This window comes from Streptomyces sp. NPDC034103, from assembly GCF_055575395.1.
Map to the genome: position 1 here is coordinate 57672 of NZ_JBVISS010000015.1, position 57671 is coordinate 115342.

General features: G+C 71.2%; 44 protein-coding genes (2 of these 44 cut by a window edge). 13 read left to right on the top strand and 31 right to left on the bottom strand.

The window, feature by feature from the left end:
• From ACZ56U_RS30980 to ACZ56U_RS31000, 5 genes are all read right to left on the bottom strand, one after another.
• Positions 1 to 116 carry the 5' portion of a GNAT family N-acetyltransferase gene (locus ACZ56U_RS30980; RefSeq protein ID WP_469087261.1) on the bottom strand. 733 nt of this gene lie to the left of the window's left edge, so only the first 116 of its 849 coding nucleotides appear in the window; it begins with the start codon at positions 114 to 116; its stop codon lies off the left edge, out of view.
• Positions 117 to 330: 214 nt separating this feature from the next.
• Positions 331 to 1488 (bottom strand): flavodoxin-dependent (E)-4-hydroxy-3-methylbut-2-enyl-diphosphate synthase, encoded by a 1158-nt coding sequence (ispG, locus tag ACZ56U_RS30985; RefSeq protein WP_391232412.1) that lies wholly within the window; start codon positions 1486 to 1488, stop codon positions 331 to 333.
• 170 nt (positions 1489 to 1658) lie between these two features.
• Positions 1659 to 2951, bottom strand: a complete 1293-nt coding sequence (locus ACZ56U_RS30990) for a M50 family metallopeptidase (RefSeq protein ID WP_469087364.1) — start codon at positions 2949 to 2951, stop codon at positions 1659 to 1661.
• An 8-nt stretch (positions 2952 to 2959) separates the two neighbouring features.
• Positions 2960 to 4165 (bottom strand): 1-deoxy-D-xylulose-5-phosphate reductoisomerase, encoded by a 1206-nt coding sequence (gene dxr, locus ACZ56U_RS30995; protein WP_469087365.1) that lies wholly within the window; start codon positions 4163 to 4165, stop codon positions 2960 to 2962.
• A 334-nt stretch (positions 4166 to 4499) separates the two neighbouring features.
• A complete protein-coding gene (locus ACZ56U_RS31000; RefSeq protein ID WP_469087262.1) occupies positions 4500 to 6431 on the bottom strand; it encodes an acyl-CoA dehydrogenase family protein in 1932 nt (643 codons plus the stop codon).
• A 592-nt stretch (positions 6432 to 7023) separates the two neighbouring features.
• On the opposite strand from ACZ56U_RS31000, the gene ACZ56U_RS31005 reads away from it, so the two are divergent.
• Positions 7024 to 8037: a LacI family DNA-binding transcriptional regulator gene (locus ACZ56U_RS31005; protein ID WP_469087263.1), complete on the top strand. Its 1014-nt coding sequence runs from the start codon at positions 7024 to 7026 to the stop codon at positions 8035 to 8037.
• A gap of 177 nt (positions 8038 to 8214) precedes the next feature.
• Positions 8215 to 10263, top strand: coding sequence for a glycoside hydrolase family 31 protein (locus tag ACZ56U_RS31010; protein WP_469087264.1), 2049 nt, complete (start codon positions 8215 to 8217; stop codon positions 10261 to 10263).
• 124 nt (positions 10264 to 10387) lie between these two features.
• Here the strand turns inward: ACZ56U_RS31010 and ACZ56U_RS31015 are convergent, their stop codons facing one another.
• The 7 genes from ACZ56U_RS31015 to ACZ56U_RS31045 all read right to left on the bottom strand — a co-directional run bounded on the left by ACZ56U_RS31015 (position 10388) and on the right by ACZ56U_RS31045 (position 21444).
• Positions 10388 to 11113, bottom strand: coding sequence for a glycoside hydrolase family 12 protein (locus tag ACZ56U_RS31015; protein WP_469087265.1), 726 nt, complete (start codon positions 11111 to 11113; stop codon positions 10388 to 10390).
• 38 nt (positions 11114 to 11151) lie between these two features.
• Positions 11152 to 13467 carry a glycosyl hydrolase family 95 catalytic domain-containing protein gene (locus ACZ56U_RS31020; protein ID WP_469087266.1) on the bottom strand — a complete coding sequence of 772 codons (2316 nt, stop codon included), beginning with the start codon at positions 13465 to 13467 and terminating at the stop codon, positions 11152 to 11154.
• Positions 13464 to 15431: a beta-galactosidase gene (locus ACZ56U_RS31025; RefSeq protein WP_469087267.1), complete on the bottom strand. Its 1968-nt coding sequence runs from the start codon at positions 15429 to 15431 to the stop codon at positions 13464 to 13466. The genes ACZ56U_RS31020 and ACZ56U_RS31025 overlap by 4 nt, the downstream gene beginning before the upstream one ends.
• Complete coding sequence (locus ACZ56U_RS31030; protein WP_469087268.1) at positions 15431 to 17644, bottom strand: 1,4-beta-glucanase; 2214 nt, start codon at positions 17642 to 17644, stop codon at positions 15431 to 15433. Before ACZ56U_RS31030 ends, ACZ56U_RS31025 begins: the two co-directional genes overlap by 1 nt.
• A 124-nt stretch (positions 17645 to 17768) precedes the next feature.
• Positions 17769 to 18704, bottom strand: a complete 936-nt coding sequence (locus ACZ56U_RS31035; protein WP_469087269.1) for a carbohydrate ABC transporter permease — start codon at positions 18702 to 18704, stop codon at positions 17769 to 17771.
• Positions 18701 to 19726 (bottom strand): ABC transporter permease, encoded by a 1026-nt coding sequence (locus ACZ56U_RS31040; protein WP_469087270.1) that lies wholly within the window; start codon positions 19724 to 19726, stop codon positions 18701 to 18703. The genes ACZ56U_RS31035 and ACZ56U_RS31040 overlap by 4 nt, the downstream gene beginning before the upstream one ends.
• A 26-nt stretch (positions 19727 to 19752) precedes the next feature.
• Entirely contained in the window at positions 19753 to 21444 is a 1692-nt protein-coding gene (locus tag ACZ56U_RS31045; protein ID WP_469087271.1) for an extracellular solute-binding protein, read from the bottom strand.
• A 329-nt stretch (positions 21445 to 21773) separates the two neighbouring features.
• Here ACZ56U_RS31045 and ACZ56U_RS31050 point away from each other — a divergent pair, with 329 nt between their 5' ends.
• Positions 21774 to 24608 (top strand): glycoside hydrolase family 3 C-terminal domain-containing protein, encoded by a 2835-nt coding sequence (locus tag ACZ56U_RS31050; protein WP_469087272.1) that lies wholly within the window; start codon positions 21774 to 21776, stop codon positions 24606 to 24608.
• A 210-nt stretch (positions 24609 to 24818) separates the two neighbouring features.
• On the opposite strand, the gene ACZ56U_RS31055 is transcribed toward ACZ56U_RS31050, so the two are convergent.
• From ACZ56U_RS31055 to ACZ56U_RS31065, 3 genes are all read right to left on the bottom strand, one after another.
• On the bottom strand, positions 24819 to 26264 hold the full coding sequence (locus tag ACZ56U_RS31055) for an aldehyde dehydrogenase family protein (protein ID WP_469087273.1): 1446 nt from the start codon (positions 26262 to 26264) through the stop codon (positions 24819 to 24821).
• Between the two features lie 178 nt (positions 26265 to 26442).
• The gene (locus tag ACZ56U_RS31060; RefSeq protein ID WP_469087274.1) at positions 26443 to 28095 is read right to left on the bottom strand and encodes a PucR family transcriptional regulator; all 1653 of its coding nucleotides are present in this window, start codon (positions 28093 to 28095) and stop codon (positions 26443 to 26445) included.
• 150 nt (positions 28096 to 28245) lie between these two features.
• Entirely contained in the window at positions 28246 to 30663 is a 2418-nt protein-coding gene (locus ACZ56U_RS31065; protein WP_469087275.1) for an ATP/GTP-binding protein, read from the bottom strand.
• A 265-nt stretch (positions 30664 to 30928) separates the two neighbouring features.
• Between ACZ56U_RS31065 and gabT the strand changes: the two genes are divergently transcribed.
• Complete coding sequence (gabT, locus tag ACZ56U_RS31070) at positions 30929 to 32263, top strand: 4-aminobutyrate--2-oxoglutarate transaminase (RefSeq protein WP_469087276.1); 1335 nt, start codon at positions 30929 to 30931, stop codon at positions 32261 to 32263.
• 511 nt (positions 32264 to 32774) lie between these two features.
• Positions 32775 to 33386, top strand: a complete 612-nt coding sequence (locus ACZ56U_RS31075) for a phosphatase PAP2 family protein (RefSeq protein ID WP_469087277.1) — start codon at positions 32775 to 32777, stop codon at positions 33384 to 33386.
• Here ACZ56U_RS31075 and ACZ56U_RS31080 read toward each other — a convergent pair.
• From ACZ56U_RS31080 to ACZ56U_RS31115, 8 genes are all read right to left on the bottom strand, one after another.
• On the bottom strand, positions 33325 to 35118 hold the full coding sequence (locus ACZ56U_RS31080; RefSeq protein ID WP_469087278.1) for a chitinase: 1794 nt from the start codon (positions 35116 to 35118) through the stop codon (positions 33325 to 33327). The genes ACZ56U_RS31075 and ACZ56U_RS31080 overlap by 62 nt on opposite strands.
• A 76-nt stretch (positions 35119 to 35194) precedes the next feature.
• The gene (locus ACZ56U_RS31085; RefSeq protein WP_469087279.1) at positions 35195 to 35656 is read right to left on the bottom strand and encodes a hypothetical protein; all 462 of its coding nucleotides are present in this window, start codon (positions 35654 to 35656) and stop codon (positions 35195 to 35197) included.
• A gap of 141 nt (positions 35657 to 35797) precedes the next feature.
• The gene (locus ACZ56U_RS31090) at positions 35798 to 37225 is read right to left on the bottom strand and encodes an NAD(P)/FAD-dependent oxidoreductase (RefSeq protein ID WP_469087280.1); all 1428 of its coding nucleotides are present in this window, start codon (positions 37223 to 37225) and stop codon (positions 35798 to 35800) included.
• 50 nt (positions 37226 to 37275) lie between these two features.
• Positions 37276 to 38076, bottom strand: a complete 801-nt coding sequence (locus ACZ56U_RS31095) for an ABC transporter permease (protein WP_469087281.1) — start codon at positions 38074 to 38076, stop codon at positions 37276 to 37278.
• Positions 38077 to 39006: an ABC transporter permease gene (locus ACZ56U_RS31100; protein ID WP_469087282.1), complete on the bottom strand. Its 930-nt coding sequence runs from the start codon at positions 39004 to 39006 to the stop codon at positions 38077 to 38079.
• The gene (locus ACZ56U_RS31105) at positions 39006 to 40169 is read right to left on the bottom strand and encodes an ABC transporter ATP-binding protein (protein WP_469087366.1); all 1164 of its coding nucleotides are present in this window, start codon (positions 40167 to 40169) and stop codon (positions 39006 to 39008) included. Before ACZ56U_RS31105 ends, ACZ56U_RS31100 begins: the two co-directional genes overlap by 1 nt.
• 5 nt (positions 40170 to 40174) lie before the next feature.
• Positions 40175 to 41422: a polyamine ABC transporter substrate-binding protein gene (locus ACZ56U_RS31110; RefSeq protein WP_469087283.1), complete on the bottom strand. Its 1248-nt coding sequence runs from the start codon at positions 41420 to 41422 to the stop codon at positions 40175 to 40177.
• 53 nt (positions 41423 to 41475) lie between these two features.
• On the bottom strand, positions 41476 to 43011 hold the full coding sequence (locus ACZ56U_RS31115; protein WP_469087284.1) for a gamma-aminobutyraldehyde dehydrogenase: 1536 nt from the start codon (positions 43009 to 43011) through the stop codon (positions 41476 to 41478).
• 179 nt (positions 43012 to 43190) lie between these two features.
• On the opposite strand from ACZ56U_RS31115, the gene ACZ56U_RS31120 reads away from it, so the two are divergent.
• Positions 43191 to 43787, top strand: coding sequence for an NADAR family protein (locus ACZ56U_RS31120; RefSeq protein ID WP_469087285.1), 597 nt, complete (start codon positions 43191 to 43193; stop codon positions 43785 to 43787).
• 257 nt (positions 43788 to 44044) lie between these two features.
• Here ACZ56U_RS31120 and ACZ56U_RS31125 read toward each other — a convergent pair whose 3' ends face one another.
• The gene (locus tag ACZ56U_RS31125; protein WP_469087286.1) at positions 44045 to 45118 is read right to left on the bottom strand and encodes a DUF4190 domain-containing protein; all 1074 of its coding nucleotides are present in this window, start codon (positions 45116 to 45118) and stop codon (positions 44045 to 44047) included.
• Positions 45119 to 45270: 152 nt separating this feature from the next.
• On the opposite strand from ACZ56U_RS31125, the gene ACZ56U_RS31130 reads away from it, so the two are divergent.
• On the top strand, positions 45271 to 46332 hold the full coding sequence (locus tag ACZ56U_RS31130; RefSeq protein ID WP_469087287.1) for an adenosine deaminase: 1062 nt from the start codon (positions 45271 to 45273) through the stop codon (positions 46330 to 46332).
• A gap of 37 nt (positions 46333 to 46369) precedes the next feature.
• Positions 46370 to 47056, top strand: coding sequence for a glycerophosphodiester phosphodiesterase (locus ACZ56U_RS31135; protein WP_469087288.1), 687 nt, complete (start codon positions 46370 to 46372; stop codon positions 47054 to 47056).
• A 68-nt stretch (positions 47057 to 47124) separates the two neighbouring features.
• Here ACZ56U_RS31135 and ACZ56U_RS31140 read toward each other — a convergent pair whose 3' ends face one another.
• Positions 47125 to 48801, bottom strand: a complete 1677-nt coding sequence (locus ACZ56U_RS31140) for an RNA polymerase sigma factor (RefSeq protein ID WP_469087289.1) — start codon at positions 48799 to 48801, stop codon at positions 47125 to 47127.
• A gap of 278 nt (positions 48802 to 49079) precedes the next feature.
• Here ACZ56U_RS31140 and ACZ56U_RS31145 point away from each other — a divergent pair, with 278 nt between their 5' ends.
• Positions 49080 to 50228, top strand: coding sequence for a serine hydrolase domain-containing protein (locus ACZ56U_RS31145; RefSeq protein ID WP_469087290.1), 1149 nt, complete (start codon positions 49080 to 49082; stop codon positions 50226 to 50228).
• Here the strand turns inward: ACZ56U_RS31145 and ACZ56U_RS31150 are convergent.
• From ACZ56U_RS31150 to ACZ56U_RS31175, 6 genes are all read right to left on the bottom strand, one after another.
• Positions 50221 to 50736: a hypothetical protein gene (locus ACZ56U_RS31150; protein WP_469087291.1), complete on the bottom strand. Its 516-nt coding sequence runs from the start codon at positions 50734 to 50736 to the stop codon at positions 50221 to 50223. The genes ACZ56U_RS31145 and ACZ56U_RS31150 overlap by 8 nt on opposite strands.
• 81 nt (positions 50737 to 50817) lie before the next feature.
• Positions 50818 to 51270: a hypothetical protein gene (locus ACZ56U_RS31155; protein WP_469087292.1), complete on the bottom strand. Its 453-nt coding sequence runs from the start codon at positions 51268 to 51270 to the stop codon at positions 50818 to 50820.
• Positions 51254 to 51745 (bottom strand): RNA polymerase sigma factor, encoded by a 492-nt coding sequence (locus ACZ56U_RS31160; protein WP_391232448.1) that lies wholly within the window; start codon positions 51743 to 51745, stop codon positions 51254 to 51256. The genes ACZ56U_RS31155 and ACZ56U_RS31160 overlap by 17 nt, the downstream gene beginning before the upstream one ends.
• Positions 51742 to 52353, bottom strand: coding sequence for a class F sortase (locus ACZ56U_RS31165; protein ID WP_469087293.1), 612 nt, complete (start codon positions 52351 to 52353; stop codon positions 51742 to 51744). The genes ACZ56U_RS31160 and ACZ56U_RS31165 overlap by 4 nt, the downstream gene beginning before the upstream one ends.
• Complete coding sequence (locus ACZ56U_RS31170) at positions 52350 to 52694, bottom strand: sortase-dependent protein (RefSeq protein WP_469087294.1); 345 nt, start codon at positions 52692 to 52694, stop codon at positions 52350 to 52352. Before ACZ56U_RS31170 ends, ACZ56U_RS31165 begins: the two co-directional genes overlap by 4 nt.
• Before the next feature lie 409 nt (positions 52695 to 53103).
• Complete coding sequence (locus ACZ56U_RS31175) at positions 53104 to 54543, bottom strand: gamma-aminobutyraldehyde dehydrogenase (protein WP_469087295.1); 1440 nt, start codon at positions 54541 to 54543, stop codon at positions 53104 to 53106.
• A gap of 171 nt (positions 54544 to 54714) precedes the next feature.
• On the opposite strand from ACZ56U_RS31175, the gene ACZ56U_RS31180 reads away from it, so the two are divergent.
• From ACZ56U_RS31180 to ACZ56U_RS31195, 4 genes are all read left to right on the top strand, one after another.
• On the top strand, positions 54715 to 55230 hold the full coding sequence (locus ACZ56U_RS31180; protein WP_469087296.1) for an Lrp/AsnC family transcriptional regulator: 516 nt from the start codon (positions 54715 to 54717) through the stop codon (positions 55228 to 55230).
• A gap of 19 nt (positions 55231 to 55249) precedes the next feature.
• Positions 55250 to 56614 carry an aspartate aminotransferase family protein gene (locus ACZ56U_RS31185; protein ID WP_469087297.1) on the top strand — a complete coding sequence of 455 codons (1365 nt, stop codon included), beginning with the start codon at positions 55250 to 55252 and terminating at the stop codon, positions 56612 to 56614.
• A 191-nt stretch (positions 56615 to 56805) separates the two neighbouring features.
• Positions 56806 to 57546, top strand: coding sequence for an ABC transporter ATP-binding protein (locus tag ACZ56U_RS31190; RefSeq protein ID WP_469087298.1), 741 nt, complete (start codon positions 56806 to 56808; stop codon positions 57544 to 57546).
• Positions 57528 to 57671: the beginning of a hypothetical protein gene (locus ACZ56U_RS31195; RefSeq protein WP_469087299.1), read on the top strand. It continues 1278 nt past the right edge of the window; 144 of the gene's 1422 nt are visible here — the first part of the coding sequence; it begins with the start codon at positions 57528 to 57530; its stop codon lies beyond the right edge, outside the window. The genes ACZ56U_RS31190 and ACZ56U_RS31195 overlap by 19 nt, the downstream gene beginning before the upstream one ends.

Here is a 57671-nt window from a genome sequence, read left to right on the forward strand (position 1 = left end):
GCCACCTGGACCCGGGACGTCACGAAGGCGTTCGCCACCGGCTCGCGGTCGAGGACGGCGAGCGCGGCGTCCAGGTCGCTCGGTTCGAGGACCCGGGAGGTCGTCTGGGTCAACACGGGCGGGGCCTCACACTGGGGACTGCTGATCTCCGCACTGTACCTGCGGAAGCTGAGCGGTGCCGCCCCTTGGCTGCGCCGCTCGGGCCGGGCGCCTGCGAGCTCGGGTGACCAGGGTGAGTGGGGCGGCTGCGGGTCGTGTGGGGCTGGTCGCGCGGTTCCCCGCGCCCCTGGAGGCGGGGGCCTGCGGCCCCCCTCCCGGGGTGAGGACCCGTCAGCCCGCGACCGCCACCGAGGGCTCGCCCGAGGCCACGCCGTCCGCCTCCATCTGTTCGGCCAGCTTCATGGCCTCCTCGATGAGCGTCTCGACGATCTTGGACTCGGGGACGGTCTTGATGACCTCGCCCTTGACGAAGATCTGGCCCTTGCCGTTGCCGGAGGCGACGCCGAGGTCGGCCTCCCGGGCCTCGCCGGGGCCGTTGACGACGCAGCCCATGACGGCGACGCGGAGGGGGACCTCCATGCCGGTCAGGCCCGCGGTGACTTCCTCGGCCAGCTTGTAGACGTCGACCTGGGCGCGGCCGCAGGACGGGCAGGAGACGATCTCCAGGCCGCGCTGCTTGAGGTTCAGGGATTCCAGGATCTGGTTGCCGACCTTGACCTCCTCGACCGGAGGGGCGCTCAACGACACGCGGATGGTGTCGCCGATGCCCTGGGAGAGGAGGGCGCCGAAGGCCACCGCGCTCTTGATCGTGCCCTGGAACGCCGGGCCCGCCTCCGTGACGCCGAGGTGGAGGGGGTAGTCGCACTGGGCGGCGAGCTGCTTGTACGCCTCGATCATCACGACCGGGTCGTTGTGCTTCACCGAGATCTTGATGTCCCGGAAGTCGTGCTCCTCGAAGAGGGACGCCTCCCACAGGGCCGACTCGACCAGGGCCTCGGGGGTCGCCTTGCCGTACTTCTGGAGCAGGCGGCGGTCGAGGGAGCCCGCGTTCACGCCGATGCGGATCGGGGTGCCGTGGTCGCGCGCGGCCTTCGCGATCTCCTTGACCTTGTCGTCGAACTGCTTGATGTTGCCGGGGTTCACGCGGACCGCGGCGCAGCCGGCCTCGATGGCCGCGAAGACGTACTTGGGCTGGAAGTGGATGTCGGCGATGACCGGGATCTGGGACTTCCTGGCGATGGTCGCGAGGGCGTCCGCGTCGTCCTGGGTGGGGCACGCCACGCGGACGATCTGGCAGCCGGAGGCCGTCAGTTCGGCGATCTGCTGGAGGGTCGCGCCGATGTCGGACGTACGGGTCGTCGTCATCGACTGGACCGAGACCGGGGCGTCGCCACCGACCGCGACGGAGCCGACCTGGATCTGCCGGCTCTTCCGGCGCTCGGCAACCCTGGTCGGAACGGACGGCATGCCGAGAGAAATCGCAGTCATCTGCTGTGCAACCCCAAGTCGTGGATCAAGGTCCGGTTCCCGTACGCAGCGGGCTCCAGGCTTCGAGATTACGGCACGCGCCCAGGCCCCGGCACATCCCGCCGATCCAAGCCACACGAACGAGGACGGCCCGGCACACAGCGCGCCGGGCCGTCACGAATGCCGTAGGGCTAGGAGATTCTCACCGGGTTGACCACGTCCGCGATCAGGACGAGGACGGTGAAGCAGATGAAAATCCCCGCCACCACATAGGCGACCGGCATCAGCTTCGCGACGTCGAACGGGCCCGGGTCCGGGCGGCGCATCACCTTCGCCACGTTCCGCCTCAGTGACTCCCACAGGGCGCCCGCGATGTGGCCGCCGTCGAGCGGGAGGAGCGGGAGCATGTTGAAGAGGAACAGGGAGAGGTTGAAGCCGGCCAGGAGCATCACGAACATCGCCAGTTGCTGGGATGCGGGGATGTCGAGGGTGGCGATCTCGCCGCCCACCCGGGCCGCGCCGACCACGCCCATCGGGGAGTCCGGCTCGCGCTGGCCGTCTCCGAAGACGGCGTCCCACAGGGCCGGGATCTTGGAGGGCAGGGCGGCGAGGGAGTCGACCGCGTCGCCCACCCGGTCGGTCATCCAGACCACCGAGTCGCCGAAGTCCTGCTTGACGACCCCGGTGGCGGCGCTGAAGCCGAGGAAGCCGGCCTTGATGTACTCGCCCTGGACGTAGGCCCCGTTGCCGTCCTTCTTGGCGACGAGGTTGGTGGCGATCCTGGCCTGGAGGGGGACCTCCTTGCCGTCGCGGTCGACGACGATCGGGACGGTCTTGCCGGCGCTGTCGCGGATCAGGTCGGAGAGGGTGCCCCAGTCCTCGGTGCGGACGCCCGCGAAGGAGACGATCTTGTCCCCGGCCTTCATGCCCGCGGCGGCGGCCGGGGACCGGGGGTCGGACTTCTTGCACTCGTCGCGGTTCTCGCTCTGCGAGATCACGCACGGGGAGACCGAGCTGACCGTGGTGGTCTGCTGCTGGATGCCGAAGCCCATCAGGACCGTCAGGAACAGGGCGACCGCGAGGATCAGGTTCATGAACGGGCCCGCGAACATCACGATGACCCGTTTCCAGGGCTTGCGGGTGTAGAACATCCGGGACTCGTCACCCGGCTTGAGCTCCTCGTAGGCGGCCGAGCGGGCGTCCTCGATCATGCCGCGCCAGGGCGAGGTGGAGCGGGCCTCCAGCTTGCCGTCGGGTCCCGGCGGGAACATGCCGATCATGCGGATGTAGCCGCCGAACGGGATGGCCTTGATGCCGTACTCGGTCTCGCCCTTGTTCCTCGACCAGATGGTCGGGCCGAAGCCGACCATGTACTGCGGCACGCGGATGCCGAAGAGCTTGGCCGTGGACAGGTGGCCGAGCTCGTGCCACGCGATCGAGACCAGCAGGCCGAGCGCGAAGACCGCTATGCCGAGGATGAACATCAGGGTCGTCATGCACGGGCCTCCGCCGTCTGTGCTGCCAGTTCCCGGGCCCGGGTGCGCGCCCAGGTCTCCGCTTCGAGGACGTCCGACACGGTGAGTGAGGTTCCCGTGACGGGCGTGCCGTGTTCGTCCACCACGCGGGTCACGGTCTCCATGATGCCGTTGAACGGCAGCGCGCCGGCCCGGAAGGCCTCCACGCACTCCTCGTTGGCGGCATTGAACACCGCCGGGGCCGTGCCCGCGAGCTGCCCCACGTGTCTCGCCAGGTCGACCGAGGGGAACGCGTCGTTGTCGAGCGGGAAGAACTCCCACGTCGACGCCTTGCTCCAGTCGAACGCGGGGGCCGCGTCGGGGACGCGTTCCGGCCAGCCGAGGCCGATGGCGATCGGCCCGCGCATGTCGGGGGGCGTCGCCTGGGCGATCGTGGATCCGTCGGTGAACTCAACCATCGAGTGGACATACGACTGGGGATGCACGACCACCTCAATGCGGTCGAAGGGAATGTCGTAGAGGAGGTGCGCCTCGATGACCTCCAGGCCCTTGTTGACGAGGGTCGCGGAGTTGATCGTGATCACCGGCCCCATGGCCCAGGTGGGATGGGCGAGGGCGTCCTCGACGGTGACGTTCGCGAGTTCCTCCTTCGTGCGGCCGCGGAAGGGGCCGCCGGAGGCCGTGACGACCAGTTTCCGTACGTCCGCGCGCGTGCCGGAGGCCAGCGACTGGAACAGTGCGGCGTGCTCGGAGTCGACCGGGATGATCTGTCCGGGCTCGGCGAGGGCCTTGACCAGCGGGCCGCCGACGATGAGCGACTCCTTGTTGGCGAGCGCGAGGGTGCGGCCCGCCTCCAGGGCGGCGAGGGTCGGGGCGAGGCCGATGGAGCCGGTGATGCCGTTCAGCACGGTGTGGCAGTCGGAGGCGGCGACCTGGGCGGCCGCGTCCGGTCCGGCGAGGATCTCCGGGAGCGGCTCGCCGGCGCCGTACCGGCTCGTCAGGGCCTCGCGCAGTTGCGGTACGACGTCCTCGCGGGCGACCGCGACGGTCCGCACCCCCAGCCGGTGCGCCTGCTCGGCGAGGAGGGCGACCCGGCCGCCGTTGGCGGACAGGGCGGTGACCCGGAAGCGGTCCGGGTTGCGCAGCACGAGGTCGATGGCCTGGGTCCCGATCGACCCGGTGGAGCCGAGGATCACCACGTCCTTCGGACCGTCGCCCGCCACCGGGTCGTAGACGAGGTGCGGGTCGGCGAGGGCACGGACCGGGAGCCCCGTCGTCCGCCCGGAGGGCGGGCCTTGCGGCGTCAGGTGCGTGCTCTCGGCGTGCCGGGCGTTGACCCGCGTACTGGATGTACTGGGGTCGGCGCCCGGTGCGGTGAGAGTGCGTGCGTGGCGTCGCGGGGCAGGCGGGGCTTCCGGCCCGCGCCCTCGGGGGGCTGGACTGTCGCTCATCCCCCCATTGTTGCCGTAAGGACGGCGTGTGAGGACAGCGCGTCCCCCGAAGGGGGTTCACCGGAACCTCCGAGCGAGCCTCCTGGGGCGGGCTGTCATGGGCGGGTCAGCGGATCGGGCGGTGGACGTTCTCCCGTTCGCTCGGGCCGGGGGTGGCGTCGGCGATCCAGGGGCCCTCGCCCGAGGGGTCGACGATGCCGTGCTCCAGCCACTCGTAGGTGCCGGACATGACACCCTTGACGACCTTGCGGTCGAGGTCGTCGGTGTTGGTCCACAGGCGGCCGAAGAGTTCCTCCACGCGGATGCGGGACTGGTGGCAGAAGGCGTCGGCGAGTTGGTAGGCCTGGCGGCCGTGGTCCTCGGTGGTGCGCAGGAGTTCGGCGCGGACGCAGACCGCGCTCATCGCGAAGAGTTCGGCGCCGATGTCGACGATCCGGCCGAGGAAGCCCTGCTTGGTCTCCATGCGGCCCTGCCAGCGGGACATGGCGTAGAAGGTGGAGCGGGCGAGTTTGCGGGCCGTGCGCTCGACGTACCGGAGGTGGACGGAGAGGTCCACCTCGCGTTTGAACTCGCTGTAGGAGTTCGGGAGCTGCCCCGGGCCCGCCACCAGTTTCGGGAGCCACTTCGCGTAGAAGACGCCTGCCTGGGCGCCTGCCTTCGCCTTGTCCGAGAGGGACTTCTCCGGGTCGATCAGGTCGCCGGCCACGGAGAGGTGGGCGTCGACGGCCTCGCGGGCGATCAGCAGGTGCATGATCTCCGTCGAGCCCTCGAAGATGCGGTTGATGCGGAGGTCGCGCAGGACCTGTTCGGCCGGGACCGCCCTCTCACCGCGGGCCGCGAGCGAGGCCGCTGTCTCGAAGCCGCGGCCGCCGCGGATCTGGACCAGTTCGTCGGCGATGAGCCAGCCCATCTCGGAGGCGAAGAGTTTGGCGAGAGCGCCTTCGATGCGGATGTCGTTGCGGTCCTCGTCGGCCATCTGGCTGGAGAGGTCCAGTACCGCCTCCAGGGCGAAGGTCGTCGCCGCGATGAAGCTGATCTTCGCGCCGACGGCCTCGTGCTGGGCGACCGGCTTGCCCCACTGCTCGCGGGCCGCGGACCACTCGCGGGCGATCTTCAGGCACCACTTGCCGGCGGCGACGCAGGAGGCGGGCAGGGAGAGGCGGCCGGTGTTGAGGGTGGTCAGCGCGATCTTGAGGCCGGCGCCCTCCGGGCCGATGCGGTTCGCCGCGGGGACCCGGACCTGGTGGAAGCGGGTGACGCCGTTCTCGATGCCGCGCAGGCCCATGAAGGCGTTGCGGTTCTCCACGGTGATGCCGGGTGAGTCGGTCTCGACGACGAAGGCGGTGATGCCGCCCTTGTGGCCCTCGGACCTGGGCACGCGGGCCATGACGACCAGCAGGTCGGCGACGACGCCGTTGGTGGTCCAGAGCTTGACCCCGTCGAGGACGTAGTCGTCGCCGTCGGGGACGGCCGAGGTCGCGAGCCTGGCCGGGTCGGAGCCGACGTCCGGTTCGGTGAGGAGGAAGGCGCTGATGTCGGTGCGGGCGCACCGGGGCAGGAAGGCCTCCTTCTGCTCCTGGGTGCCGAACAGCTTCAGCGGCTGGGGGACGCCGATCGACTGGTGGGCCGAGAGCAGGACGCCGATCGCGGGGCTGGCGGAGCCCGCGAGGGCCAGCGCCTTGTTGTAGTACACCTGGGTGAGGCCGAGGCCGCCGTACTTGGTGTCGATCTTCATGCCGAGGGCGCCGAGCTCCTTGAGGCCGGCGATGACCTCGTCGGGGATCCGGGCCTCGCGTTCGATCAGCGCGCCGTCGACCTTGGTCTCGCAGAAGTCGCGGAGCCTGGCGAGGAACTCCTCCCCGCGCCGGGCGTCCTCGTCGGGCGGCATGGGGTGGGGGTGGATGAGGTCGAGCCGGAAGCGGCCGAGGAACAGTTCCTTGGCGAAGCTGGGCTTGCGCCAGTCCTGTTCCCGGGCCGCCTCCGCGACCTCGCGGGCCTCACGTTCGGTGACGACGGGCGTGTGTTGTGCTGCGGACATGAGGGCCACCTCACCGCGAATCGGGATCATGGTTACCGACCGGTGCTACCCGATCGTATGTACCCGATACCGAGCGTGCCCACCACCCCTGGGACGCGTCCGTTCAGCCGATGTGGACGGAATACGCCTTGGTGTCGAGGCGTCCGGTGCCCTTGCAGACCTCGGTGCCGGACTCGATGCCGGAGACGTATGTGTCGTTGCTCGGCAGTTGCGCCGGACGAGGGCCTGGGTGAAGCCGTCGAGGTCGAGCGTGGCCCTGGTCGTGTGGGTGCGGCCGACGAAGGAACACGGACATTGTTGTTGACGTAGTACGTGCCGAGCGTGATCGTGTCGAGGTCCGTGCATGTCTTGCTCCCTCCGGTGGGCGCCGGCCGGTCAGAGGTGGGCGTCGGTGGTTCGGGGCGGGGCCCGGTAACCTCACGGGAGTCCGCCCCCGGAAAAGAGCCGTCGGGAGGCCCGCCCCAACTTGATGTCGAAGCGCTTCGACAACCTATGGACACCCACCTTCGCTGAGGCTACTGTCGAACCACCCTCACCCGCCCGTATTCGCACTGCGCACTGTCGAAGCGCTTCACAAAGCTTGGAGAGCTGGATGGTCACCCTCGCCGAGGTCGCCCAGCACGCCGGAGTCTCGGCGAGCACGGTGAGCTATGTCCTCAGCGGCAAGCGGTCCATCTCCGGTGCCACCCGGCAGCGGGTGGAGCAGAGCATCCGCGAGCTGGGCTACCACCCGAACGCGGGCGCCCGCGCCCTGGCCAGCAGCAGGTCGAACATCATCGCGCTGATGGTCCCGCTGCGCACCGACATGTACGTGCCGGTGATGATGGAGATCGCCATCGCGGTGGCCACCACGGCCCGGCTCCACGGCTACGACGTCCTGCTGCTCACCGGCGAGGAGGGCCCCGACGCGGTGCGCCGGGTCACCGGCAGCGGGCTCGCCGACGCGATGATCCTCATGGACGTCGAACTCGACGACGAGCGGCTGCCGTTGCTGCGCGGCACCGACCAGCCGTCCGTGCTCATCGGCCTCCCCGCCGACACCTCCGGACTCACCTGTGTCGACCTCGACTTCCGGGCCACCGGCGCGCTCTGCGTCGAGCACCTCGCGATGCTCGGCCACCGCGACATCGCTGTCATCGGCGAGGCCCCGGCGGTCTACGAGCGGCACACCGGCTTCGCCGAGCGCACCCTGGACGGACTGCGGTCGCGGGCCCAGGAGTTGGGCGTACGACTGCTGCACCGGCCGTGCGAGGGCGGGTACGACGCGATGGCGGTGACCCTCGCCCGGATCCTCGACGAGCGCCCGTCCACCACGGGCTTCGTCGTGCAGAACGAGTCGGCCGTCGAACCGCTGCTCGCCCTGCTGCGCCAGCAGGGCCGGGCCGTGCCCGAGGACGTCTCGGTGCTCGCGGTCTGCCCCGACCAGGTCGCCGTGCAGGCCTCGGTGCGGCTGACCTCGGTCGCCATCCCCGCGCAGGAGATGGGCCGGCACGCGGTGGAGCGACTGGTCGCCAAGCTCGACGGCCACGGCAAGGACGAAGTCGTGCTCATCGCACCCGAGTTGACGGTCCGGGCGAGCACGGGCCCGGCGCCGTCGGCGCACTGACGCACTTCTGCGCACCCTGTTTCCGCAGCCCGCTCCGCACGATCTCCCCGCACCGAACTCTCCGCACCGACCTTCCTGCACCGAACCCTCGGCACCGACCTCCGCACCGATCTTTCTGCACCGAGCAGCCCCCGCTGGGGTACCACCTGTCTCCACTCGCCTCCAGGAGCACACCTCGTGACTCAGCATGCCGAAAATCAGCCCCAGCAGGGCGCTGTCAGCCTCGCCCAGTCCTCCCCCACCGTCGGCACGTTCCGCGAGCGGGACGGCGCCCTGGAGTGGAGCGGCCGCCAGGAGACCCTCCGTATCGAGCCCTGGGGGCCGGACGCCGTCCGGGTGCGTGCCCGGCTCGGCGGCCCGATCCTCGAGGAACTGCCCGGCGCCCTGCTGGACACCCCGCCGCCCACCGAGAGCTCGGTCAAACTGGGCGACGGTGAGGCCCAGTTGACCGTGGGGGCCCTGACCGTCCACCTCGACGCCGAGGGCCTGGTCCGCTATCTGCGCACCGACGACTCCAGCGAGCTCCTGTCGGAGGCCCGCGCCCACTTCTGGTGGCCGGGCTCCCGGCTCTACACGGCCGTCGGCAACGGCCACCACCGGCTGGAGCAGCGCTTCGCCGCGTACGACGACGAGAAGCTGTACGGCCTCGGCCAGCACCAGCACGGGCGCCTTGACCAGAAGGGCCTGGTCCTGGACCTGGTGCAGCGCAACGCCGAGGTCGGCATCCCGGTGCTGACCTCCAGCCGCGGCTACACGCTGCTGTGGAACAACCCGGCGATCGGCCGCGTGGAACTCGCCCACAACGGCACCCGCTGGGTGGCCGACTCGGCCCGGCAGATCGACTACTGGATCACCGCGGGCGCCCCGGCCGACGCCCAGCGCCGCTACTCCGCCGCGACCGGCCGGACCCCGATGATGCCGGAGTGGGCGGCGGGCTTCTGGCAGTGCAAGCTGCGCTACCGCACCCAGGACGAACTCCTCGCCGTGGCACGGGAGTACAAGCGCCGGGGGCTGCCCATATCGGCGATCGTGTGCGACTTCTTCCACTGGACACACCTGGGCGACTGGAAGTTCGACCTCAGTGAGTGGCCCGACCCCGCGGCGATGGTGCGCGAACTGGAGGAGCTGGGCATCAAGTTGGTGGTCAGCGTCTGGCCGTCGGTGTCCCCGCTGAGCGAGAACCACCAACTCATGGAGCAGCGCGGGTACTTCATCGGCACGCAGTACGGTCCGATGGCGCACGCCGACTGGCCGGACAAGGAGGTCGCCTCCACCGTCCAGGTCGCCTTCTACGACGCCACCAACCCCGAGGCCCGCGACTTCATGTGGTCGCGCGTCCGGGACAACTACCTGACCCCGTACGGCATCACGGCGTTCTGGCTGGACGCCTGCGAGCCGGAGCTCAAGCCGGGCTTCCCGGAGAACCTGCGCTACTGGGCGGGCCCGGGCCTGGAGGTCGGGAACAGCTACCCGGCGGAGAACTCCCGCACCTTCTACGAGGGCCTGCGGGCCGAGGGCGAGGAGGTCATCACCCTCAACCGCTCGGCGTGGGCGGGCAGCCAGCGCTACGGCGCCGCCCTGTGGTCCGGCGACATCGGCACCGACTTCCCCACCCTGCGTCGCCAGATCGCGGCCGGTCTCAACACCGCGCTCTCCGGCATTCCCTGGTGGAACACGGACATCGGCGGCTTCCACGGCGGCGACCCGGACGACCCCGCGTACCAGGAGGTCATGGTCCGCTGGTTCCAGTTCGGCACCCTGTCCCCGCTGATGCGGCTGCACGGCTTCCGCGACCCGGGCATGCCGCTGGGCCCGGAGATGACCGGCGGCCCCAACGAGGTGTGGTCGTACGGCGAGGAGGCGGGCGCGATCCTGGAGCGCTACCTTCGTCTGCGTGAGCGCCTGAAGCCGTACGTGCTGCGGGTGATGCGGGAGGCCCACGAGGAGGGTCTGCCGCCCATGCGCCCGCTGTTCCTGGAGTTCCCGGACGACTCCGCGACCTGGACGGTGGACGACGCCTACCTCTTCGGCGGCGACCTGCTGGTGGCCCCGGTGCTGACGGCGGGCGCCACGGTCCGCACGACCTATCTGCCGGCCGGCGCGACCTGGACGGACGCGTGGACCGGGGAGACGTACGAGGGCGGTACGACCGTGACGGTCGACGCCCCCCTGGACCGCATCCCGCTGTTCCTGCGGGACGGGGCGCGCCTGCCCGTAGCGGAGTAGGCACGCCGGTGCGGCCGGTCCCGCATAGGGGAGGGGACCGGCCGCACACGCAGGTGGACGGCAGCTCGGATGTGCCGGGGGCGGGGCCGCGCGAGGGTTTTCGTGCGTGGCCCCGCTCCGTCGGTCAACTGCTGCTGACGGTGAGGTTGTTGGTGGTGAAGTCCAGGCCGCCGGAGGAGCTGGTGATCTCGTAGCCGAACTGGACGTCGCCGATGGTCTCGCTGCTCGACATCCAGCGCTTGGTGCCCGCGATCCAGGTGAGGATCGGCTTGATGTTCACGGTGCCGGAGCTGGAGTCCGAGGTGCGCAGGAAGGAGAACACCTCGTTGGCGCCGTTGCTGCCCTTGTAGACGTTCCAGGTGTGGCCGCCCAGGGTGACGGAGCCCTGCGAGGTGCCGAGCGGGCCGACCGCCCCGTTGTAGTTGACCCAGAGCATGATCTCGTAGTCGTAGTCGGTGTCCCAGATGTCGTACGACGTGTTGTACGCGCCGGACGACGGGACGCTGACGTTGTAGCTGCTGGTGAGCGAGCCGAGGGAGGCGATGGTCTTGTTGACCACCTTCTTGGCGTTCGGGTAGGACTTGATGCCACCGGTGTTGGGGTGGTTGGCCCAGACGCCCCAGTTGGTGCCGGAGTTGGCCCAGATGCACTGGCTGCCGGCGCCGGAGCCCCAGATGTTGTTGTAGAGCGTGTAGCCGTTCAGGCTCGTGCTGCTCCACTGGTCGCAGGAGTTCCAGACGGCGGCGGAGGCGGGGGCGGAGGCGAGGCCGACGGTGGCGCCGAGGGCCATCGCCGGGGCGAGCACGGCCATGGTGACCTTGCGGAGGGTGTTCTTCCTGCTCTGTGCCATGGTGTCCCTTCCATGGGTGGGGGGAATCGTGGGGGTGACTACCACGCCCCTAGCATCAGGACGTGGTCCTCCCCGGCGACGAGGTCGAGCTCTCGCGCGCCGGAGGAAGTCCGGAGTTCGACGCGATGACTGCGGGTGGGGCGCAGTACCGCGGTCGCTTCGTGTGGGTTCCAGCTGAGGTCGAGCTCCGCCCCGAACCGGGTGCGCAGGCCCGTGACGCGTCCCGACGGACAGACCGCGGGCACCGCCGGCAGCAGCACCAGCCGGTCCGGGGTGGACTGCGCGAGCGCCTCGACGAGCACGGCCGGCAGGGTGTGCGCGGCGTCCGCGTTGTAGACGTCGCGGTTCGGGTAGTGGGCGCTCATCAGGGAGGTGTGGAAGAAGTCGCCCTTGAGGACCTGGCCGAGCGCGTGCCCGACCCGTTCCCCGTCGCGCAGCCGGGCGGCGATCAGGGCGTGGTGGAGGTGGCCGTGGGCGGAGTCGTTCTCGGCGCCGCGCAGTTCGAGGGCGCGGGCCGCCGCGGTGGCGAGGTCCGGGGTGTCGTACGGGGTGATCTCGTCCAGCGGCCAGACGCCGTAGAGGTGGCTGAGGTGGCGGTGGTCGTAGGTGTCGTCGAGGCCGGGCCAGGCCCATTCGGCGAGGGCGCGGTCCGCGTTGACCCGGTGGGGCGGGAGCCGGTCGGCGAGGGTGCGCCAGCGGTCGGCGTCCGGGGTCCCGGGGTGGTAGGCGGCGGCCGTCAGCAGCGCGTGCCGGGCCGCCGAGAGGTCCATGGCCGCGTTGATCGCGCCCCAGCTCGCGTTGGCCGGACGGTTCTCCGGTGAGTAGGACGGGACGACGACGACCTGCCCGTCGGCGTCGGTACGGGTGAGGAAGTCCTCGTAGAACCTGGCGACTTCGGCGAGGGCGGCGGCGGTGCGCGGGTCGCGGGCACCGCGCGTCTCGTCGTGGTCGACGAGCGGCTTGAGCAGCCAGTCGGCCCCGGCCGTCCACAGGTGCAGCGGGTACTCGCGGCTGAAGTGGTACGTCAGTCCGGACTCACCGTCGCTGTGCGGCGGGGCGACGATCCCGCGGGCGCCGAAGATCGTGCGGGCGTTCTCCCGCCAGTCGGGCAACTGGCCGTGGATCAGGGCGGCGTGGGCCTCGGTGACCTCGGGGAGGGCCGCGGCCGCCGCGGAGGCGGTCTGGAGGTTGAGGTTGGCGTCGTTGGTGAACGCCCCCGCCCAGGCCGTGTCCCAGTCGCCGGTCCACAGGCCGGTGAGGCGGGGCGGGAACAGGCCGCTGGCGGAGAGCAGGTGGTAGCGGCCGGCGGCGAAGAGGCGTTCCAGGAGGGCGGGGCTCTCCGGGCGGGCCAGCAACTCCGAGCCGGGCAGGGCGCGTTCGGCGGGGTCGGCGGCCAGGTCGAGGGTGACGCGTTCGTAGGCGGTGCGGTGCAGGGCGGTGTGCGCGTCCAGCAGGGCGGCGTGGTCCGGGCCGAGGTCGCGCAGGGCGCGGGCCTGCTCCATGACGTCCAGTTCGCCGGTGTGCCGCTGGACACGGGTCAGCAGCAGGACGGACCGGGCGCCGGTGACGCGCAGCCCGGGGGGCGTGAGGGTGACGGTGCCGCCGGTGACGAGGACCAGGGTGATGCCGGTGTAGGCGCGGTCGCTGCCGGGGTAGCGGGCGCGCAGGGTGAGCAGGGCGCCCTCGGGGGTGAGAACGGCGCCGTGGCCCACACCGAGGTCCTTGGGGGCGCCCGGGAGCCGGTGGTCCAGGGCGATGTCGAGGTCACCGGCACGGACCTGCTGGACGATGACGTCGTCGGCGCGGGAGACGAAGACGCGGCTGGACCAGCCGTCGTGCTCGGTGTGGACGACTCCGGTGGTGAAGGCGACGGAACGGACGTAGCGCGCCCCGCCTCGATCCGCCCTGCCTCCATCCGCCCCACCTCGATCCACCCCGCCCCGATCCACCCCGCCCCGGTCCGCCCCGCCCGTGCGGCCGTCGGACGTGCGGCCGTCGGACATGCCGCGCAGCCGTATCTGGAAGGCCGGGTGGAAGGGCTGGACCCACTGGAGGGCGCGGCCGTCCGTGAAGCTCTCCGCCGCGTCCCGCTCACCGGCGAGCAACCGGTCCTGGAGGGCGGGGAGTTCGGCGGCCAGGCGGGGCGGCCGGGCGTGCTCGGCCCCGTTGGGGCGGACGAGGGTGTGATGGGTGACGATGACACGCTCGTCCTTCGGCTCACCGAACACAAGAACCCCGTGACGGCCGTTGCCGCTGAGGAAGCCGTCCTCCCAGCGGGTGGCGGGCCGGGGTTCCCAGGTGCCGTGCACCACGCCGGTGTCCGCGTTCACGGGCACGCCGATGTCCGCGTTCATGGGCGCAGCACCACCACGCCGTACCGGTCCAGGGTCAGCTCGTCCGTGACCGTCGTCCCCGTCAGCAGATCGCGGTGGGTGCCGGGCACCTCGACGGTCACGGCGTCACGGGAGTGGTTGAGGACGAAGAGCAGGTCGCCCCGCCGTACGGCCTCGACGCTCGTCGGCAGCCCGTCCAGCACCGGGCGGACACCCGCCTCGGCGGCGAACCGGGCGAGCAGGGCGCGCAGTTCGGGCCCCTCGGGCAGGGTCGCGAGGTACCGCGTCCGTCCCTTGCGGAGCACCGCCGGCAACCCGTCGAGCTCGCCGCCCTTGAACGCGGCCTCCGCCACCGCGTCCTCGTCCTTCTGGATCTCCTCCGACCACAGCGTCCCCCGGAACCCGTCGCAGTCGACGCTCTCCCCCGCGTCCAGCGGCCACCACTCGTGCAGGGTGCGGATGCCGAAGAGCTCCCTCAGGCGCGCGTCCATGCCGCCGGGGCGTACCCGGTCGTCCTCGTCGGCGATCCCGGTGAGGAAGCCGGACACGAGAGTGCCGCCGCCCCGGACGTACGCCAGGAGGTTGTCGATCGCCGTGTCGCTCAGGGAGTACAGCTGGGGGACGACGATGAGCTTGTACGCGGAGAGGTCGTGCTCGGGGTGGGCGAAGTCGGTGGCGAGGTGCGCCTCCCACAGGGCCCGGTGCCATGTGGTGAGGACCTGCGCGTAGTCGACCTCGGTGGAGAGCCGGCCCTCGTGGGCGCCGGCCCACCAGGAGTGCCAGTCGTGCAGGATCGCGATGTCGTTGTTCGTGTGACGGCCCGTCACCTCGGGTGAGATCCGCGCGAGTTCCGCGCCCAGCCGCTTGACCTCCTGGTAGGTGCGCCCCTCCGCCCCCGCGTGGCTGACCATCCCGGAGTGGAACTTCTCCGCGCCCTGGCGTGACTGCCGCCACTGGAAGTAGCAGACGGCGTCGGCGCCGCGGGCGACGGCCTGGAGGGACCAGAGCCGGTTCAGGCCCCGGGGCTTGGGGTGGTTGACGCCCCGCCAGTTGACCGGACCGGCCGCCTGTTCCATGAGCATCCACGGCCCGCGGGCCTGCGAGCGGGTCATGTCCTGGACGAGCGCGCCGGCCTGGGCGCCGAAGGGGTCCCGGGGGTCGGGGTAGAGGTCGACGGAGACGATGTCCTCCTCCCGCGCCCACCGCCAGGCGTCCTGGCCGGCCCACAGCGGCATGAAGTTGGTGGTGACCGGCAGGTGCGGGGAGTGCCGTCGCACGATGTCCCGCTCGGCCAGGAAGCACTCCAGGAGCATGTCGGAGGTGAACCGCTTGAAGTCCAGCACCTGGGCGGGGTTCTTGAGGTAGTGGGCGTGCCGCGGCGTGTGCACCTCGGCCCAGTCGCCGTAGCCCTGGCTCCAGAAGGCGGTGCCCCAGGCCTCGTTGAGGGTGTCGAGGGTGCCGTACCTGCCGCGCAGCCAGTCACGGAAGCGGGCGGCGGCCTCGGGGCCCCAGTCGTAGGTGCAGTACTCGTTGTTGATGTGCCACATCGTCAGGGCCGGGTGGCCGGCGTAACGGGCGGCGAGGTCCTCGGTGATGGCGGCGGCGTACCGGCGGTAGACGGCGCTGGAGTGGGAGAAGTGCTGGCGGCCGCCCCACCACTCGGTGCGCCCGTCCTGGTCGACGGGGAGGGTGTCGGGGTGCAGGTGGCCCATCCAGGGCGGCGGCGAGGCGGTGGGGGTGGCGAGGACGACACCGATGCCGTTCTCGTGCATCAGGTCCATCAGCCGGTCCAGCCAGCCGAAGTCCCGCTCCCCGGGCCGGGGTTCGAGCTTCGCCCAGGAGAAGACGCCGAGGGTGACGGAGTTGACCCCGGCGTCCCTCATGAGCCGGACGTCCTCGTGCCAGGTCTCCTCGGGCCACTGCTCGGGGTTGTAGTCGCCGCCGAACAGCAGGCGGCCGTCGGTGACGGTGCTCAGGTCGGGCATCAGACGGGCTCCCCGTACTGGATTCCGCGCCCGTTGGTGCCGAGGTAGACCCGGCCGTGGACGCGCGGATCACCCGTGATGACCTCACCGGTCCAACCCCACTGATGGCGGTCGTCGTTGATGCGCACCCAGCTCCTGGCCTCGTCGTCCGAGCGGTAGACGGCGGTGATGGTCCCGGTGGAGCCGACCATGTAGATCGCCGGGTAGTCGGCGCCCTTGGCGGCCTTGCCGAAGCCGAGGGTGTACGAGGCCTCGCAGCCGGCCACCTTGGCGAAGGTCGCCCCGCCGTCGGTGGACCGGTGGAGCCCGTTCCCCTTCACGCTGAGCCAGAGGTCACCGGAGCGCCCGGGCGCGGCGACCAGCTCGAACTGGCTGTCCCCGGAGGGCAGTCCGGTCGCACGCTCGCTGAAGGTGAGGCCGCTGTCGGTGCTGGCGACCAGCGTGCCCGTGGCGGTGTCGAACGCGTAGAACAGGGTCGGGTCGGCCGGGTCGGCGACCGGCGTGGCGCCCTTGGGGAAGGACGGGACCTCGCTCCAGGTGGCCCCGTTGTCGGCGGAGCGGTAGGCCGGGTACGTGCTGCCGTCCCAGTGCGCGAAGACCCACAGCAGCACGCTGCCGTCGGCGTTGGTGGCGATCGGCCCGGGCGCGTCCTTGGCCAGGGAGGGCTGGGTCGCGAAGGGCGCCCAGGTCCGTCCGCCGTCGCGGGAGTACGCGCCGTTGCCGTGGTCACCCCACCCGGTGCGCACGACGTACGCCGGTTTCCGCGTGGCCTGCGCGAGTCCCGTCGCCGTCCCGAACACGGGGTTCGTGGCCATGCCGCGCGAGGGTGAGGCGGTGAGCCGCTCGTGGTACATCACACCGATGTCCCCGAGCCCGCTGATCAGGTGCGCCTGCCCGACCGGGGGCGAGATCAGCTGGCGTACGGCGGTCTCCTCCAGGCCGCGGATCTGCGGGGCCCAGTGCTTCAGGTCCCGGGTGCCGTAGAGGGTGGCGCCGGTGCCGTAGACGATGTGCCGGGAGTCGTACGGGTCGAGCGCCAGCGCCTGGATCCACCAGCCGAACTTGGGCTTGTCGTTGCCCCAGGCGAGATAGGGGGTCTCGGACACGTCGAGGACGGCGGAGTCCTTCAGCGAGGTCCAGTGGCGACCGCCGTCGGTGGAGCGGAACACGGTGTCGACCTCGGACCAGCGGTTGTTGGTGGAGACGACGAGGGTGCCGGGTCTGCGGGCGTCCACGGCGACGCCGCCGTAGCCGAAGCTGTCGGAGGACCCGTCGCTCGTGGTGCCGCCGGGCTTCACCGGGGTCACCTCGGTCCACTTGCCGTTGGCGGTGCACAGCTTGTGCACACTGCCGTCGGACTGCCCGTTGGGGCCGGGCGCGTTGGCGTACGTCACGTACAGCTCGCGGGTGTTCTTGTCGTACGCCGCCCGGATCGGCACCTTCGCGGCCGTCCCGGAGGGCTGCCCGGGCACCGCCTCCCACCTCGTGCCGTCGGCGGTGCGGTACAGGTTGGCGGTGGTGCCGTCGGAGTCGCCCCAGCCGGCGTAGAGGGTGCGGCCCGCGGCGACGAGCAGGGTGACGCCCTGCCCGGAGGCGCTCGGGGTGCCGGGGAACCCGCTGACGGCGGCCCAGGTGGCGCCCCGGTCGGTGGACCTGAGCAGTCCGTCGTGCCGGGTCCCGAGCCACAGGGTGTCGCTGTTGCGGGGGTCGACGAGCAGCCGCTCACCGCACCCGCGCCCGTCCTCGTTGGCCCCGAGCTTCACGGTGAGGTCGGTCCGGGTCCAGGTGGCGCCGCGGTCCTCGGAGCGCAGTACGGCTCCGTTGCCGGCCCACGACTGCGCGTAGGTGCCGAGCGAGAGATAGACCCGGTTCGGATGGGCCGGGTCGACGGCGATGGCCTCGACACCGAGGAGGTTCCAGTCGTCCCAGCCGAGGTGGTCGGTGAGCGGGACCCAGGCGGAGGCTTTGCTGTCCCATCGGTAGGCCCCGCCGATGTCGGTACGGGCATAGGCGAGCCCGCGGACGGCGGGGTGGAAGAGCACGCCGGTGACGAAGCCGGTGCCGCCGATGAAGACGTTGCGCCAGCGATAGGAGGCGGCGCCGGCCCTCTCGGCGGCATGCGCACGGCCCGGCAGCAGGGGAACGGCGGTGAGCGCGGCGGCGGCCGCGGTACCGGCAAGAACGACACGACGGCTCGGGTTGGACGCAGACATGACACACCTCGATCTACAGGCAAGGGGGAGTGGAGAAACCTCAGGGGCGCGGGGAACCGCGCGGCCAGCCACGACAAACCCGCAGCCGCCGCACGGCAGAAGCACCCCACCGATCAGGCGCGACTCAACCCTTCACCGCGCCCGTCAACATGCCCTTCTTGAAGTGCCGCTGCACGAACGGCGAGAGCACCGCGACCGGCAGCAACGCCATCACCATGACCGCCATCTGCACGGCCAGGCCCGACAGCTGACCCGTCTTGATCGCCTGGCCCAGTCCGACCGGGGCCTCCTGCTTCTGCACGAGCTGGATCATGACGTTCTGCAGCGGCATCATGTCCTGGTCGTTGAGGTACAGGGACGCGTTGAACCAGGCGCTCCAGTACCCGACCGCGTAGAACAGCGTGATCACCGCGAGGACGGCCCGGGACAGCGGGATGATGATCTGCCACAGGATCCTGAGGTCCCCGGCCCCGTCGATCCGCGCGCTGTCGGTGAGTTCCGGCGAGATTCCCATGAAGAAGCCGCGCAGCACCAGGATGTTGAAGACGCTGATGGCACTCGGCAGGATCAGCGCGAGATAGCTGTCGGTCAGGCCGAGGGTCTGCACCAGCAGATACGTCGGGATGAGTCCGGCGCTGAAGAACATGGTCGCCAGCAGGATCATCAGGATCCACCGGTGCCCCACCGACCCGGACCTGGACAGCCCGTACGCGCAGAGCACGGAGACGGTCATGGAGAAAGCGGTGCCGACCAGGGTGACCAGGATGGAGATGATCGTCGCCCGGGTCACCTGCCCGCCGCTGAGGAGTTCCTGGTAGGCGATGAAGGTGATGTCCTTCGGCACCAACACCAGTCCGCCGGCCTCGTCGATGGTCTTGCGCGAGGAGAGGCTGGTGACGGCGACGATCCACAGGGGGAACAGGATGGCGAGGCAGGCGATGCCCAGCACGAGCCCCTTGCTCGCCAGTCCGGCCTTGGAGGGCTTCTCCTCCCAGACCGGCCGGGGCGGCGCGGCCCAACGGCCGGGTTTGCGTACGGGTTTGTCGATCACGGCGGTCATTTCTTGTACACCCCCTGCTCGCCCATGAGATGGGCCACCTTGTTCGCGGCCAGGACGAGGCCGATGCTGATGACGCCCTTGACGAGGCCGGCCGCGGCCGCGTAGCCGAAGTCCTGGTTGCGGACGCCGTTCCACCACACGAAGGTGTCCAGCACTTCCGCGGCGCCCGGTCCGACGGCGTCTCGTTGGAGGAGGATCTGCTCGAAGCCGACGGTCAGCGCGTCGCCGACGCGCAGCACCAGCAGCAGGGCGATGACCGGGCGCAGCGCGGGCAGGGTGACGTGCCACATCCGGCGCCACCGCGAGGCCCCGTCCATGGCGGCGGCCTCGTAGAGGTCCGGGCTCACGGAGGCCAGTGCGGCGAGGAAGACGATGATCCCCCAGCCCGCGTCCTTCCACACCCCCTGCGCGGTGATCAGGAACTTGAAGGTGCTCGGGTCGGTCATGATGTTGATGCCGTCGTAGCCGTGGTCGCGCAGCAGCTGCGAGAGCAGCCCGGCGCCACCGAGCAACTGCTGGAAGACCGCGATCACCAGCACCCACGAGAAGAAGTGCGGCAGATAGAGGACGGCCTGCGCGAACGCCCGCACCCGGGGCCTGACCACGCTGTTGATGAGCAGCGCGAGCAGGATCGGGATCGGGAAGAACAGCAAGAGCTGGAGGAAGAACAGCACCAGGGTGTTCCGGACGGCCTGCCAGAACGCGGAGTCCGCGAAGATCCGGTCGAAGTTCTCCAGGCCGACCCAGGGGCTGTGCAGCATGGACACGACGCCGTTGTCACTGATGTACGGGTCGTAGTCCTGGAAGGCGACCACGTTGCCGAGGATCGGCACGTAGTTGAAGAGCAGAACCAGCACGACGGCCGGCAGCGTCATCAGGAGCAGGACGCGGTCGCGTCTGAGCCTGAGCCTGAGACTCAGCTTGCCCGAGACGGGTTTTCCGGGGGTGCCGCCGGACGCGTCCGGGGACTTCTCCGTCGTGTCGGCCTCGGTCCTGCTCCGAGGCACTGTGCTGTGGGACACGGCCGTTCTCCTTGCCTCGGTAGGGGTCAGCCGGCCGCGGAGCCGTTCTCGTCGAGGATCTGCTTGTACCAGTCGCGCAGCTTGTCGCCGCCCTTGCTCTTCCAGTCGGAGACGGCCTGCTGCATGTCGCTGATCTTCTTGCGGCCGCGGACGATGTCGTCCTCCAGCTGCTCGAAGTCGTTGGCGAGGTTGGTGTAGCGGCCCGGCTCGGTGATCTGCATGCCCCAGAAGGAGGACTTCTTGGCGAAGGCGCCCATCCGCTGCTGCCACTCGACCTGGCCCTTGGCGACCTCGGGGAAGTCGGGGTGCGCGGTGGTCGGGGCGGGGCTCGCCACCATGACGTAGGCGTTCATCACGTCGAGGTTGCCCTGGTCGGTCTTGGTGGGGACGCCGTCCTTGACGGTGTAGTGGGTGCCCTCCACACCGTAGTTGGTCATCATGTACTCCTTGGTGCCGTACGGCGCCGCGGTGACGTTGGCGACGGCGAGCACGTCGCGGACGACCGACTCGGAGGCCTTCTTGTTGACGAAGGCGAAGATGCCTGCGGGCTGTTCGGCCCACAGGACCGGGGTGCCGCCGTCGTGGCCCCAGAGGTCCATGCCCCAGATCTTGAAGCCCGGGTTCTGGATCGCCTGTTCGGCGGTGCGGCCCCACCACTGCGAGATGTTGTTCGGGTAGATCAGGAACTCGCCCTTGGCGAACTTGGGGCCCGGGTCGGGGGCGTTCTTGCCCAGCGCGGAGTCGGGGTGGACGACGCCGGCGGCGAAGAGCTTGCGGGACCACTCCAGGGCTTCGAGGAACTCCTCGGTCTCGATGCGGTTGATCATCTTGCCGTCGACGAGGTTCCAGCCGAGCGGCTTCTCGGCGCCCGAGAGCACTCCGAAGGCCTGGAAGGCGGTCCACTTCATGTCGAGGCACGCCCACCGCCTGGCCCGGGCGTTGGTGATCTCCTTGGCCAGGGCCATGAACTCGTCGCAGGACTTGGGGACTTCGTAGCCCTCCTTGTCGAAGATGTCCTGCCGGTACAGGGGCACCATGGAGGGGGCGGACGGCGCCGGCATCGGCAGGCCGCGCAGCTTCCCGCCGAAGATGGAGCGCTGCCAGGCGCCGGTCGGGATGGCCGCGAGGTTCGGGTAGTCCTTGACCCCGTCCCCGGAGAGGTAGGGGCCGAGGTCGGCGAACTTGCTGATGATGGCGCTCGGTATCTTGCCGCCCATGATCCAGCTGGGGACGACCACCACGTCGGGGACCTCGCTGGAGGCGAGGACCGCGCCCAGCTTCTGGTCGTAGGTGTTGCCGTCCTGGTTCTGCCAGCGGACGTCGACGCCGATCAGGTCGTTCATCGCCTTGTAGTAGGCGTTGCCGGCCTTGGGCGGGGAGCCCCAGAACGGCGACATGATGGTGACCCGGCCGCCCTTGCCGAGCTTCTTGGGCACCGAGGTCTTCAGGCCGGTCAGGTCCAGCTTGCTGGTGAAGCCGACCGGGGAGCCGTTCTTGGACGGGATGTCCGGCGTGACGACGTTGCTCGCCACATACGCCGGCAGGATCTTCTTCGCGTCCTTGCTCGACGTGGTGCCGTCACGCGAGTCGCTGTCCGACCCGCCGCAGGCGGCGAGCAGCGGCATCCCACCGGCCACCGCTGCGGTGGCGACCGCCGAGGAGGCGAGGAAGCTTCTCCGGCTCGGTCCGGAAGCGGCGGAGGAGGCGTTCGGCGTCATTGCGTCAACCCTTCGTGGCGCACCAGGACACCCGGCGGTAGAGCCGTCGGCTGTGGTGTCTTGAGTGGAACTGGCTGAGCTGAAGCGATGCTCCGACGCGTTCGGTTGAGCGACCGTAGTCGAAGCGCTTCGATGTTGCTGTGAGGTTAAGTGAAGCCCTGTGGGTGCACAAGGGTCGTTCCCAATATTCCTCCGAGGCGCGAGGGGCGACCTTTTCTTATGCACTGCTTGAAGTCGGGGCGCAGGTCTCTTGACACCCACCCCCGAGTCCAATGAGCATCGAAGCGCTTCGAAAGCGCTCCGCAGCTCCACTCCAAGGGGATCCCCAGGTGACCGCACAGACGCCGCCCACGCCGCCTTTCCGCGATCCGCAACTGCCGTTCGCGAAGCGCATCGACGACCTGTTGTCGCGACTGACCCTCGATGAGAAGACCGCGTTCCTGCACCAGTTCGCGCCCGCCGTGGATCGCCTCGGCATCGCCGCCTTCCGCACCGGCCAGGAGGCCCTGCACGGGGTGGCCTGGATGGGCCCGGCGACGGTGTTCCCGCAGGCGGTGGGCCTGGGCGCGACCTGGAACCCGGATCTCGTGCGCAGGGTCGGCGAGGCCGTCTCCCAGGAGGTGCGCGCGATGCGGGCCCGCGACGACCGCGTCGGCCTCAACGTCTGGGCCCCGACCGTCAACCTGCTGCGCCACCCCCTGTGGGGCCGCAACGAGGAGGGCTACTCGGAGGACCCGAAGCTCACCTCGGCGATCGCCGTCGCGTACACCCGGGGCCTGCGCGGCGACCACCCGACGTACTGGCGCACCGCGCCCGTCCTCAAGCACTGGCTCGCCCACAACAACGAGACCGACCGGGCCACCTCGTCCAGCTCGGTCCGTCCGCGCGTGCTGCACGAGTACGATCTGCGCGCCTTCCGTGAGACCGTCGAGGCGGGCGCGGTGGCCGGTGTGATGCCCGCGTACAACCTGGTCAACGGCCGCCCCAACCACGTCTCCCCGTACCTGCGCGAGCACCTGCGCACCTGGACCGAGGAGGACCTGCTGGTCTGCTCGGACGCGGGCGCGCCGTCGAACCTGGTCGACCACGAGCACTACTACGACACCCACCAGGAGGCCACGGCCGCCTCCCTGCTGGCCGGCGTCGACAGCTTCACCGACCACGGCACGGACAGCTCGCAGATGATCGGCCGGATCAAGGGGGCCCACGCCCAGGGCCTGTTGACCGAGGCCGACATCGACGCGGCGGTGCGCCGCCAGCTCTCGGTCCGCTTCCGCCTCGGCGAGTTCGACCCGCGGGACGACCCGTACGCCCGCACCGCCGACTTCGACACCCCGGCCCACCGCGCCCTGGCGCAGGAGGCCGCCGAGCAGTCGGTCGTGCTGCTCCGCAACGACGGCGTGCTCCCCCTCGTCGCCGACACCCGGCTCGCGGTGGTCGGACTGCTCGCCGACGAGTGCAAGCTCGACTGGTACAGCGGCACGCTGATCCACCGCTCCACCCCGCTGGAGGGCCTGTACGAGCGGTTCGGCACCGACCGCGTGCAGTTCGCCGAAGGGGTGGACCGGGTCCGGCTGAAGACCTCGGACGGCACCTTCCTGTCCGTGCCCGAGGCGGACGTCGAGGACGCGGTGCGCGGCGCCGAGGGCGCCCTCGACCCGGCCCTGCTCGCGGGCCGCACCGATCTCCCGCCGCTCACCACCGACCCGGTCGGCACCGAACTCGCCCTGGTCGACTGGGGCGAGGGCGTCCTGACCCTGCGCGCGCCGGACGGCCGCTATGTCTCGGTCGCCGAGGACGGCGCTCTGCGTGCCTCCGCCGACCAGCCCGGAGGCTGGGTCGTCCAGGAGACGTTCCGGCTGGAACCCCACGGACACGGACACCTCCTCAGGCACGTCGGTACGGGTCGCCACGTCTCTGTCGGCACCGACGGAGTAAAGGTTGCCGACGAAAACGCGGAAATCTTCGAGCTGATCATCGCCGAGCGCGGCGAGGACGCGGTGGCCAGGGTCGCCGCCGAGGCGGACGTGGTCCTGGTGGTCGCTGGGAACGACCCGCACATCAACGGCCGCGAGACCGAGGACCGCACGACGCTCGCGCTGCCCGGGCACCAGGAGCGGCTGCTGCGCGCGGCCCGCGCCGCCAACCCGAACACCGTGCTGGCGCTGGTCTCCGCCTACCCCTACGCCTTCGAGCCCGGCCCCCTGCGCGCGGCACTGTGGACGGCGCACGGCGGCCAGGCGGCCGGCACCGCGCTGGCCCGGGTCCTGGCCGGCGACGTGTCCCCCGCGGGCCGCCTCCCGCAGACCTGGTACGCCGACGACGCCGACCTGCCGGACCTGCTCGACTACGACGTCCTCGGCGGCCGCCAGACCTACCTGTACTACGAGGGCACCCCGCTGTACCCCTTCGGCCACGGGCTGTCCTACGCGTCCTTCTCCTACGCCGACCTGAGGTCCCGGGTCTCGGACAAGGCGTTGCACGTCTCGTTCACGGTCACGAACACCGGGGACGTGCCGGCCGACGAGGTGGCCCAGCTCTACACGCGCGCCGCGGACCCCTCGGTGCCGCGTCCGCGCCGCGAGCTGACGGCCCACGAGCGGATCGCCCTGACGCCCGGCGAGACGAAGGAACTCTCCTTCGAAGTCCCCCTGGCGGCCCTGGAGTTCTGGGACGTAGCGCACGGCCGGTGGCGCCTGGAGCCGGGCCCGTACGAGCTGTTGGTCGGCGCCTCCAGCGAGGATGTGCGGTTGCGCACGACGGTGGTGCTGGAGGGCGAGCCGGGCGGACCGCGGCCGGTCGTCGAACGCGGCCTGGACGGGGCCGACTTCGACGAGCACAGCGGCGTCGCGATCGTCGACCGTACGAAGACGGCGGGGGACGCGGTGACACCGGCGCACGCCGGGACGGCCGAACTGGTCTACCGCGCCTGCGACTTCGGGACGGGGGTCAGCGAGGTGACGGTGACCGTGGCCGGCGAGGGCACGGTGGAGGTCTCGCTCGACGGCACCCCGGCGTCGGCGGCGCTGTCACCGGCGGCGCCCACCTCGGGACCGTACGACTATGTGACGCTGCGCGCCCCGCTCACCGCCTCCGGCGTGCACGACGTCCACCTCAGGCTGCGGGGCCCGTTGCGGCTCGCGCACGTCGGCTTCTCCGGTTGAGGGTCCGGAGAAGACCGGCACAGTGAAGGGGCCCGGCACCGGAAGGCATCGGTGCCGGGCCCCTTCGGGTCAGCGAGCCGGCGTCGCTGCCGCGACCTTACCTGAAAATGGTTCCCATTAGCTAGGGGGTCGCGAGGAGACCGCCGGCCGCCGTGACGACGGCCGGAGCCCCCGCACAGCGGGCTCCGGCCGTCGGTCCTTTCCGAGGGGTCAGAGCGCGAGCCCCGTGAGGACGAGCACCCGCTCGTAGGTGTAGTCGTCCATCGCGAACCTCACGCCCTCGCGGCCCACGCCGGACTGCTTGGCGCCGCCGTACGGCATCTGGTCGGCGCGGTAGGAGGGCACGTCGCCGATGACGACGCCGCCGACCTCCAGCGCGCGGTGGGCGCGGAAGGCGGCCTGGAGGTCATGGGTGAACACACCCGCCTGAAGGCCGTACTTGGAGTCGTTGACCGCCGCGAACGCCTCGGTCTCGCCCTCGACCTTCCGCACGGTGAGGACCGGTCCGAAGACCTCCTCGCAGGAGATCGTCGTGTCGGCGGGAACGTCGGCGAGGACGGTCGGCGCGTAGGAGGCGCCGTCGCGCTCGCCGCCGGTGAGGAGGGTGGCGCCGGCCTCGACGGCCTCCTTGACCCAGGCCTCGACGCGGATCGCGGCGTCCTCGCTGACCAGCGGGCCGACGTCGGTCTTGTCGTCGCTCGGGTCACCGGTGACCTGGGCCTCGACGGCGGCGACGATCCGCGGCAGCAGCCGGTCGTACACCGAGGCGTCCGCGATGACCCGCTGCACGGAGATGCAGGACTGCCCGCCCTGGTAGTTGGAGAAGGTCGCGATACGGGTCGCGGCCCAGTCGAGGTCGGCGTCGGAGGCGTAGTCGCCGAGCACGACCGCCGCGCCGTTGCCGCCGAGCTCCAGCGTGCAGTGCTTGCGGGGCACCGAGTCCATGATCGCGTAGCCGACCTTCTCGGAACCGGTGAAGGAGATCACGGGCAGCCGCTCGTCCTGGACGAGGGCGGGCATCTGGTCGTTCGGGACCGGCAGGATGCTCCAGGAACCCGCGGGAAGCTCGGTCTCGGCGAGCAGGTCGCCGAGGATCAGCCCGGAGAGCGGGGTCGCGGGGGCCGGCTTCAGGATGATCGGCGCGCCGGCCGCGATCGCCGGGGCGACCTTGTGGGCGCACAGGTTGAGCGGGAAGTTGAAGGGCGCGATGCCGAGGACGACACCCTTGGGGAAACGCCGGGTGAGGGCTAGCCGACCCTGGCCGCCGAGGTCGGTGTCGAGCCGCTGGGCCTCGCCGCCGTTGAACCGGCGGGCCTCCTCGGCGGCGAAGCGGAAGACGGAGACGGCCCGGCCGACCTCGCCGCGGGCCCACTTGATCGGCTTGCCGTTCTCGGCCGAGATCAGCTGGGCGATCTCCTCGGTGCGCTCGGCGAGCCGACGGCTGACGTGGTCGAGGGCGGCGGCGCGCACATGCGCGGGCGTGGCGGCGAACTCGTCGCGCACGGCGTACGCGGCGGCGACGGCCTCCTCGATCTGCTCCGCGCTGGGCACGCTGACCCTGCCGACGACCCGCCCGTCCCACGGCGAGCTGACGTCGAAGCTGTCCTCGCCGGTGACCTGGCGGCCGGCGAGCCAGAAGGCGTGGGTGGAAGTCATATGCGGGTCCCGGCCCTTCCGCGTTGGGGATGTGGTGCGTGGCTTTCGGGTCCACGGTAGGGCCGCCCAGCCGGGCGGGCGTTTGTCCGAGTCGTAGTGATCGGATCCGGGCTTGCGCCTCTTTGTCGTAGGACTGCTCCGTGGACGTCGTACGGCTACCGCGTGGACGTCGTACGGGCTACTCCGTGGACGTCGCCTTCAGCGCCAGCCACAGCTCCATCCGTACGTCCGGGTCGTCCAGCGAGCGTCCCAGGATCTCCTCCACGCGCCGCATCCGGTACCGCAGCGTGTGCCGGTGCACACCGAGGTCCGCGGCCGCCGCGTCCCACTGGCCGTGTCGCGACAGCCAGGCCCGCAGCGAGGCGACCAGGTCCCCCCGGCCGGTGGCGTCGTGCTCGCGCAGAGCGCGCAGCAGCCCGTCGGCGAACGCCCGCACCGCGTCGTCGGCGAGCAGCGGCAGCACGGAACCGGAGGCCAGCTGCTCGTGCTCGACGTACACCCGCCCCCGCCGCCGCGCGACGGACAACGCCTGCTCGGCCTGCTTGTACGCGGCCCCCGCGGCGACCGGGCCCACCGGCGCCGACACCCCGACGACCAGCTCGCACTCCTCCCCCGCGCCGCCCTGCTCCGCGCCCCGCCCGGCCTCGAGAGCGGCGGCGTACTCCCCGCACGCCCCGACCGCCGCGCCCCCGTCCGCGCCCAGCACCACCAGCCGCTCCCCCTCGGGAACGACGAGCACCGCCTCCCCGGCCCGCGCCGCGGCGGACTCCACCACCTCGGTGAGCGCGCCCAGCGGATCACCGCCCAAGTCGGCGACGGCCGGCGCCGCGGCCGAGGGCTTCGCCGCGGGCCGGGCCGGCGCCTCCTCGCCCGGCATCCGCACCGCCGGCACCGCCTCGGCGACGAGCACCCGGAACGGCGCGTCCAGCAGCGCCCCGTACAGATCCCCGGCGACGGCCCGGGCGTGGTCCGGCTCCCCCGCCAGCAGCATCCGCAGCACCGCCGCCCCGAGCCGCTGCTCGGCGGCGTGCAGCGACCGGGAGCGCTCGGTGGTCAGGGTCAGCAGGGCGATCGCCGAGTGGACGGCGTACCGCTCGGCCGTTCCCAGGGCCGCCGCCGTGCCCACCGCGAGGGCGGCGCGGGTCCGTCTCCCGGTGCCCAGGGAGTGCAGCTCGACGCGGTCCTCGTTGTCGGGCGCGCCGACCACGGAGGAGGCGGGCGCGGGCCGCTCACGCAGCCGTGCCACGTCCGCGGTGAGCCGCGCGGCCCGCCGCCCCGCCCACTCGGGCGCGGCGGCGACGACGGCGCCGGACGCGTCGTACAGCGCCGCCCACCCGTCCACCTGCGAGGCGAGCGCGGCGAGCAGACCCTCCGGCCCGTGGGTCAGCGCCTGTCTGGTCAGTTCCCGCTGCGCCGCGAACCCGGCCGTCACGGCGCGGTACTGGTCGGCGGCGATGGCGGCGGAGACCTCCTTGCTGATGGCGAGGAAGGGGGTGCGCCGGGGCACCTCCAGCAGCGGCAGCCCCTCCGCCTCGGCCGCCTCGACCAGTGCCGCGGGAATGGCCTCGTAGTTGACCCCGACCGCGAACCCGAGCCCCACGACCCCGGCCCCGACCAGCCGCTTCACATACCGCCGCATGGCCTCGGGATCCTCCGCGTCCAGCTTCAACGCGGTGATCAGCAGCAGTTCCCCGCCCTCCATGTACGGCACCGGATCGGCGAGCTCGCTGACATGCGCCCAGCGCACGGGCACGTCGAGCCGGTCCCCGCCCGCCCGCACGGTCAGCTTGAGCGCGGAGTGGTGGACGAGCGAGGCGAGCGTGGGAGGCATGGGGCCTTCAGGTCGACGAGGATCAGCGGAGGCTGGTGATCATTTGGCCGCGGTGTATGAACGGCTTGTGCCGATTCTGCCTCACCGTACGGTCCCCCGGTCACCGCAGATCCTCGCCGTACGGTCCCCCGGGTCACCGCACCTCCCGGCCTAACCTCGCAGGTCCACCAGCAGCGGCGGCGCGTGCTCCCCCTCGACGCCGGTCAGCGACAGCACCGCGTGTCCCGGCGGCACGGTGTGCGCCAGCTCGGACGCGGACCAGCGCTCCCGCTCGACCTGCCGGACGGTCACGGCCTCCGTGGTCACCGCCTTGCCGGTCACCAGCTTGCGCAGGGCGTGCATGGCCCGGGTCATCGGCTGGTCGGCGAACACGGTGTGCTGGGCGACGTCCTTGGTCTCCACCCACTCGGTGCCCCAGGCGTCCGCGAAACGGCTGCCGTCCCAGGTGGTGACCCCGGACAGCGCCATCCGGCAGCCGACCGCCCCGAACAGCGGCCCGTGCAGCGCCTCGGGGACGTCGGAGACCGTGCGCAGCGCGAGCACGACCCCCGCGTTCTGCGAGCGCAGGCGCTGGATCCGCCGTACCGACCCGGGGGTCACGGTGCCGGTGGCGTCGTCGAGGACGAGGGCGGCGAAGTGCTCGCGCGCCCCGTCCCGGACCACCCCGCCGAACTGGGCCAGCACCAGCCGGGCGATGAGCCGGGACGCCTCCTCGTGACCGTGCGCGGGCAGGTCGACACGGACCCGCAGGGGGTGGTGGACCAGGGCGCGCAGGGAGAACGGCCGGATCGTGTCGGCCGCCGGGCCCGCGGAACCGAAGAACCCGGCGAACGCCGGCCGGTCGAGGAGCGCGAGCCGGTCGGCGAGCAGGGGGCCCGGGTCGCCGGGGCCGCCGCTCTGCCGGACCCGCGCGTCGAGCTCGCGGCGCATCACCGCCTGCCGTCCGTCGTACCCCTCGTCGGCGAGCCGCTCGCGCAGCTCGGCGAGGGCGGCCGGGTCCCCTTCCAGCAGGTCGCGCAGGACGGGCAGCGGCGGGAAGTGCCCGTACGCGGTCCGGTAGGGGCCGAGGAGCTGGGCGAGCGCCCGCGCCGCGCGTTCGGGGCTCACGGTGTCGAGGTCCCCGGCCAGCGCCTCGGCGAGGAAGGCGGCCGCCTCGTCGGGGTCCTCGGCCTCCGCGTACGGGTCGAGGTCGTGCACGGAGGCCGGGTCGCCGACCCGTACGACGACGTCGTACGACGCGTCCGGGCCGAGCGGTGTGCCGGCGCCGCACACCGCGACGACGGCGCAGCCGCCGGTGAGCGCCTGGAGCGCGAGGGACTCGACCACGGGGGCGATGACCTGCCGGGTCTTCCCGGCGCCCGAGGGCCCGACGACCAGCAGCGAGGTGGCGAGGGTGCCCGGCCCCAGCGCCGCGCCCACGCCACCGTAGGCCCGTGGGGTGCGTTCGGCGGCGGCCCAGCGGCCGATGCGGACCTGGCCGGTGAGCAGGTCGTGCCGGGCGACGCGGCCGGGGAGGTCACGGGCGCCGGAGGGGTGGGTGAGCGCGGCGGCGCCCTGGCGCAGGACGGTGTCCGTGAAGGCGGCGAGCCGGTCCTGACCGCGTGCCCGGTGCCAGGCGCGCTCGACGCGGGCGCAGTCCACGTCGTTCATCCGCCCGGCCAGCACCTCGGCGGTGAGCAGGTCGGCGGCCTGGTGCTGCCCGGCCTCGCGCAGCTCGGGCCAGCGGGCGCGCGGCTGCTCGGCGACGGGCGCGGGGTGCTGCCCCTGAGCGGCGCGACGCCGGGCGGCGAGCTGGGCGCGGGCCAGGGACCACCAGCCGCCGATCCGGGCGAAGGGCCACAGGACGAGGACGGTGATCAGGGCGTAGAGCGCGTCCGTCGCCCAGGGCGAGGTGTAGACGCCGTAGCCGCCGCTGACGAGCGCGATCAGGGAGAACAGCGGGTTCACCACGGGCAGCGCGTCCCAGCCGACGCCGGGGAAGGCGTCCGGGAAGACGAAGGCGAGGGTGACCAGGGCGCCCAGGGCGGCCACCAGGGCGCGGGCGGGCTGGGGCCTGCGGCGCACCAGGTGGCGTACGACGGCCGGCCAGCTGCCGAGCCGGCCCGCCGAGTAGACGAGCACGGCGAAGAAGAGGCCGCTGTAGACCTCCAGTGCCTCCACGCCCGGGTACTCCAGCGACTGGCCCTCCAGCCGCTTCGGGGAGGCGAGCGTGCCGCCCCACCACCAGTCGTCGGGGGTGAAGAGCCGCAGCAGCGTGTACTGGTACGGCAGTGCGCCGCGCCGCCAGAAGGACCACACCACGAGCGCCAGGACGAAGGGGATGAGCATGCCGGCGACGGTCACCGGGTTGAGCCGTTCCGTCCTCGTCGCGGCCTTGGGCAGCCGGTAGCCGAAGCGCCAGATGCCGGGCTCGGTCTTCGGCCGGGGCTCGTTGAGCCAGTCGGCCACGGGCGCTCCCGGCGCGTGGGCCGGGCGCGGCGGCGCGTTCGGCACGTCCGGTGGCCCCGCCGGCCGCGGCACAGGATTCGCATGCGTACCCCGCGCGTCCCGCGTCCCGTCGCTGTCCATCGCCTTCGCTCCCTGACCAGCCGTTCCGTCCACCGTCAGCGGCCAATCTAACGCCCCCACAAGGGGAGTTCACCGCTTACGCGGCCGTGGCCCAGGGGCGGTCCCCCGCGCCGCGCACACCCTCGCCATGTCCACCGCGGACAAACCTGCCCCCCGGACCACGCCCACATGGAGCATGCCCACCCCCCGCCCTGCGTCCTAGCCTGCGAGAAAAGAAGAGAAGCATCCGCACAGACCTCGTTCGCAACACCCCCAGGAGCCCCTCATGAGCGCACTTCCGCAGGAGCGCCGGATCGTCACCGCCATCCCCGGCCCGAAGTCGCAGGAGCTGCAGGCCCGCCGCCTCGACGCGGTCGCGCAGGGCGTGGGCTCGGTGCTGCCGGTGTTCACCGCGCGGGCCGGCGGCGGCATCATCGAGGACGTCGACGGCAACCGTCTCATCGACTTCGGCTCCGGTATCGCCGTGACCAGCGTCGGCGCCTCCGCCGAGGCCGTCGTACGCCGGGCCGCCGCCCAGCTCGCCGACTTCACCCACACCTGTTTCATGGTCACGCCGTACGAAGGCTATGTGGAGGTCGCCGAGGCCCTCGCCGAGCTCACCCCGGGTGACCACGCCAAGAAGTCCGCGCTGTTCAACTCCGGCGCCGAGGCCGTCGAGAACGCCGTCAAGATCGCGCGTGCGTACACCAAGCGCCAGGCCGTCGTCGTCTTCGACCACGGCTACCACGGCCGTACGAACCTGACGATGGCGCTGACCGCGAAGAACATGCCGTACAAGCACGGCTTCGGCCCGTTCGCGCCCGAGGTCTACCGGGTGCCCGTGGCGTACGGCTACCGCTGGCCGACCGGCCCGGAGAACGCCGGCCCCGAGGCCGCCAAGCAGGCCATCGACCAGATCAGCAAGCAGGTCGGCGCCGAGAACGTCGCCGCGATCATCATCGAGCCGGTGCTGGGCGAGGGCGGCTTCATCGAGCCGGCCAAGGGCTTCCTGCCGGAGATCGTGAAGTTCGCGGGCGACAACGGCATCGTCTTCGTCGCGGACGAGATCCAGTCCGGCTTCTGCCGTACCGGGCAGTGGTTCGCGTGCGAGGACGAGGGCATCGTCCCGGACCTGATCACCACCGCCAAGGGCATCGCCGGCGGTCTGCCGCTCGCCGCCGTGACCGGCCGCGCCGAGATCATGGACGCCGCGCACGCCGGTGGCCTGGGCGGCACGTACGGCGGCAACCCGGTCGCCTGCGCCGGCGCGCTCGGCTCCATCGAGACGATGAAGGAGCTCGACCTCAACGCCCGGGCGAAGAACATCGAGGCGGTCATGAAGGCCCGCCTCGGCGCCATGGCCGAGAAGTTCGACATCATCGGTGACGTGCGGGGCCGCGGCGCCATGATCGCCATCGAGCTGGTCAAGGACCGCGCCACCAAGGAGCCGAACGCGGAGGCGACCGCCGCGCTCGCCAAGGCCTGCCACCAGGAGGGCCTGCTGGTCCTGACCTGTGGCACGTACGGCAACGTGCTGCGCTTCCTGCCGCCGCTGGTCATCGGCGAGGACCTGCTGAACGAGGGCCTCGACATCATCGAGCAGGCCTTCGCGCGGATCTGAACGGGCTCGGCGCGTGTCTGACCGAGCCCTCGCGCGTGCCTGAGCAGGCCTTCGCGCGGTATCCGGCGCCCCGGTGAGCACACGGGGCGCCCCCGCCCCAGGTCACTCCCGTCCCACCCGCCCCAGCCCTGGATCCACAGCGGATTCCGGGGCTGGGGCGGTCGCCGTCAGAGGGTGTGAAGAACGTGTGCGAGGTCGTTGTCGGGTTTCGATTCCGGCTGTCCTGAACCCATCGGCTGCCGTAGGTTCTACCCAGATGAGAGATACACCCCGCCCACAGGGGACTGTGGGCGACATCAGGCCGGGGCCTCCCCAGCTTCGACCTGGTCGTGCCCTCGCGCACACAACCGGAGCCTCCGGCTCTGGATCTCCTCACCGATCGGACGGTCGCTCGCCCCAAACCCCCCGGGGCGCGCGACGATCCGGTCCGGACGGCCGCCCCGGAACCACCCCCCCTGTTCCGGGGCGGCCGACCTCCTTCCTCCTTCTCGGGCTGCCCGCCCTGCTCTTTGTGCTGATCACCTGGCAGGTCGTCGTCGACGGCCCCCTGGTGACGCTGGACGAACGGGTCAGTGAGACCCTCGTCCACCCCGACCGCGCCTCGGAGCTCCTCGCCGATCTGGGCAATGTCCAGGTCGCCGTCCCCGCCCTGGCGATCGCACTGGTGTACGCCGCTCTGCGGGCCCGCCGCATCGGTACGGACCGGTGGTGGCTGCCCTCCCTCGCGGCGGCCGTGCTGATGGCCCTGGTCCCGGCGCTGATCGTCCCGCTGAAGGTGCTGACCGACCGCCCCGGCACCCCCGTCGTACCGCCCGCCACCGGCTACTTCCCCTCCGGCCACACGGCCACGGCGGCCATCGCGTACGGCGCCGCGGTCCTCCTCCTCGCCCCCTGGCTCCCGCGGGCCGGCCGCGCGCTGATCCTCCTCGGCGCGGCCCTCGTCCTCGGCGTCTCCTACGGTCTGGTCCGGCGCGGCTACCACTGGCCACTGGACGTGGTGGCCAGTTGGTGCCTGTCGACGGTGCTGCTGACCGCGTTCGTCCTGTTCGTCAGCCTGTTCGTCAGCCGAAGTAGCCGTCGAACGTCTTCTGGAACTCCCCGTTCGCGTACCGGTCCCAGTTGATCGACCAGGTCATCAGGCCGCGTAGCGCGGGCCAGGTGCCATGGGTGGTGTACGAGCCGCAGTTCGTCCTCTTCGTCAGGCAGTCGAGGGTCTTGGTGACCTCGGCGGGGGCCACGTGTCCGTTGCCGGCGTTGGTGGAGGCGGGCATGCCGATGGCGATCTGGTCGGGGCGCAGGGGCGGGAAGACGTTGTTCGCGTCGCCCGCGACCGGGAAGCCGGTGAGCAGCATGTCGGTCATGGCGATGTGGAAGTCGGCGCCGCCCATGGAGTGGTACTGCTGGTCGAGGCCCATGATCGGGCCCGAGTTGTAGTCCTGGACGTGCAGCAGGGTGAGGTCGTCGCGCAGCGCGTGGATGACCGGGAGGTAGGCGCCCGCCCTCGGGTCCTGGCCGCCCCACTTGCCGGTGCCGTAGTACTGGTGGCCGAGCTGGACGAAGAAGGTCTCGGGGGCCATGGTCAGCACGAACCGGGAGCCGTACTTCGCCTTCAGTGCCTTCAGCGCCGAGATCAGGTTCACGATCACCGGGGTCCTCGGGTTCCTGAAGTCGGTGTCGTCGGCGTTCAGGGAGAGCGAGTGGCCCTCGAAGTCGATGTCCACGCCGTCGAGCCCGTACTCGTCGATGATCTTCGAGACGGAGGTGACGAAGGCGTCCCGGGCCGCGGTGGTGGTCAGCTGCACCTGGCCGTTCTGGCCGCCGATCGAGATGAGCACCTTCTTGCCGGCCGCCCGCTTGGCCTTGATCGCCGCCTTGAACTCGGCGTCGCTCTCGACGTTCGGGCACTCGGTGACCGGGCAGCGCTCGAAGCGGATGTCCCCGGAGGTGACCGAGGTCGGCTCGCCGAAGGCCAGGTCGATGACGTCCCAGCTGTCGGGCACGTCGGCCAGCCGCGTGTAGCCGGAGCCGTTGGCGAAGCTCGCGTGGAGGTAGCCGACCAGGGCGTGGGCGGGAAGGTCGGTCGAGCCGCCCGAGCCGGTGGTGGTGGTCGCGGTGACGGTGGCCGATCTCGCGGACTCACCGGCGTCGTTGAGGGCGGTGACCTGGAAGGCGTAGGCGGTCGACGGGGCGAGTCCGGCGATCGTGGCTGAAGTCCCGCTCACCGTCTGCGCCTTCGCTCCGTCGCGGTACACGGCGTAGCTCGTGGCGCCCGTGACCGGCGGCCAGGACAGGGCCACGCTGGAGGAGGTGACCGTGCCGACGACCGGAGCGGTGGGCGTGGCGGGAGGCTGACCGGCGTCGACGCCGGGGCCGGTGAGCGCTATGTCGTCGGCGTGGTAGGCGCCCGTGCCGTACCAGCCGTGGGTGTAGATCGTGACCCGGGTGGTGGCGGGGCCGGTACGGAAGGTCGTGGTGAGCTGCTGCCAGTTCGGGGCGGACTGGGTCCAGGTGGAGACGTCCGTGGTGCCGGTGCCGCTCGCACCGAGGTACACGTAGGAGCCGCGCACATAGCCGGTGAGCGTGTACTGGGCGCCGGGCTTCACGGTGACGGTCTGGGCGCACCGGGCGTTGTCGCCCCCGGCGGGGGTCGCCTGAAGGGCCCAACCGCCGCTGCGCACAGGGCTGTTGACCGGCGCACCGGCCGAACAGGCCCAGCCGTCGAGGCCGGCCTCGAAGCCGCCGTTGCGTGCGAGGTCCGCGTCGGCCGCACGGGCGGCCGACGAGAGCGCGGTGACGCCGCCTGCGGCCAGGAGTGTGGCCGTGAGGGCGGCGACGACAGGTCTGGTGCGGTCCACAAGTGCCTCCGGAGCTGGGGGAATTGGAGGGTGGAGCGCGCCCAATTTGGTCCAGACCAATCAGGTTGTCAAGAGCTCAGGCGCCCCCCTGTCCGTCCTCCTCCGCCAGGCCCGCCGCCGCCTCGTGCATCGCCAGTTCGAGGAGTGCCGGGTCGGTCAGGGTGCCGGAGCCGTCCGGCGGGACCAGCCAGCGGACACCGCCGGTGGAACGGCCCGGGTACGGCACGACGATCCAGGTCCCCGCACCGGCGGTGCGGATCCCCGTACCGACCCAGCGCGCGGCCGTGCCCGGCGGCACCAGGAAACCCATCCGGGCGTCGCCGAAGTCGACCAGCACCGGGCCCGGCTGGTCGATGATGCGGGTGAGGACGTCGAGCGTGGGGTAACCCAGCTCGCCCGGCAGGATGAGCACGTCCCAGGCCTTGCCGGCGGGCAGCAGCGCGACCCCGAGGGGATTGCGCTCCCATTCCCAGCGGCAGGCCTCGGGATCCGGAGCCACCGATGCCAGCCACTCGACCGCCGTCTTCGCCCCAGTCATGAGAAGACCTCCCTGTTCCTTCGTGGACGCTGGTCGCGTCACGAGGGAGAGGGAGGCCCGGCAGGAGCATTACGCGGGTTCCGGGACCCCGTTGGAGTGAACCGGATCACACCCGGAGCTTCGAGGCTCACCGCACAGGGCTCAGCTGTCGAAGCCGAGTCCCAGCTTGTCCATCGCCTTCAGCCACAGATTGCGCCGCCCGCCGCGGGAGTCGGCCCGGGCCAGCGACCACTTGGTCAGCGCGATGCCGGTCCAGGCGAACGGCTCGGGCGGGAACGGCAGCGGCTTCTTGCGCACCATCTCCAGCGAGGTCCGCTCGGTGACCTCGCCGTCGAGCAGGTCCAGCATCACGTCGGCGCCGAACCGGGTCGCGCCGACACCGAGGCCCGTATAGCCCGCCGCGTAGGCCACGTTGCCGTGGTGCGCGGTGCCGAAGAACGCCGAGAACCGCGAGCAGGTGTCGATGGCGCCGCCCCACGCGTGCGTGAAGTGCACGCCCTCCAGCTGCGGGAAGCAGGTGAAGAAGTGCTCGGCGAGCTTGGCGTAGGTCTCCGGCCGGTCGTCGTACTCGGCGCGGACGCGACCGCCGTACGGATAGACCGCGTCGTAACCGCCCCACAGGATCCGGTTGTCGGCCGACAGCCGGAAGTAGTGGAACTGGTTCGCCGAATCCCCCAGTCCCTGCCGGTTCTTCCAGCCGATCCGCGCGAGCTGCTCGCCGCTCAGCGGCTCGGTCATCAGCGCGTAGTCGTAGACCGGGACGGTGTACGGGCGCACCCGCCGGACCAGGTTCGGGAAGATGTTGGTGCCGAGCGCGACCTTGCGGGCGCGGACCGAGCCGTAGGGGGTGCGTACGGCCATGCCGGCGCCGTACTGCTTCAGCGTCAGGGCGGGGGTGTGCTCGTGGACCCGGACGCCGAGGTCGAGGCAGGCGCGCTTGAGACCCCAGGCCAGCTTGGCCGGGTTGAGCATCGCCACGCCTCGGCGGTCCCACAGGCCGCCCTGGAAGGTCGGTGAGTCGACCTGTTCCCGTACCGCCTCCGCGTCCAGCCACTCGACGCCCTCGGCGAGGCCCTCGCGCTCCATCTCCTCGTACCAGTCGCGCAGTTCCCACGCCTGGTACGTCTCGGTGGCGACGTCGATCTCGCCGGTGCGCTCGAAGTCGCAGTCGAGGGAGTAGCGGGCGACCGCCTTCTCGATCTCGTCGAGGTTGCGGGCGCCCAGCTCCTGCAACGTGTGGATCTCGTCCGGCCAGCGGGTCAGCCCGTTGGGCAGACCGTGGGTGAGCGAGGCGGCGCAGAAACCGCCGTTGCGGCCCGAGGCGGCCCAGCCCACCTCGCGGCCCTCCAGCAGGACCACGTCCCGCTGCGGGTCGCGCTCCTTGGCGAGGAGCGCGGTCCACAGTCCGCTGTAGCCGCCGCCGACGACCAGCAGGTCGCAGGTCTCGGGGCCGGTGAGGGCGGGCTCGGGGTGGGGCCTGCCGGGGTCGTCCAGCCAGTACGGGACCGGCCGGGCTTCGGAGAGTGCCTTGATCGGACGACTGCCACGGCTCATGGCGCTTGGGGCCATGATTTCAACTCCCTACAAGGGTTTTTCGAATAGGGCCGGACCCCGGAAGGCTAGGCCTTTTGCCTGTTGCGGCGATTGCTGATGACCATAGAGGTCAGGACGAGAAGGACGGCGACCAGGAACATGGCCGTGCCGATCACATTGATCTGAACGGGTGTGCCGCGCTGCGCCGAACCCCAGACGAACATGGGGAAGGTGACGGTCGAGCCCGCGTTGAAATTGGTGATGATGAAATCGTCGAAGGAGAGCGCGAAGGCGAGCAGCGCGCCCGCCGCGATCCCGGGGGCCGCGATCGGCAGGGTGACCCGGACGAAGGTCTGGAACGGGCCGGCGTAGAGGTCCTGCGCGGCCTGCTCCAGCCTCGGGTCCATGGACATCACCCGCGCCTTGACGGCCGTCACGACGAAGCTGAGGCAGAACATGATGTGGGCGATGAGGATCGTCCAGAAGCCCAGCTGCGCGCCCAGGTTGAGGAACAGGGTGAGCAGCGAGGCGGCCATGACGACCTCGGGCATCGCCATCGGCAGGAAGATCAGCGAGTTCACGGCGCCGCGCGCCCGGAAGCGGTAGCGGACCAGCGCGAAGGCGATCATCGTGCCGAGGACGGTGGCGCCGATCGTCGCCCAGAACGCGATCTGGAGGCTGAGCGACAGCGAGCCGCACATGCCGGCGACCCCGCACGGGTCCTTCCAGGCGTCCAGGGAGAACTGCTGCCATTCGTAGTTGAAGCGCCCCTTCGGATTGTTGAAGGAGAACACCGTCACGACGATGTTGGGCAGCAGCAGATATCCGAGCGTCAGCAGTCCCGCGATGACGACGAATTTGCGCTTGAGCCAGTTGACGAAGGCCATTTAAACCAGATCCTCCGTTCCGGACCTGCGGATGTAGACCGTGACCATGACGAGGATGGCGGCCATCAGGATGAAGGAGAGTGCCGCCGCCGTCGGATAGTCCAGGATCCGCAGGAACTGGGACTGGATGACGTTTCCGACCATGCGGGTGTCCGTCGAGCCGAGCAGGTCGGCGTTGACGTAGTCACCGGCGGCGGGGATGAACGTCAGCAGCGTGCCGGAGACCACACCGGGCATCGACAGCGGGAAGGTGACCTTGCGGAAGGTCGTGGCCGGCTTGGCGTACAGGTCGCCCGCGGCCTCGTGGAGCCGGGTGTCGATGCGCTCCAGGGAGGTGTAGAGCGGCAGGATCATGAACGGCAGGAAGTTGTACGTCAGACCGCACACCACCGCCATCGGCGTGGCCAGCACGCGGTCGCCGGTGGTCCAGCCGAGCCAGCTGGTGACGTCCAGGACGTGCAGGGTGTTCAGGGCGCCGACGACCGGGCCGCCGTCCGCGAGGATCGTCTTCCAGGCGAGGGTGCGGATCAGGAAGCTGGTGAAGAACGGCGCGATCACCAGGATCATGATCAGGTTCCGCCAGCGGCCCGCCCGGAAGGCGATGAGGTAGGCCAGCGGATAGCCCAGGACCAGACACAGGATCGTCGCCGAACCCGCGTACAGGATCGAGCGCAGGTACTGCGGCCAGTACTCGGACAGCGCGTCCCAGTAGGTGGCGACGTGCCAGGTGACCTTGTAGCCCTCCTCCAGGGAGCCCGTCTGCACGGACGTGGAGGCCTGGTAGATCATCGGCAGCGCGAAGAAGACCAGCAGCCACAGGATGCCGGGCAGCAGCAGCCAGTACGGCACCAGCCGGCCGCGCCGCCGCGGGGGCTTCTTCTCGGGCGCGGTCGGGGAGAGAGGCGGCGGCGCCTCGGTGAGGGTCGCCATCAGAGCGCCGCCTCTTCCTGGATACCGGCGTCGATGGCCTGGGCCGCGTCGAGGCCGAACGTGTGGGCCGGGCTCCAGTGCAGGACGACGTCGGCGCCGGGCACGAGCCGGGCGTCCCGCTCGATGTTCTGGACGTAGACCTCGAACTCGGGGCAGACGGCGCTGTCGATGACGTACTGGGTGGAGACGCCGATGAAACTGGCGCTGGCGATCGTGCCGGTGATGCGGTTGCGGCCCTCGGGGATGTCGCCCGCGTCGTCGGCGTGGGTGAGGGAGATCTTCTCCGGGCGGACGCCGACCAGCACCTTGCCGCCGGTCCGGGTGGGCGCCGAACAGCGCGCCTCGGGCAGGACGAGCTTGCCGCCGCCGGCCTTCAGGACGATGTCGTCGCCGCTCTTCGCGTCGACCTCGGCCTCGATCAGGTTCGAGGTGCCGAGGAAGTTCGCGACGAACGTCGTCCGCGGGTTCTCGTACAGGTCGGTCGGCGAGCCGAGCTGCTCCACGCGGCCCGCGTTCATCACGGCGACCGTGTCGGCCATGGTCATGGCCTCCTCCTGGTCGTGCGTGACATGGACGAAGGTGATGCCGACCTCGGTCTGGATGCGCTTGAGCTCCAACTGCATCTGGCGGCGCAGCTTGAGGTCGAGGGCACCGAGGGGCTCGTCGAGGAGGAGCACCTTGGGGGTGTTGATCAGCGCGCGGGCGACCGCGACACGCTGCTGCTGGCCGCCGGAGAGCTGGTGCGGCTTCTTGCGCGCCTGTTCGCCGAGCTGGACGAGCTCCAGCATGTCCTCGACCTGCTTCTTCACGCTCTTGATGCCGCGCCGGCGCAGGCCGAAGGCGACGTTCTCGAAGATGTCGAGGTGCGGGAAGAGGGCGTAGGACTGGAAGACCGTGTTCACCGGCCGCTTGTAGGGCGGCAGCCGGGTGACGTCCTGCTCGCCGAGTGAGACGGTGCCCGTGGTGGGCTCCTCAAGCCCCGCGATCATCCGCAGGGTGGTGGTCTTGCCGCAGCCGGAGGCGCCGAGCAGGGCGAAGAAGGAGCCCTGCGGCACGGTCAGGTCCAGCGGCTGTACGGCGGTGAAGCCGTTGTCGTACGTCTTGCTGATGCCCGAGAGGCGGACGTCGCCGGTGTTGTCGTTCTTGTCGGTCACGATGGTCACGGTGGTCACGCCCCAGTCAGCTTCGCGAACTTCACTTCGAACTCGGTCTCTTCCTTCGAGCTCAGCGAGCGGAAGGCGTGGGACTTCGCGGCCATGGCCTTGTCCGGGATGATCAGCGGGTTGTTCGCCGCGTCCGGGTCGAGCTTCTCCAGCTCGGCCTTCACCCCGTCGACGGGCGTCACGTAGTTGATGTACGCGGCGAGCTCGGCGGCCGGCTTCGGCTCGTAGAAGAAGTCGATGAGCCGCTCGGCGTTCGTCTTGTGACGGGCCTTGTTGGGGATGAGCATGTTGTCGGTCGACGTGATGTAACCGCTGTCCGGGATCAGGAAGTCGATGTCCGGGCTGTCGGCCTTGAGCTGGACGACGTCACCGGCCCAGGCGATACAGGCCGCGAAGTCGCCGCTGGTCAGGTCCGAGGTGTAGTCGTTGCCGGTGAACCGGCGGATCTGGCCCTTGTCGACGGCCTTCTGGATGCGCGCGATCGCGGCGTCGTAGTCGTCGGCGGTGAAGTTCGCCGGGTCCTTGCCCATGTCGAGCAGGGTCATGCCGATGCTGTCGCGCATCTCCGACAGGAAACCGACCTTGCCCTTGAGTTTGGGGTTGTCGAGCAGATCGGAGACCGACCTGACCTCGACGCCGTCGAGTGCCTTCTTGTTGTAGGCGATGACGGTGGAGATGCCCTGCCAGACGTAGGAGTAGGCCCGTCCGGGGTCCCAGTCGGGGTTGCGGAACTGCGCCGACAGGTTGGTGTACGCGTGGGGCAGGTTCGCCGGGTCCAGTTTCTGGACCCACCCGAGCCGGATGAGGCGGGCGGCGAGCCAGTCGGTGACGACGATGATGTCGCGGCCGGTGTCCTGGCCTGCGGCGAGCTGCGGCTTGATCTTGCCGAAGAACTCGACGTTGTCGTTGATGTCCTCGGTGTACTTGACCGAGATGCCGGTGCGCCGCTTGAACTGGTCGAGCGTCGGGTGGTGCTTCTCGCTCTCGTCCACGTCGATGTACTCGGTCCAGTTGGAGAAGCTGACGGTCTTCTCCTCGGCCGAGTGGTCCTCCGCGGAGACGCCACCCTTGGTGTCGCCCGCCGCGGGGATACCGCAGCCGGTCAGCGCCCCGAGACCGCCGACGGCGAGCGCACCGCCCGCCGAGGCGCGCAACAGGGACCGCCGGGTCATGGCGGCCCGGCCGCCCTGGAAGCTGCGCCGCATGGCGGCCACTTGGGCCGGGCTCAGGCGGTCGGGCTCGTACTGCTCCATGCGCGTGGTGCCCTTTCGGGAGTGGTCGGCCGCGGGTCGGGCGGCCTGAGCTGCTATCGGTCCCCGAAGATCGTGCGGTGCCAGTCCTTCCTGACCACCGCCGTATTGTCGAACATGACGTGCTTGATCTGCGTGTACTCCTCGAACGAGTACGAGGACATGTCCTTGCCGAAGCCGGACGCCTTGTATCCGCCGTGGGGCATCTCGCTGATGATCGGGATGTGGTCGTTGACCCACACGCACCCGGCCTTGATCTCACGTGTCGCCCGGTTCGCCCGGTAGACGTCCCGGCTCCACGCGGAGGCGGCGAGCCCGTACGGGGTGTCGTTGGCGAGCCGGATGCCCTCGTCGTCGCTGTCGAAGGGCAGGACCACGAGGACCGGACCGAACAGCTCGGACTGGACGATCTCGCTGTCCTGGGCGGCGTCCGCGACCAGGGTGGGCCGATAGTACGCGCCGCTCTTGAGGTCTCCCTGAGGAGCCTCGCCGCCGGTCACCACGCGCGCGTAGGCACGCGCTCGGTCCACGAAGCCGGCCACCCGGTCCCGCTGCACGTGCGAGATGAGCGGACCGAGGTCGGTACCGGGGGCGAAGGGGTCACCGAGGCGGACCGACTCCATCAGCGCGGCGGTCTTCTCGACGAACGCCTCATAAAGGGGCCGCTGCACGTACGCGCGCGTGGCCGCCGTGCAGTCCTGGCCGGTGTTGATGAGCGCGCCCGCGACGGCACCGTTGACGGCGGCGTCGAGGTCGGCGTCGTCGAAGACGACGAAGGGCGCCTTGCCGCCGAGTTCGAGGTGCAGCCGCTTGACGGTCGCCGTCGCGATCTCGGCGACCCGCTTGCCCACCGCCGTCGACCCGGTGAAGGAGGTCATGGCCACGTCGGGGTGCCCGACGAGATGCTCGCCCACGTCCTTGCCGGTGCCGTTGACGATGTTGACGACCCCGTCGGGGATCCCGGCGTCGGTGGCGGCCTGGGCGAACAGCAGCGAGGTCAACGGGGTGAGCTCGGCGGGCTTGAGCACGATGGTGTTGCCCGCGGCGATCGCCGGGAGGATCTTCCATGCGGCCATCTGGAGGGGATAGTTCCAGGGCGCGATGGAGCCCACGACACCGATCGGCTCGCGCCGCACGTACGAGGTGTGGTCGCCGGAGTACTCCCCCGCCGACTGGCCCTGGAGGTGCCGGGCGGCACCGGCGAAGAAGGCGGCGTTGTCAATGGTCCCCGGCACGTCGAACTCACGGGTGAGCTTGAGCGGCTTGCCGCACTGGAGGGACTCGGCGCGGGCGAAGTCCTCGGCGCGGTCGGCGAGCACGGCGGCGAAGCGGTGCAGCGCGTCTGAGCGTTCGCCGGGGGTGGTGGCGGCCCAGCCGGGGAAGGCGTCCCGGGCCGCGGCGACGGCCGCGTCCACATCGGCGGTGCTCGCCAGCTCGTAGGTGTACACCTCCTCGCCGGTCGACGGGTCCACGACCGCGTGCGTACGCCCCGAGGTGCCCTGGGTGAGGCGGCCCGAGATGTACTGCGCACCGCCCGCGAAGCGTTCCTGCGCGGGGAATCGGTCCGGGGTGACGTTGCCCGGCTTGTGCATGTCGCTCTCCTCCGCCGCCGGCCCACGTTCCCGTGGACGGATGCGTAGCTCCAGCTCGATTTGAGTGCCGATCCTGACAGAGCAAGTGGCGTCCGACAAGGGATTCCGTTGTTGCCTTTTAGTTACGCGACGGAATCTGTCGACCAGGTGTCGAGCCGACATGGAAAAGCCAGGACGGAATGTCAGTGGTGGCTGCCAGACTCGCATGCATGACGAAGATCGATTCTCGGGACACCCTGGTCAGGGCGATCCGGGCGGGGGCGAGGGTCAGGTACCTCCCCTTCTGGGGGCACCGACCGCTGCCGGACGGCCGGCTCGGCGCGAGCTGCCTGAGCCAGTGGTGGCCGTCGCCGTTCGAGGTGGACGGGGCGACGTACGCGACCGCCGAGCACTGGATGATGGCGGGCAAGGCGCGGCTCTTCGGGGACGCGGAGGCGGAGCGGCGGGTCCTGGCCGCGGACCACCCCTCGGTCGCGAAGAAGGAGGGGCGCCTGGTCCGGGGTTTCGACGACGCGACCTGGGAGCGGGAGCGCTTCGGCATCGTCGTCGAGGGCAGCGTCCACAAATTCGGCTCGGACGACGGGCTGCGGTCGTTCCTCCTGGGCACCGGCGAGCGGGTGCTGGTGGAGGCCAGTCCGGTGGACCGGGTGTGGGGGATCGGGCTCGCGGCCACGGACGAGGGGGCACTGGACCCGGAGCGGTGGCGGGGGCCGAACCTGCTGGGGTTCGCGCTGATGGCGGCGCGGGACAGGTTGCGGGGGGTTTGCGAGGTTTAGGTCTGCGACGCCGGTGTCTGCGCCGCCTGGGCGGGGGCGGGGGTGACGGCGTTCAGAGGGAGGGCATGCCAGGGGAACGAGGGCGTTCGGGGGGCGCCGGCGTGAGCCGCCCAGGGGCGTTCGGGGGTGCCGCCGGGGTGGGGGCTCTCGGCGTGAGCCGCCCGGAGGTGGTCGGGGTGAGGGCGCCTGGCGTGGACCCGGAGTGAGGGTCCCTCGGGGGACTCGAGGAACCCGGGGTGTCCCCCAAGCGCTCTCGCCTAGGTCGCGAAAAGGATCACGGCCATGCCGATGCCGAGTGCGATGCCCGCGCTTCCGCAGATGACCCCCGCGAGAGCCTGACCGGGGTTGGTGGCCAGGCCCCTTCGGGCCTTGCCCCTGCCGATCGCGCCGAAGATCACGCCGAGGACGCCGAGGACGATCGCCAGCGGCCAGAGGCAGAAGACAAGGGCCGAGAGCACACCGAGCACCAGACCTGCGGTGCCCATCCCGTTGCTCGGCAGTGCCTGCACACCGGGCCAGCCGGAGTACCCCTGCGGCGCGCCACCCGGGTACCCGTACCCACCGCCCGGATACCCGTAGGGCAACCGGCCCGGACCGTCGGGGGCGATGGGGGGCGGCGGGACGTGGCTGTCCTGGCCGTAGGGGGTCGGGCCGGTCCGGGGCGGGGCGAAGGGGTTCGCGGGGGGAACCTGCTGCGGTGGAGCGAAGGGGTCGGCTGGTCCGCTCGCCGGGGTTTCCGTCCGGCCGTAGGAACCTGACCCGGCGCTCACCGGACCGGAGGGCGGGGCGAAGGGGTTCGCGGGCGCACCGCCCGGACCTGACGCCCGCGCGTCCGGCTCGGCCGGACCACTCACCAACGTCTCCGGTGGCCCGTAGGAACCGGACCCGGCGCTCGCCGGACCGGCGGCGTCGCCGGTCGTCCCCGGTACCGGGGAGGGCCGGTCGGGCGAGGCGGACGGATCGGCCCACGGTCGGGCCGGCTGCGGCGTGCCATCCTGCCCCGGGGCCGTACCGTCGCCACCGGGCATCGACGTGACCGTCCGCTGGTCGTGGACGGAAGGCGGCGGCCAGGACCGAGAGGTGTGCTCGGCGAGGGTGTCGCCCCCGGCGGGTGCGAACGGCACGTCCTCCGCGGACGCGGCCGGCTCGGCGGCCTCGTCCCTCACCGGCGGGGCCCAGGAGTCCCGCTCGGCCAGACCGTCCGCGCGTGCCCCCGACGGCCGCGGCTCACCCCGACCGTCCTGGGCCGACCCCGCGGGTTCTCCCCCGGACCCCGGCGACGCGTTCGCCCCCCGCGTCTCGTCCTCCGGTCGTCGCGCCTCGTCGGACATGGTCGGGGCCCCCTCTGTCGTCTGCCCCGTCATGCTACGGGCAGGGTCCCTTCGCCCACCCCGGCGGCCTACGATGATCCCCGAGTCATCGATCAGCCGATCACCCGCGCCCCGCCGCTCGCCGGCCGGGGGCGCCGTTCCGGGGAGGAACCTTGACCGAGCACCTCATCGACCCCAGCGTCCCGCGCGACCTGCACGCCTTCATCGCCTCGCTGCCCAAGGCCGAACTGCACGTCCACCACGTGGGCTCCGCCTCCCCCCGGATCGTCTCCGAACTGGCCGCCCGCCACGCCGACTCCAAGGTCCCGACCGACCCCGAGGCCCTGGCCGACTACTTCACCTTCACGGACTTCGCCCACTTCGTCGACGTGTACCTGTCCGTCGTGGACCTGATCCGCACCCCGGAGGACGTGCGCCTGCTGACGTACGAGGTGGCCCGGGAGCTGGCCCGGCAGCAGGTGCGCTACGCCGAGCTGACCATCACCCCGTTCTCCTCCACCCGCCGGGGCATCGACGAGCGGGCCTTCATGGACGCGATCGAGGACGCCCGCAAGGCGGCCGAGGCGGAGTTCGGGACCGTGCTGCGCTGGTGCTTCGACATCCCCGGCGAGGCGGGGCTGGTCTCCGCCGAGGAGACGGTCCGGCTCGCCACCGACGACCGGCTGCGCCCCGAGGGCCTGGTCTCCTTCGGACTCGGCGGCCCCGAGATCGGCGTGGGCCGCCCGCAGTTCAAGCCGTACTTCGACCGCGCGATCGCCGCCGGTCTGCACTCGGTGCCGCACGCCGGTGAGACGACCGGCCCGCAGACGGTGTGGGACGCGCTGACCCACCTCGGTGCCGAGCGCATCGGACACGGCACCAGCTCCGCACAGGACGACAAGCTCCTCGCGCACCTCGCCCGGGAGCGGATCGCGCTGGAGGTGTGCCCTACCTCCAACATCGCCACCCGCGCGGTCCGCACCCTCGACGAGCACCCGATCAAGGAGTTCGTGAAGGCCGGGATCATCGTCACCGTCAACTCCGACGACCCGCCCATGTTCGGCACCGACCTCAACAACGAGTACGCGGTCGCCGCCCGTCTCCTCGACCTCGATGAGCGGGGTCTGGCCGAGCTCGCCAAGAACGCGGTCGAGGTCTCCTTCCTCGACGAGCCCGGCAAGGCCAGGATCAAGGACGAGATCGACACGTACACCGCGGCGTGGCTCGCGCCCTGACCCCGCCCCACCGGGACCCGACCACCACAATGGGCGCATGCAGAAGCTGACCGCCGTGGCCCATCGCGGCGACCCCTACCGCGTCCGTGAGAACACGCTCGACTCCGTGCGTTCCGCGCTCGACCTGGGCGCGGACGCCGTCGAGATCGACGTACGCCTCACCCGGGACGGCGTCCCCGTGCTGCTGCACGACCACACGCTGAAGCGGCTGTGGGAGCACGACCGGCCGCTCACGTCCCTGTCGTCGGACGAGGTCCGCGGCCTCACCGACGGCAGGGTGCCGACGCTGGCCGAGGCGCTGGCGGTCTCCGAAGGGGCCCGGCTGATGCTCGACCTGCCGGGCGCACCGGACGTGAGGGCGGCCCGCCGGGTCGCCGATGTCGTCCGGGAGTGCGGCGCCGAGGACCGGGTGTACTACTGCGCCGGCGCCCGGGCCATGCTCGCCGTGCGGGCCGCCGACCCGGCCGCCGAGATCGCCCTGACCTGGACGTCGCTGGCCCCGCCGCGCCCCGCGCTGCTGGCGGCGGTACGCCCCCGCTGGCTCAACTACCGCTTCGGGCTGGTCGACAAGGCCCTCACCGAACGCGTCCACCGCGACGGCTGCCTCGTCTCCGTCTGGACCCCCGACACGGTCCGCTCGATGCGCCGTCTCATCGCGGCGGGCGTCGACTCGATCACCACGAACCGCGTCGACGCCCTCTGCGCCCTGCGCGACGCCGGCTGACAGCCTTTCCTCGCCGACTGCGCCTCGGCCTTCGAGCACGGCGACGAGGTGATGGGGGCGCAGGACCGCTACACGCGGGAGCGCTGAGGCACCGTCGCCGGATCGGCGGGGCTCTCCCGGGTCACGTACTGCGGTACCGGCGCGGTGTCCTTGCCGTTGTCGCGGACCAGGCCGTAGCGGACCGCGCCCTGCGGGGGGCCGTACCGGACGTCGTCCTGGGCCGCCTGCCAGGTGGAGGGGAAGACGATGAGGCCGTAGTCGGCGCCGCGTTCGTTCTGGTGGAGCGTGACGGTGCCGTCGAGGTAGAAGTACTCGTTCTGCCACATCTGCTGGGTGCCGTCGGGCAGCACCGTCCAGCCGATGGAAGGGCTGCCCATGCCCGTCGTGTCGGTGCCGGTGTAGACGTCGTCCATACGGCGGCCGCCGCCGGACGCGACGTGGAAGAGCTCGCCCTTCAGGCCCGTCCAGGTCGGCATGGTGAGCCCACCTGCGCGTGACTGCGGGACGATCTGCCAGCGGACCAGGACATAGCCCTGCCCGCTGAGCGTCACCTTCTCCCCGCGGTGCTGCATGACGGCCTTGGCACCCCAGGTGCTGGTGATGCCGGACTCGGGGCGGTGCGGCAGGGCGGCGGGTTCGGTGGACGGGTCGGGGGCCCGATCCACGCCGTCGACGACCGTGCCGTAGAGGCCGTGGAGGCCGTAGCGATCGGCCTTCTTCCGCGACGGGGTGGGAGACGGCGAGGGGGTCGCCACAGCCGACGGTGAGACCGTCATCGGCGGCCGGGCCGTGCTCGCCGCCGTGGGGCCGGCGGCGACGCGCGGCGGCGGGCTGCCCGAGGGCTGCGTGACGACGTACGCGCCGCCCGCCACGATCGTCGCCCCCGCCGTCACCGCGACGACGGGCTGGGTGAGCGCGGCCAGCGCCTTCGCGGACCAGCCCACGGAGGCGGCCCCCGCCGCCGCTGCCGCCGTCTTGCCGCCGAGGGCCAGGGAGAGCGTGAAGCCCACGGGGAGCGGGACGAGGGCGATACCGACGAGCAGGCGTTCCGCCGGTACGACGGTCTCGCGGCTGTCCCCGCAGTAGCCGCAGCCGCGGATGTGCCGGGCCAGCCGCTTGCGCCAGACGGAGTCGGACCGCCCGTTCCAGCGGGCGATCACCTCGCGCAGGTCCGGGCAGGCGCCGTCCAGGGCGCGGACGATGCCGCGGGAGGTCTCCAGGCGCTCCTTCATCCGCTGGACGCGCACCGCCGCGTGCTGCCGGCTGATGCCGAGGGCGGCGGCCAGTTCCCGCCGGGTCAGCTCGCCCACGACCTCCAGCCACCACAGCGACAGCAACTGCCGGTCCTCGTCGTCGAGCCAGCGCACGGCCTCCGCGACCTCGCGCCGCTGTCCCTCCAACCGGAGTCTGAGGACGGTGAGTTCGGCGAAGTCGGCGGTGCCGGGGACGGCGGACTCGTCGAGCGGGGCGGGGGCCGTGCGGCGTCGGGACCGGTCCCGTATCTGGCGCATGGCGATGGCGACGAGCCAGGACCGGAAGCTGTCCGGGTCCCGCAGCGAGACGAGGTTGTCGACGACCCGCAGCATGGTCTCCTGGACGACGTCGTCGACGTCGGCGTGGCCGTTCAGGGCGCGGCCGACGATGTTGTAGACCAGCGGCAGCCAGCCCGTGACCAGGTCGTTCAGCGCCTGCCGGTCACCGGCCTGCGCGGCCGCGATGGTGTCGCGCCACTGCCGCGTGTCCACGTCGTTCCGTCCCTCGGTTCGGTTCTGCACGCACCCTCTCAGGCGGCCCCGGGGTCCTGGCTATGCCGGAGATCACAGCGTGGAGACCGAGTGCAGGCTCCCGGGACAACAGTTTTCCGCGTGCCGGGGCCTCCCTTAGGGGCGACCCCGCACAACCCCCTTGTCGAGCAGGGAAGTTGCTCAGGGTCCCGCCAGGGTGCGGTGCCCTCCTCGCCGACGATCCCGGCGGGCGCGTACCGGCGGACGATGATCACCACACCGATCGCTTGGAGCATCAGATGCGCACCCGGACGTCTGTCGTCACCCTCTCCCTGGCTCTCGCCCTCGCGGCCGGGCCCCTCGCGGCCCCCGCCTTCGCCGCGGCGCCGCCCGCCGCCGAGTGCACCTCGAAGGCGCCGGACGCCAAGGCTCTGAGCGCCGCGCTCACCGGGCTCCCGAACGCGGACGCGACCGCCGCACTCGTCCGGGTCGGCGGGTGCGGCGGCAACTGGCGGGGCAGCGCGGGCGTGCACGACCTGGCGAGCGGCCGGGCGGCCGACCCGGACGCCCGGTTCCGGGCCGGGTCCACGACGAAGGTGGTGACGGCGGCGGCCGTGCTGCGCCTGGCGGCCGAGGGACGGATCGACCTGGACAAGCCGGTTCAGCACTATCTGCCCGGCCTGCTCGGCAAGCAGTTCCGGCCCATCACCGTGCGGCAGCTGCTCGACCACACCAGTGGCATCCCGGCCGGCGACGGCCTCGGCGCCACCTTCGAGGAGGTGTACGCCCACCGCTTCGACACGCTCACCCCGCAGCGGGTCGCCGCGTCGGCGGGCGCGAAGAAGCCGGAGTTCTGCCCGGGGAAGCAGCAGCACTACCTCAACATCAACTACACGTTCCTCGGGCTGCTGATCGAGAAGGTGACCGGGCGGCCGTACGCCTCCGAGGCCACCCGGCTGGTCCTCGCGCCGGCCGGCATGCGGGACACCTACTTCCCGGGGACCGACCCCCGCATACGCGGTCCGCACAACCTCGGCTACCAGAGGGTGGAGCGGGCCGACGGGACCGTCGAGTTCCTGGACGTCACGGAGTGGAACCAGGCGGACCGGTTCGCGGCCGGGGACATGATCTCCACGACCGCGGACCTGGAACGGCTGATCACCGCGCTCTTCCAGGGGCGGATCGTCCCGAAGTCGCGGATGGAGGAGGTGTTCGCGGTCCCGGCGGACGTCACCGGCGCGAGCTACAGCGCGGGCGGCCTCCAGCGCTTCGAGATCGGGGGGACGGTCTACTGGGTCAAGTCCGGCGGCCGGTACGGCTACACCTCGGCGATCGCCGCGACCAAGGACCTCAGCCGTACCGTCGCCTACTCGGTCAACGCCACCGACGCGAAGAGCGCGGACGCGAACCCGGTCGTCACCGGGATCATCATGGCCGCGGTCAAGTAGCGGGCACGGCCCAGGCGTTGCCCGGGGTGAGCGCCTCCAGCCGCTTGATCTTCCGGCGGACGACATACAGGGGGATCACCCCGAACACCCCGAACGACATGTCGATCACGCTCCACCAGAACGGAATCCCCCGGATCGGCCCGCAGATCAGCGCGAGCGGGATGATCCCGGCGCAGGCGATCATCGCGAACTCGACGACCCAGATGTTGCGGACGGGGTCGCGGTACGCGCCGTAGAAGGCGACCGCGATGACGAGGTGGGCGAAGGCGAGCCAGTCGGTGCCGTAGAGGAGGAAGGGGTAGTCGGTGTCGGCGGTGTCGAGGCCCTGGCGGACGCGCACGATCCAGTCCATCAGGGGGCCGGGGGTGGGCAGGTGCCGCAACAGGTCCTCGGTCCAGCGCAGTTCGTGGACGAGGGGGAAGGCCGTGGCGCCGCTGAGCACGAGGCACACGACGAACAGGACCAACCAGGCGCGAATGCCCTTGAGCAGGGCGGCTCTGTCGCTCATGGCAGGAGCGTACGCCTGGAATTGAACATGTTCAAAACATCTTTCGCAGGCCGCTTCCACGGCTTCTTCCCACGGCTGCGTCTACGGCTGCTCCGTGGGCGTCGGCGCGGCGGTGGCGGTGGGCGCCGTGGACGGCGAGGCCGAGGGGAGGCCGGGGCTGACGGGTACCGACGTCGCCGGCGCGGACGGCACGGCCGAAGGCTGGTCCTCCGAGGGCTGGGGGTCCGAAGGGGGCAGGGTCGAGGGCGGCGGCAAGGTCGGGGAGCTGCTCGCGGGTGGCGGTGCGAGCGGGACCGTCGGGGACGCGGGGGCCTCGGACGTCGACAGCCGCAGCGGCAGCAGGACGGCGGCGGCGAGCCCGCAGACCACGGCGGTTCCCGCCGCCGCGCGGAGCAGCTTGCGCCGGGTCGCGCCGCGGCGGATCGCCTCGTAGCGGCCGGCGGGCGGGCCGAGGTGGTCGGCCGGGGGCCGCAGGAGGATGGTGAGCGGGTCGTCCGGGTCGAGGTCCGGGTCGTCGTCAGGGCGCGTGATCAAGGCTTCTCCTCAGGTGGGCGCGGAGCAGTTCGCGGGCCGCGTGGAGGTCGGCCTTGACGGTTCCTTCCTTGCGTCCGGTCAGCACGGACACCTCTCGGATCGGCATGTCAGCGTAGTAGTGGAGCAGGATCGGGACGCGCAGTCGCTCGGGGAGGGACTGGACGAGCAGTCGTACGGCGGGGTCGGCCTGCTCGTTGTGCGGGCTGACCGCGGCCTCGTTGCCGGCCCGGCGCACCGCCCGGCGCTCGCGCTCCAGTTTGCGCCAGTGGTCGCGGACGAGGTTGGCCGCGGTGACGTAGAGGAAGCCGCGCGGTTCCTCCACGGCCGTCCAGCGTGCCCACAGCCGGGTGAAGGCCTCCGAGGCGATCTCGTGGGCCGTCTCGTCGTCGTCGACGAGACGGCGGCACCAGCCGGCGAGGCGTGGGTAGAGGGCGGCGAACAGCTCGGACGCCGCCCTCTCTCGGGACCGTTTCAACGTTCTCCCGCTGAGATGGACGCGGCGAAGACGATCACGTTGTCGCGGTACCCGGCACCGTCACGGGGTCCGCCGCAGGTGATGAGACGCAGCTCCGGCCGGTCGACGTTCCCGTAGACCGCCTCGGCCGGGAAGTCGGCCTTGGCGACGGTACGAACCTGCGTGACGGCGAACCCGACCGTCGTGCCGTTCTCCAGGCGCGCCTCGACGCGGTCGCCCCGGCGCAGTTCCCCCAGCCGCCGGAACACCCCGTCCCCGTACTCGCCGACCGTGACGTGGCCGAGGAGGACCGAGGGTCCGGTCTGCCCCGGAGTCGGGGAGTGCTCGTACCAGCCGACGCGGTCGTGTGCGGTGACCGGGGGCACCTGTACCGTGCCGTCCGGGGCCAGCCCCAGCCGTATGACGGGGGTGTCGACCCCGATCCCCGGTATCCGCAGCCGCGCCGGGGCCGAACGGCCGTGCGGCGAGGCCGACTCGGTGGACGAGGGGGTACCCGAGCGGCGGCTCGCGGCGGTCCCGCTCCGGCTCCCGGCCCCTTCGCCCGCGCACCCCGCGACCAGCGTGGTCAGCGCCGCCGCGGTGAAGGCGCGCCTGGAGGGCGGGCTCACGCGCCGGTCGCCCGCCGACGCCGTACGAGGAGGACGGCCCCGCCGCCCAGGACGACGGCCGAGGCCGCGCCCCCGCCGACCAACACGCCCGAGCCGCCGGACCCGGACGAGGCCACGCCCGTGTCGGGCGCCCCGCTGGGCACCACGGAGACCTGACCCTCGGAGGGCGCCACGGTCGGGGCGGCGCTGGGCTCGGCGGAGGTGGCGGGCGCCTCGGTCGGGGCGGTGGTCGCGGTCGGGACGGGGCTCGGGGCCGAGCTCTCGTCGGCGAACGCGGGCACCGCGCCCGCCAGGACGGCGGCGCACGCGAGGGCCAGGGCACTGAGGCCGGTTCGGCGCATCAATCGCTCTCTTTCGTCGGTCCACCCGCGGGGTGCGGGACGGATCGAGCGAAGAGACGAGGCAGCACCGACCCAGGTTGTAAAGAGATGGCAAAGCCACGGATGGGAGTCCCAGGGGCGCGGGGAACTGCGCGACCGGCCACGACGCACCCGCACACGAAACACGGCGACCCCGGACGGGAGCCCACTCCCACCCAGGGCCACCACAACACCCCCAGGGGCACGGAGAACTGCGCGACCAGCCACGACGCACCCGCACACGAACCACGACGACCCCGGACGGGAGCCCACTCCCACCCAGGGCCACCACAGCACCCCCAGGGGCGCGGGGAACTGCGCGACCAGCCACGACGCACCCGCGGACGAAACACGACGCACGCGCAGACGAACCCGCCCCCTCAGCGGAGCGTCACGCGTCCAGGGACGTCATGACGTGCTTGATCCGCGTGTAGTCGTCGAACCCGTAACCCGACAGGTCCTTGCCGTACCCGGACTTCTTGAACCCGCCGTGCGGCATCTCCGCCACCAGCGGGATGTGGGTGTTGATCCACACGCACCCGAAGTCCAGCTTCTTGGACATCCGCATCGCGCGCCCGTGGTCCTTGGTCCACACCGACGAGGCGAGCGCGTAGTCCACGCCGTTGGCCCACTCGACGGCCTGGTCCTCGTCCGAGAAGGACTGGACGGTGATGACCGGCCCGAAGACCTCGTTCTGGATGATCTCGTCGTCCTGCTTCAGCCCGGAGACGACGGTCGGGGCGTAGAAGTACCCCTTCTCGCCGACCTGGTGGCCACCGGCCTCGACCTTGGCGTGCGCGGGCAGCCGCTCGATGAACCCGGAGACCTGCTTGAGCTGGTTGGGGTTGTTGAGGGGGCCGAACAGCACGTCCTCGTCGTCCGGCTGTCCCGTCTTCGTCTCCGCCGCCGTCTTCGCCAGCGCCGCCACGAACTCGTCGTGGATGGACGACTGCACCAGCACGCGCGTGGCCGCCGTGCAGTCCTGTCCGGCGTTGAAGAAGCCGGCCACGGAGATGTCCTCGACGGCCTTGGCGATGTCGCTGTCCTCGAAGACGACGACCGGCGCCTTGCCCCCCAGCTCCAGGTGGACCCGCTTGAGGTCCTTGGAGGCGGACTCGGCGACCGACATGCCGGCGCGCACGGACCCGGTGATGGAGGCCATCGCGGGGGTCGGGTGCTCGACCATGAGGCGCCCGGTGTCACGGTCGCCCGTGACCACGTTGAAGACGCCCTTGGGCAGGATCGACCCGATGATCTCGGCGATGAGGACCGTGGAGGCCGGCGTGGTGTCCGACGGCTTCAGCACGACCGTGTTGCCCGCGGCGATCGCCGGCGCGAACTTCCACACCGCCATCATCATGGGGTAGTTCCACGGCGCGACCTGGGCGCAGACACCGACCGGCTCACGGCGGACGATCGAGGTCATCCCCTCCATGTACTCACCGGCGGAGCGGCCCTCCAGCATCCGCGCCGCACCGGCGAAGAACCGGATCTGGTCGACCATCGGCGGGATCTCCTCGGACCGCGTGAGCCCGATCGGCTTGCCGGTGTTCTCCACCTCGGTGGCGATGAGGTCCTCGGCGCGCTCCTCGAAGGCGTCCGCGATCTTCAGGAGGGCCTTCTGGCGCTCGGCGGGGGTGGTGTCGCGCCAGCCGGGGAAGGCGGCGGCGGCCGCGGCCATCGCGGCGTCCACGTCCGCCTGCCCGGACAGCGGCGCGGTCGCGTACGCCTCGCCCGTCGCGGGGTTGACCACCTCGGTGGTCCGTCCGTCGGCGGCGTCCCGGAACTCACCGTCGATGTAGTTGCGCAGACGACGCAGCTCGGTGCTCACTGACCGGCCTCCTGTGTCGGGTCGAACTGTCCATTGGTTGAGACACCCACCCTAATCGCCAGTCCCACGTTTTCAACACCCCCGATCGCGCCAAGGCTGCGAAATCCGCAGATACAACTAAGGTAGACAACGAATTTCATCGCTATGGGCTTGCGAAACCGTCGAGACGTCATGCACAGTGAGGTCGTGGCCAGTCGAAGCGCAGAGCACAGGGACTCCCGCGAGTCCAGGAGCGGCAGTCCCCAGCTGGATGCCGTCTCCCTCGCCATCATCGAACAGCTCCAGGAGGACGGCCGCCGGCCGTACGCCGCGATCGGCAAGGCCGTCGGCCTGTCCGAGGCGGCGGTGCGCCAGCGCGTCCAGAAGCTGCTCGACCAGGGCGTGATGCAGATCGTCGCCGTCACGGACCCGCTCACCGTGGGCTTCCGGCGCCAGGCGATGGTCGGCATCCATGTCGAGGGCGATGTCGAGTCCGTGGCCGACGCGCTGACCTCCATGGCCGAGTGCGAGTACGTGGTGATGACCGCGGGCTCCTTCGACCTGATGGTGGAGATCGTCTGCGAGGACGACGACCACCTGCTGGAGGTCATCAACCGACGCATCCGCGCCATCCCCGGCGTGCGCTCCACCGAGAGCTTCGTCTATCTGAAGCTGAAGAAGCAGACCTACATGTGGGGAACCCGATAACCGTGAGGACCCGATAACCGTGAGCTCCAAGGACCTCAGCCGCACCGCGTACGACCACCTGTGGATGCACTTCACCCGCATGTCCTCGTACGAGAACTCCCCGGTCCCCACCATCGTCCGGGGCGAGGGCACCTACATCTACGACGACAAGGGCAAGCGCTACCTCGACGGTCTCGCGGGCCTGTTCGTGGTCCAGGCCGGCCACGGCCGCCTCGAACTCGCCGAGACCGCCTCCAAGCAGGCGCAGGAGCTCGCGTTCTTCCCGGTGTGGTCCTACGCCCACCCGAAGGCCGTGGAGCTGGCCGAGCGCCTCGCGCACCACGCGCCCGGCGACCTGAACAAGGTCTTCTTCACCACCGGTGGCGGCGAGGCGGTCGAGACCGCCTGGAAGCTCGCCAAGCAGTACTTCAAGCTCACCGGCAAGCCCACGAAGTACAAGGTCATCTCCCGCGCGGTCGCCTACCACGGCACCCCGCAGGGCGCCCTGTCCATCACCGGTCTGCCGGCCCTGAAGGCCCCCTTCGAGCCGCTGGTGCCGGGCGCCCACAAGGTCCCGAACACCAACATCTACCGCGCCCCGATCCACGGCGACGACCCCGAGGCCTACGGCCGCTGGGCCGCCGACCAGATCGAGCAGCAGATCCTCTTCGAGGGCCCGGACACCGTCGCCGCGGTCTTCCTGGAGCCGGTGCAGAACGCGGGCGGCTGCTTCCCGCCCCCGCCCGGCTACTTCCAGCGCGTGCGCGAGATCTGCGACCAGTACGACGTGCTGCTGGTCTCCGACGAGGTCATCTGCGCCTTCGGCCGCCTCGGCACCATGTTCGCCTGCGACAAGTTCGACTACGTCCCGGACATGATCACCTGCGCCAAGGGCATGACCTCGGGCTACTCCCCGATCGGCGCCTGCATCATCTCCGACCGCCTGGCGGAGCCGTTCTACAAGGAGGACAACGTCTTCCTGCACGGCTACACCTTCGGCGGCCACCCGGTCTCCGCCGCCGTCGGCCTCGCCAACCTCGACCTGTTCGAGCGCGAGAACCTCAACCAGCACGTCCTGGACAACGAGGGCGCCTTCCGCTCGACGCTGGAGAAGCTGCACGACCTGCCGATCGTCGGCGACGTCCGCGGCAACGGCTTCTTCTACGGCATCGAGCTGGTGAAGGACAAGGCCACGAAGGAGTCCTTCAACGACGAGGAGACCGAGCGCGTCCTGTACGGCTTCCTCTCCAAGGCCCTGTACGACAACGGCCTGTACTGCCGTGCCGACGACCGCGGCGACCCGGTCGTCCAGCTCGCCCCGCCGCTGATCTCCGACCAGGGGACCTTCGACGAGATCGAGCAGATCCTGCGCGCGACCCTGACCGAGGCCTGGACGAAGCTCTAGCCTCCGGCGATTCAGCGGATTGTACGGCCCGGGGTGCACCCGTCCGAGTGAGAAGGACGCACCCCGGGCCGCGTGCTGTCCGGGGTTTCGGCCCCGTCTCTCTAGCGTGCCTGGTAACCGATCGGCTCTGTCTTCGTTCCCCCGCACGGGGGATTTGGCAAGGCAAAAGGATCAGAACCGAGGTGTACGCCATGGTGGCCCCGCCCGACAACGACGTTCTCTGGGCACGCGCCCTGCACTTCACCCACAAGGACGGCTCCCCCGGCCTGGGCGGGGTCTCGCTCGGCGTCCGGGAGGGCGAGATCCTCGCCGTCAGCGGCCCGCGCGGCAGCGGCAAGACCACCCTCCTGCGCTGTCTGTCGGGCCTGCTCCCCGTCCAGCGCGGCGAGGTCTGGTTCAACAGCGTGCCGGTGCACACGATGGGCCCGATGACCCGCGAGCGCCTGCGCCGCGACCGCTTCGGCTGGATCGACCCGGCCCCGGTCCTCGTCCCCGAGCTGAACGTCTGGGAGAACGCCGCCCTCCCCCTCATGCTCCGCGGCACCAGTCGCCGTCGCGCCAAGACGGCCGCGCTGGAGTGGCTGGAGCGCCTGGACGTGGGCGACAAGAGCCGCAGACGCCCGCACGAACTGCGGCAGTCGGAGCGCCAACGGGTCTGCGTCGCGCGGGCACTGGCCCCGGCGCCGACCGTGCTGTTCGCGGACGAGCCGACGGCCCCGCTGCACCGCGCGGACCGGGGGCACGTCCTGCGCACCCTGACGACCGCGGCCCGCTCGCACGGCATCACGGTGGTGCTGGCCACGCACGAGGCGGAGACCGCGGCCCTCGCCGACCGCACGGTCTCCCTCCTGGACGGTCGCCGCGTGCACACCGTCCACCTCCCCCCGGTCACCGAGTCGGAAGGCCGGGCCGCGTGCTCGCTCTCCGTCTGACCCGCGGGGCCAAGCCGGCCGTACAGCTGCGCCGCCTGCTGGTGGCACTGGCCTCGGCGGGCACGGGCTTCCTCCTGCTGTGCACCCTCGGCTACGCGATGACCCACCAGGACGACCCGACCGGC

Coding starts and splice junctions, on each gene's coding strand:
- ispG (WP_391232412.1), bottom strand. CDS start 1,488: ATGACTGCGATTTCTCTCGGCATGCCGTCCGTTCCGACCAGGGTTGCC.
- ACZ56U_RS30990 (WP_469087364.1), bottom strand. CDS start 2,951: ATGTTCATCCTCGGCATAGCGGTCTTCGCGCTCGGCCTGCTGGTCTCG.
- ACZ56U_RS31000 (WP_469087262.1), bottom strand. CDS start 6,431: ATGTCCGCAGCACAACACACGCCCGTCGTCACCGAACGTGAGGCCCGC.
- ACZ56U_RS31005 (WP_469087263.1), top strand. CDS start 7,024: ATGGTCACCCTCGCCGAGGTCGCCCAGCACGCCGGAGTCTCGGCGAGC.
- ACZ56U_RS31015 (WP_469087265.1), bottom strand. CDS start 11,113: ATGGCACAGAGCAGGAAGAACACCCTCCGCAAGGTCACCATGGCCGTG.
- ACZ56U_RS31020 (WP_469087266.1), bottom strand. CDS start 13,467: ATGAACGCGGACATCGGCGTGCCCGTGAACGCGGACACCGGCGTGGTG.
- ACZ56U_RS31025 (WP_469087267.1), bottom strand. CDS start 15,431: ATGCCCGACCTGAGCACCGTCACCGACGGCCGCCTGCTGTTCGGCGGC.
- ACZ56U_RS31030 (WP_469087268.1), bottom strand. CDS start 17,644: ATGTCTGCGTCCAACCCGAGCCGTCGTGTCGTTCTTGCCGGTACCGCG.
- ACZ56U_RS31035 (WP_469087269.1), bottom strand. CDS start 18,704: ATGACCGCCGTGATCGACAAACCCGTACGCAAACCCGGCCGTTGGGCC.
- ACZ56U_RS31045 (WP_469087271.1), bottom strand. CDS start 21,444: ATGACGCCGAACGCCTCCTCCGCCGCTTCCGGACCGAGCCGGAGAAGC.
- ACZ56U_RS31055 (WP_469087273.1), bottom strand. CDS start 26,264: ATGACTTCCACCCACGCCTTCTGGCTCGCCGGCCGCCAGGTCACCGGC.
- ACZ56U_RS31060 (WP_469087274.1), bottom strand. CDS start 28,095: ATGCCTCCCACGCTCGCCTCGCTCGTCCACCACTCCGCGCTCAAGCTG.
- ACZ56U_RS31065 (WP_469087275.1), bottom strand. CDS start 30,663: ATGGACAGCGACGGGACGCGGGACGCGCGGGGTACGCATGCGAATCCT.
- gabT (WP_469087276.1), top strand. CDS start 30,929: ATGAGCGCACTTCCGCAGGAGCGCCGGATCGTCACCGCCATCCCCGGC.
- ACZ56U_RS31085 (WP_469087279.1), bottom strand. CDS start 35,656: ATGACTGGGGCGAAGACGGCGGTCGAGTGGCTGGCATCGGTGGCTCCG.
- ACZ56U_RS31090 (WP_469087280.1), bottom strand. CDS start 37,225: ATGGCCCCAAGCGCCATGAGCCGTGGCAGTCGTCCGATCAAGGCACTC.
- ACZ56U_RS31095 (WP_469087281.1), bottom strand. CDS start 38,076: ATGGCCTTCGTCAACTGGCTCAAGCGCAAATTCGTCGTCATCGCGGGA.
- ACZ56U_RS31100 (WP_469087282.1), bottom strand. CDS start 39,006: ATGGCGACCCTCACCGAGGCGCCGCCGCCTCTCTCCCCGACCGCGCCC.
- ACZ56U_RS31110 (WP_469087283.1), bottom strand. CDS start 41,422: ATGGAGCAGTACGAGCCCGACCGCCTGAGCCCGGCCCAAGTGGCCGCC.
- ACZ56U_RS31115 (WP_469087284.1), bottom strand. CDS start 43,011: ATGCACAAGCCGGGCAACGTCACCCCGGACCGATTCCCCGCGCAGGAA.
- ACZ56U_RS31120 (WP_469087285.1), top strand. CDS start 43,191: ATGTCAGTGGTGGCTGCCAGACTCGCATGCATGACGAAGATCGATTCT.
- ACZ56U_RS31125 (WP_469087286.1), bottom strand. CDS start 45,118: ATGTCCGACGAGGCGCGACGACCGGAGGACGAGACGCGGGGGGCGAAC.
- ACZ56U_RS31135 (WP_469087288.1), top strand. CDS start 46,370: ATGCAGAAGCTGACCGCCGTGGCCCATCGCGGCGACCCCTACCGCGTC.
- ACZ56U_RS31145 (WP_469087290.1), top strand. CDS start 49,080: ATGCGCACCCGGACGTCTGTCGTCACCCTCTCCCTGGCTCTCGCCCTC.
- ACZ56U_RS31150 (WP_469087291.1), bottom strand. CDS start 50,736: ATGAGCGACAGAGCCGCCCTGCTCAAGGGCATTCGCGCCTGGTTGGTC.
- ACZ56U_RS31170 (WP_469087294.1), bottom strand. CDS start 52,694: ATGCGCCGAACCGGCCTCAGTGCCCTGGCCCTCGCGTGCGCCGCCGTC.
- ACZ56U_RS31180 (WP_469087296.1), top strand. CDS start 54,715: ATGCACAGTGAGGTCGTGGCCAGTCGAAGCGCAGAGCACAGGGACTCC.
- ACZ56U_RS31190 (WP_469087298.1), top strand. CDS start 56,806: ATGGTGGCCCCGCCCGACAACGACGTTCTCTGGGCACGCGCCCTGCAC.